Source organism: Pyxidicoccus caerfyrddinensis (assembly GCF_010894405.1).
Classification (GTDB): domain Bacteria; phylum Myxococcota; class Myxococcia; order Myxococcales; family Myxococcaceae; genus Myxococcus; species Myxococcus caerfyrddinensis.
Genome location: NZ_JAAIYA010000021.1, coordinates 1 through 57,671 on the forward strand (window position 1 = coordinate 1; position 57,671 = coordinate 57,671).

The window sequence follows — 57,671 nt, forward strand, 5'->3', positions numbered from 1 at the left end:
AGCCAGGATCAAACTCTCCAATTGTATTTTTTTGAAGAATTGAACCGGCGTCAGTCTCGGCCCGCTAAAGGGCTTTCGACTCGCTGATTCATATCGGTGCTGCCGGCTGCGCTTCTCAGCGCGACCTGGCTGGCACCGTCAAAGAATTGACTGCGGTTTCCGCAATCTGTCTTCTACTTGGGCTTGCTATTTGGTTTTCAAAGACCGAGTCGCTTGTACCATCCGCGACTTTTTGTTACCGTTGCTGCTCTTGCCGCCTGCCGTTTCCAACCGGCGGGGCCGCATTCTTTATTTGAGTCCGCATCCGTTGTCAACTTCGACTTTTGCGTCCTCTTGGCCTCTCGAAGTCTTCAGCGCCGCCCAGTGGCTTCCGCTGTTTTCTTTCGAGGGGGCGCGGCTTCTACCGCTTCGCCGCCGTCCCTGTCAACCGCTGCTTCGTTGACTTCCCCAACCGAACCGCCCGTTCCACTTCTTCCCGGGCTTTTCTTTTTCGTCGGGGAGCGGCTTCTACCACCGCCGCATCTTCTGTCAACTCGCTTCGTCGACCGCCGTATTCAGTCTGTCGGTGCTGCTGTCCCGCCTCCGAAGTGCCTTCCGCGCCAGTGCGCGGGCTTCGGTGCGAGGGGCGCGGCTTCTACCACCACCGCGCTTCGAGTCAACCGCTACTTGCTGACTCTTTCTACCGTCCTGCTCCCGGCGAATCCTTCTGGCTGCTGCTGCCCGCCAGCGAGTTCGTCGAGTGGGGCGCGGCTTCTACCACCGCCGCTCCGTGGATCAACCTATTTGGTCGAACCTTCGAATTTCTTCTGTCCGCCCCGGCGAGCTGCTGAGATCAGCCGTTCGTTCGAGGGGGCGCGGCTTCTACCACCACCGCGTTCAGGGTCAACACGCTTCGTTGACCTTTTTCTTCCCCCATTCGCCACCCGGCAGAGGCACCAGGGCGTCGAGCGGAGGTTCAGTTACTAACGCTTCGTGACGAGGGCGTCAATTCCTCATGATCGAAGCTGCAGGTCACGCCGTCGCAATCGGGGATTTATGCAGCCCCTTCAGGGGTGTGAACCCCCTCCCCCAGAAAGCCCCTTCCTCCAGCAAAATCCCCGGTTTGCCGCTCGGACAGCGACCGGGCGGGCCTTCTCAGGAGTCCAGTCCGGCCCGGGGGCTCGAGGGCTCCGGCTGATCTACCCCGCTGGGAGCTCCCGGCCGCCATGTGGTGCCGAAGAGCCAGTCCGAGAAGGGCACGGTGATGTTGAAGTTGTACCGCTGCATCTTCGAGGGGTCGTGGTGCGCCTGGTGGTGGCGCCGCAGCCGCGCCATCAGCGGCAGCCGCGCCACGGGGTGCTCGGGCGGCAGGTGGTGGCAGAAGTGGAGCCACTCGTAGGTGAGGTAGTAGCCCACGGCCGAGGCCGCGAAGAGCCAGCCCACGTTCGGCGTGACGAGCGCGAAGCACAGCGCCGCCAGCGGCGTGGCGATGGTCCCCAGGAAGAAGAGCAGCAGCACGGGCGGGAAGAGCACCATCTTCACGTCCCGCGCGGACTCGTAGGCGAGCGCCTCGTGGGTGAAGAAGCGGTGGTGCTGCTCGGTGTGTCGCTGGAAGAGCAGCCTCAGCCCCCGGCGGCGATGGTGCATGGGCCCGCGGTGGCCGAGGAACTCCACGACGTTTCCCAGCAGGAAGACCGCGGGCACCGTCAGCCACTCCAGGGGCCGCACCGCATCCAGCCGGGAGAGCGAGAAGCCGATGGCCGCCAGCGCACCGAGGCTGGTGAAGGCGAAGTGCGCCCTCCCCGAGTAGCGCGGGCCCACGTACTTCCGGCGGTACTCCTCGCGGAAGGTCTTCACCCGCTCGGGAATGGTGTGTGTGGCCATGGCTTCCCCCCGGTGTCCCGGTCCTAGTCCTTCTGCTGCCGGGCCTTCGCCTTCTGGAGCTTCTGCATCCGTCCCAGGATGAGCGTGCGCTTGAGGCTGGACAGGTGGTCCACGAAGACGTGCCCGTCCAGATGGTCGATTTCGTGCTGCAGCACGTGGGCGAGCCGACCTTCCGCCTCCACCTCGTGCCACTCGCCCGTCCTGTCCTGGTAGCGCACCTTCACCCGGTGGAAGCGCGGGCACTTCTCCCACTCCCGGGGGACGGAGAGGCAGCCTTCCTCCATCGTCACGGGCTCCTTCTTCTCCAACAGCTGCGGGTTGACGATTTCGAAGGACGTTCCGTCCTCGCGTCCCACCAACGCCACGCGCAGCGGCTCGCCGACCTGGTTGGCGGCGATGCCGATGCCCTCTGCTTCCTTCATCGACTCGGCCATCTCCTCCAGCAGCTTCTGGAGCGGGGGGCCAAAGTCCGTCACGGGCTTCGTGGGCGAGGTGAGTACCTTGTGGGGCCAGATGACGATGTCGCGAGCCATGGGCCCGAATCTGCCATGCACGCTCGCCCGCCGCCGCGCCATTCCGCATCCCAACGGTCCAGCGGCATACACCCCGGGGCCCCGGAATGCCGGGCCCCCAAGCCCTCCCCCGGGGCGCCGGGCCGCCTCCCGCATCCCTGGATGGCTAGCGGGCCTCCGGGAGCAGCGCGCAGTAGAGGGACGAGAAGGGCAGCGAGGCCCGCCGGTACCGCACCGAGTTGCCCGACTCCGCCCACTCCAGCCACACCACATGCGCCTGGGTTCCACACCTCGAGGCGGCGATGGACGCCTCCCCCGAGTCCCCCGCCGCCGTGCGGCTCAGGTTCTCCGCGGCCCCCAGCGCCAGGCCGAAGCCCGCCGTGGCGCGCGTGTACACGTCCCGCTCGCCGAAGTAGCCCTCCGTCCAGACCAGCCTGACGCCCGTGCCCGCGGGAATCAGCCGCGCGTCCCGCGAGTCCGCCGCCGACGCGCTCACGTTCACTGGCATTGCGAAGGTGGCGCCCCCGTCCAGGCTCATGGAGAGGTACACGTCCGACTCGTACCGCTCGGGCGTCTGGCCCACCCAGGACACGAACACCCTCGAATCCCTCACCACGACTCTCGGGTCGAAGGCCGTGGCCGGGGCGTGGCTCACCTTCACCTCCGGGCCGAAGGTGGCGCCCGCGTCCGTGCTCCTGCGCAGCCGCACCTCGCACGTGGGGAAGTCGCACTCGCTCCACACCACGTAGACGCTGTTGCCCAGCACCGCGAGCTCCTGCTGGTCGGACTCGGCGTCGGTGTCGGTGAGGCGGAGGATGGGGCCGAAGGTGACGCCGCCATCCGTGCTGCGCCGGAAGAAGAGGTCCGAGCCGTCGTTGGAGCCACCGTCGTCCCACAGCGCGTAGACGTTGTCCCCGCGCGCCGCCAGTTCGACGCCGCCGTAGCGGCGGTTCTCGCTCAGGACGTCGAGGTCCGCGAAGACGTGCCCCGCCACCGGGCTGCGGATGAAGAGGACGTCGCCCACCTCGTCCTCGGCCGAGCGGTACCAGTGAATGTAGACGTTGTCGCCGCTGGCCGCGAGGCGCAGGCCGCCCTCGGAGTAGCTCGTCAGCTCCAGCACCGGGCCGAAGGTGGCGCCGCCGTCATCGCTCGAGCGGAAGCGCAGGCCGCCCTCCACCCACGTCAGGTAGACGCGGCTGCTCTGCGCGAGCACCCGCACGTCATGTGCCTCTTCCTCAGGGGTGATTCCGTCCTGGCTGAGGTTCCGCACCGTGCCGAAGGTGGCGCCGCCGTCCGCGCTGCGCCGGTAGTACACGTCCCCCGCCCCCGTGGCCGCGTCCACCCAGGCCACGTGCACGTCTGCGCCGAGCGCGGACACCTGGGGCTCCTGGTAGCTCGCCGCCGTCGTCGTCAGGGTGCGCGCCGGCGAGAAGACCTGCGCCCATGCGCTTCCGGGCAGCACCGCCATCACCGTCACCGCCGCAGCCAGCAGCGCCCCCACCGTGCCGCCGCGCTTCGGACTCCCCATGTGCCCCACCCCTCCCGACGCCACGCCATGCGGCGCTGTGTCGGGTGAGGTAAGGACGTGCCAACCTCCTGACAGCGTCCCCCGGAGCAGCCTCCCGCCCGCAGGTGAACGCCGGACAGTTGGCGCACTCATACTGACAGGTCTGCTACACCTGTCTCATGCACCCGCACTCCCAGCTCATCACGGACTTCTACACCGCGTTCCAGAAGCGCGACGCGAAGGCCATGGCTGCCTGCTACCACCCCGACGCCGAGTTCTCCGACGAGGTCTTCGTCGGCCTGCGCCACGGCGGCGTCACCTCCATGTGGACCATGCTCTGCGAGCGCGGCAAGGACCTGGAGCTCACCTTCCGCGACGTCCAGGCCGATGACCGCACCGGCCGCGCCCACTGGGACGCGCACTACACGTTCAGCGGCACGGGCCGGAAGGTCATCAACCGCATCGACGCCGAGTTCGAGTTCCGCGACGGGAAGATTCTCCGCCACCGCGACCGCTTCAACTTCCACGCGTGGTCACGTCAGGCCCTCGGGCCCATGGGCCTGCTGCTCGGGTGGACCCCGCTGCTGAAGAACAAGGTCCGCTCCCAGGCTCGCGCGACGCTGGACAAGTTCATGAAGGAGCGCGGCGTCCAGGGGCCGTGAGTCACCGCAGCGGCGCCACGTCCGGCGGCACCCAGCCGGCCCGCGCCGCCGGTGAGTCCAGCGTCTCCTTGCGGTAGTGCCGGTCCAGGAGGCGCGAGTCCGTCAGCTCCGGCCTCGCCTCCAGGAAGGCGTCGAAGGACGTGAGGCCCGGGGCCGCGTCGAGCCCCGCCTGCACCAGCTCCGCCCAGGCCCGGGTGAGCGTCTCGTGGTACTTGCCCGTCGCTCCGAGCGCCGCCGCGTAGCGCTGGATGAGGCTGCGCACCCGCTCCAGGCCGGACTCGAAGCCGTGCTCGCGCAGGCACAGCCAGGCCAGCCGCACGTGCTCGCGGTGTCGGAAGTCCGCGCCCGGATAGGTGGCCGCATCCACCGCCGCGAGGAAGTCCGCGTCCGTCATCTGCTCCTGCTTCTTCGCCGCCGGTGCGCTCATCCGCCACCTCCCCTGGTGCGTGACTTCCGTTTCGGCGGCTCCGCCTCCCCCGCTTCCGCGAGGGCCGCGAGCCCCTTCTTGAGGGCCTCCACGTCCCTTGCCGACAGCCCCTCCAGCGCTGCTGCCTCCAGTGCTTCCAGGTGCCGGTGCACACGGGTCGCCAGCGTCCGGCCCGCCGCCGTCAGCGATACCTGGAACGAGCGCCGGTCCTCGGGCCGCAGCTCCCTGCGCACCAGCCGCTTCGCCTCCAGCCGGTCCACGTAGCTGGTGAGCGTGGAGCGCTTGTGCGCGAAGGCCGCGTGCAGCTCGCCCAGCGAGGTGTCTCCCACCTCCAGCAAGTACGCCAGCAGGTGTGCCTCGCCCTGGGACACGTCCAGCGGGGGCTCGGCCTCTTCGAGGAACAGGCCGATGCGGTGCGTGGCGCGGTGCACGTCCAGGACGAGGCGGAGCGGCTTCATGCTCCTTTGCATAACACATGCTCCGATTTCGGAAGTTCCGAATTCGTAATAATCCACCTGGCGGACCGGGTTGCTCTATCCTCAGGACCATGACGCCTCCCGAGAACGAAAACGTGGACGTGCTGGACCTCTGGCTCCTGGAGGTCGCCATGGAGCTGCCCACGCCCCTGCACATGCTCGCGGAGCCGAATCCCCACGTCGCGCTGCACATGCCGGATGACCCGCGCTTCTCTCGCGAGGAGCTGTGCGAGCGGCTGTCCTTCCTCTCCGAGCGCGGCTTCATCCGCGTGCACGAGATGCCGGATGGACTGGAGGAGCTGTACTCCCCGGAGCAGATCTCCCGCGCCATCGACGCGCGCCGGAACCGCTCCTATTTCGGCTATTCGCTCACCCCCGAGGGAGGCGCCGCCTGGGAGCGGCAGGCCCGCCCCGACTGGAGCCGCTACGTCAACGCCGGCGAGGAGCCCACTGCCGACGGGGCCGCGGACGCCTGGGTCATCGAGGCCGCGAGCCTCGAAACCGCCGAGGAGGAAGTGCGCTTCCACGAGACGCTCGGCGATGGGAACCAGCCCGTGCACGCTTCGAAGCGCGGCGAGGAGCTGGTTCCGTGGCAGGTCACCTACTGGAAGACGCTGCCTCGCGGCTACCGGCTCCACTACACCACCGTGCCCGTGCCTCGCGACGTGCAGCGGATGATGGCCGTGCCGGCGCGGGCTCCCTGGTACACGCGCGCGCGGGTGTGACTCCGGCTCGCAGCGTGCTCACGCGTCTCCGAGCTCGAGGTGCTGGATGAGCAACGGGCCGTGGCCCTCTTCACGGGCCAGCCTCGCCTTGCAGCGCAGGTTCCCCATCCAGTCGAGGAACCGCAGGTCCACCGCTCCGTCCTCGTGCAGCAGCAGCGAGCCGTAGCCGTTGTTGCCCAGCTCCGGACGGACTCCCGTCCACTCGGGGAAGCGGGGGTTGGACTCCAGGAAGCGCAGGGGCGCGGGGGCGGTGTGTCCCGGCTCAACCCTGGGTATCGGCAGGCCTCCGTGTCCGAGGCTCGCTCCGACGAAGGGCAGCCCCGAGCCCCGGTCGAAGAGGGCTCCGTACGGTGTGCTTCCCCAGCACCACAGGTCCACTCGGGACGAGTCCACCACCAGCGACTTCAGGTCTTCCAGCAGGGGCGACGTCGTCTTCGCTCCGTACCGGTACGGGGCTCCGTGGCTCAGCAGGATGTTCACCGCTCCCCGCTGGCGTCCCTCCGCGAGCACCGTGTCCAGCCAGCCCAGCAGCTCCGCGTCGCGGTGCCGGCCCGGCTCGAAGTACGCCGTGTCCAGGCCGATGAGCTGGAAGCGCTCCGAGGCGACACAGAAGTAGCTGCCCTCCTGCACCTGGCGGGTCCTCGCGGCGCCCCGGCGCTCGTCGAGGTAGCGGAAGTAGGGCGAGCCTCCCGAGCGCATCTCCGCGCTCGCGTTCAGCGTCAGCAGCGTCGTCACCGGCAGGAGCGACTCCAGCGGCTCGGCCACGTGCGCGTCGAACTCTCCCTGCCGGCCCGCGTAGTACACGCCGCCCAGGTGCACCGCGTACTCCAGGCGCTCGCCTCGCATGAGTAGCTGCCGGGTCAGGTAGCGCGCGGGGTATTCGCCCGTGCCGAAGTCGGAGAACAGCGCCAGCTCCACGGGCTTCCCGGGCGCGGGCTCGCGCAGCGGGTAGCGGAAGCGGCTCGGGTGGCGCTCGCTATCGTGCCTGCGGAAAGGGGCCTTCGGTACGGTGGCGCCTCGCAGCCACGCCTTGCCCGTGAAGAGCAGCCAGCCTCGCAGGTCCGCCACCGGCTCGAACTTCGTGCGCGACGGGTCGATGGGGATTTCGTCCGTCATCAGCGGGAAGCGGAAGTCCGGGGGCAGCCGCACCGACGCCTTCGCTTGAAACGGCGGATGCCGCAGCGCCTGGAGCGCCGCCTCCGGGTCGCGGAGTGCCTGCTCCGCTTCCTGGAGTACGCGTGCGAAGTCGAGCTCCGATATCGGCGAGCCCAGGCTCGCTCGCGCCAGGTGCAGCACTTCGTCGGGCTCGCTCAGGAAGCGGGCTCGCAGCGCATCGAGCTCTTCCGGCTCGAGCGGTGACAGTTCCTGCGCTTCCGCCTCGGGCTGCGACACCGTGCTGCGCCCGAGACGTGAGGCCGTTGGCGCCCGATACCCGAGCGCCGTGTAGAGCTCCATCCGCTTGCGGTCCATGGAGCGCATCATCACCCGGTCCACCGACAGGCGGGAATGGTGCGCCCATCACATCCGGCGCCTTCGCGGCGGGCCGGAAGCCTGGGCCTACTGCTCGGCCGCGGCGGTGCGCTCGGCGGCCTCCCGCTCGTCCCACTCCTCACGCTCTTCGCGCGCGTCGCGGCGGCGGTCGTCACGGAAGGCGTACAGCGTGTAGTACGAGCCCGTCGCGTACCCGGGCAGCTGGAACGGGTTGAACACGCTGGTGCTGGACACCGTGCCTCCCACGAAGCCTCGCGGCACGTCCACCAGCTTCAGCGCGCACCCGGCCAGCACCAGCCCCGCCTCCGGCACGTTGTTGCTCACCAGCGTGCACGTGCCCGACGCCGTGAAGCTCCCGTCTGGCAGGTTGAAGCGCGCGTAGAAGGGCACCTGCTGCCCCGGCGGGAAGGTGAAGTCCGTCAGCCTCACGCACGCCGTCGCCGAGCCCACCCGCTTGCGGCCCTCGAACACCACCTGCCCATCCCGGATGCTGTGCAGCGGCACGTAGACACTCCCGCCCAGCCGCACATTCACCGCGAAGGGCGCCGCCGCGCACACCGCCAGGTCCGGAGGCGACGCCGGGTCCTCCTCCGTGCGGAACTGGTACACCACCTCGCCGGCCTGGGCCTCGGAGGCCACCGACACCAGCGCCAGCATTCCCAGCACCACCACTGCACCACCCTGCATACGCGACATGGAGTTCTCCATCCGGACCGCGGGGTTGTTTCAGTCGCCTACCGCGACACCTCCAGCGCACGGACACACCTCTCCCGTGCGCCCGCCCCTCCCTTCATGGGAAGTGGGACGTTGAAGCCTTCAAGCACCAGGGCCGCCCCAACGCTCCGGGCAAACCCCTCCCACCTTCCGCCCCTTTCAGGGCGGGAGCCGCGAGCCCTCGCGGGCCGCTACTGCCAGGACAGCGTGTACTCGGTGTCCAGCGGCCCCGTCTGCCGGCCGTGGACCTCCACCTGCTTGCCACCCACCGCCTCGATGGCCGCCTGCAGCGTGCCCTCGTGGTAGGCCGGCGGCATGAAGTCGCGCTTCATGAAGAAGACGCCCGTCTTGTCTCCCGTCCACGTCACGCCGCGCTCGCCGTAGCTCACCGCCGCGCGGTAGCCCGCGTGCAGGTTGCCCACCAGCCGCTTCGGGCTGTCCGACGCCAGCAGCAGCAGCGTCTTGCCCGCCGCCGACGACAGGAAGTCCTGCGTGGCCACCACGCCCATGCGCCGCAGCGCCCCGTTGAAGCCGCCGTACTTGGGCCCCATCAGCTGCGCCGCCGAGAAGGCCAGCCGCAGGAACGCCGCCACCGGGTAGTTGAAGAAGTCGATGAACTTCTTCTCTCCGCTCGCCGCCAGGCAGCGCTCCACCGCCGCGTCACCGCCCAGCACCTTCACCGCCGCCACCACGCCGTTGAAGAACAGCCCGCGCGCGGTGTCGTCCTTCGTGGCCATCGCCAGCCGCGTCTCCAGGTCCTTGGAGACGCTCACATCGAGCCCTTCGACGGGTCTGCCCTTGTCGGTCATAGCCTCACCAATTGCGCGCCGTAGTGGATGTTCGCTCCCACCGCCGCCACCACCACCAGGTCACCGCCACCCAGCTTCACCCGCCCTGCTTCCAGGTCCTCCGCCATCAGGATGAGCATCCCCGCCGCGGAGGTGTTGCCGTACCGGTCCACGTTGCACGCTACCGCCTCGGGGGGCAGGCCGGCGCGGTCGACGAAGGCGTCCATCACCCGCTTGTTCGGCTGGTGAAAGTAGTAGCGCTTCACCTGCGAACGCATCTCCGGACGCGGGTCCAGAATCGTGTCCAGGCACTTCTGCATGTACTCCGGGTAGCTGCGCGCCACCTTGAAGCCGTCCACCACGAAGGCCATGTCCGCCGGACGCATCCGCCCCGGCTGGTACGGCAGCTTCAGCACGCCGCCACCCTTGCGGATGACCAGGTCCCCATGCGCATTGCCCGAGAAGGAGGCGAGGATGCCCTCGCTCCCCGCCTCGCCCGGCTTCGACTGGAGCACCACCGCGCCCGCTCCGTCGCCGAAGACGTACATGGACAGGTAGCCCTGCAGCGCCCGGCTGCGCCCCGGGCCGGGAGGCAGCTCGTCCGTGTACACCTCCCGGTTCACCAGCGGCGACGTGAAGGCCGAGGCCACCACCGCCACCGTGCGGAAGCGCCCGCCCTCCATCATCTTCTTCACCAGGTCCAGCACGTACGGCGTACCACCGCAGCCGTCGTCCACCAGCAGCGCGAAGGCGTCCTCGCGCAGCTCCAGCCGCCGGTGCAGCTCCATGGCGTCGTGGTTGAAGTGCGGCGCGTCCGGCGTGCAGGTGACGACGAAGAGCGCGTCCAGCTCGCCCGCCGCCACTCCGGACTGCGCCAGCGCCTTCTTCAGCGCCACCTCGCACATGTCCGTGTTGTTCGCCGGGTAGATGTGGCCGTCGTTCTCCGGCGGCGGCACCGCGCGGCCCGTCACCTCGTCGATGTCCCAGAGGAAGCGGCGCTCGCGGACGCCAATCTTCTCTTCGATTCGCTCCGCCGGCCACCCGGGGATGGCCTTCGCGATGCGCGCATTGCTCACAATCCGTGAAGGAACGAAGGCACCGGCTCCAACAACACAGACATTGGATGTCATTTCATGGCCCCGTCATTCCACAGCCAGACTGGATGGAAGGAATTCCCTGCCTTCATGCGGTTGAGCAGGATCCAGGCCACTTTCGAAGTCATTGAAATGACATTGATTCGGCACTGTCGGGCGATTCACTCGTGAAGCATCCTGTGTCCGGATGGTCCGGTAAATGGCCGTACTTCCTGAAATGGACATCGTACTTCAAGATTGAAGTATCAGGGGATGAGAATGAAGCACGGCCTGAGGGGCTTTCCCCTCTCAGTGGGCATCTCATTCACCCCAGGTGTCGGTCCTCACTCGCGAGGCCGCGATACACCGGGGTATTCGGGACGCTGCAGCCGTAGCGACTTCCCACGTGGCGGCCTGTCGGCTTCCACATGGAGTGATTGCGGCGAGGGGCCCCGGGTGGATCTCCCCCGGGCCAGGATGGCTCCCGCCCCTCAGTTCGCTTCCTGACGTGCGGGCCCCGTGCAAGGCTCGGCGGCTCGGCAGTGGCTCCGGGCACGGCCCCCCGGAGCGGGAGTCAGGCGGAATCGCGCGCGTGCTCACGTCCAGGCTCAACTCGCGCAGGTGGTGGCCGCTCGCGCGGCTCGTGCTCCTCGCCGTGGCCTACGGGGTGTCCGCCAGGCTGGGCGGGCTGCTCGTCCTCCCTCCCGAGAATGTGTCCGCGATGTGGCCCCCGAGCGGCGTGGCGCTCGCGGCGCTGCTGCTCACCCGGTACCGCGAGTGGCCCGCCCTGCTGCTGGCGTCCCTGCTCACGGGCACCATCGCCTTCCACGAGGTGTGGGCAAAGTTGCCCGACGTGCTGGGCATCGCCGGGGGGAACCTCATGGAGGCGGCGGTGGGGGCCCTCCTCCTGCGCAGGCTGGTGCGCTTCCGCCCCTCACTGGACCGGGTGCGGGACGTGCTCGGGCTGGTGGGGCTGGCCGCCCTCGGCAGCTGCGCGCTCGGCGCCACCGTGGGCGTGGGCCTGCTGATGACGCGCGTGCAGCTGGCGCCGCAGGGCTTCTGGTCCACGTGGCGCGTGTTCTGGATTGGCGATGCCATGGGCGTCCTGGTGGTGGCGCCGCTGCTGCTCACCTGGCTGACGGGCGGAAAGGCCCGGTGGACGCTCCGGCGCGGCGGGGAGCTGGCGGCGCTGCTGGTGTGCCTGGGCATGGCCACGCACCTGGTGTTCCGCACCGCGCCCCCCACGGCCCCGGACACCGTCGCCTTTCACCCGATGACGTACCTGGCCTTCCCCTTCCTGCTGTGGGCCGCGCTGCGCTTCGAGGTCCGCGGCTCCGCCCTGGCCACCGCCGTGCTGTCCACCGTGGCCCTCTGGCACACCGCCCACGGCTGCGGCCCCTTCGCCCTGGCTGCATGGCACAACCTCAGCCTCGCCTACCTCCAGTCGTTCCTCGCCGCCGCCAGCATGTCCGGACTGCTGCTGGCCAGCGCGCTCGGCGAGCGGCGCCGCGCCCAGGACGAGGTGAGCCACCTGAATCAGGAGCTGCGCGACTCACTGCGCACGCTGGCGGCCACGCAGGCGGAGCTGGTGCGGAGCGAGCGCATGGCAGCGCTCGGAGAGCTGAGCGCCACCGTGGCCCACGAGGTGCGCAACCCGCTGGGCGCCATCTCCAACGCCGTAGCGGCGCTGCGCCGACTGGCCCCCAACCTGGTCGGCCCCGCGGGCACCATGCTGGACGTCATGGACGAGGAGGTGCGGCGGCTGGACCTCATCGTCAACGATTTGCTCGACTTCGCGCGCCCCATGGAGCCCCGGCTGCAGCCCCAGTCGCTGCCTCCCGTGGTGGAAGGCGCGCTGAGCGCGTCCCTGCGCTCCGGCCCCTCGCACATCACCGTCTCGCGCACCCTTGACGAGAGCCTGCCGCCCGTCGCCGTGGACCCGCAGCTGCTCCACGTGGCGCTCACCAACCTCTTCACCAATGCCATGCAGGCCATGCCCGGCGGCGGCACCCTCACCACGAAGCTCGAGCCCGACACGCGCGCGGGCGCGCCGCATGCCCGGCTCACCATCTCCGATACCGGGCACGGCATGGCCCCCGAGGTGAGGGCGCGCATCTTCGAGCCCTTCTACACCACGCGCGCCAGCGGCACCGGGCTGGGGCTCGCCATCGTCCGGCGCATCGTCGACAGCCACCATGGCGAGGTGTCCGTCCACAGCACCGTGGGCCAGGGCACCACCTTCACCGTGTGGCTGCCGTATGCCGGACAGGTGCCCGTGCCGGGGTGAGGGCTGCTGACCTTCGTGGGGGTGCGCGTTGCGCACCGCGGGAGCCTGCCCGGGAGCCTCACTCCCGAGGGAACGGGCTGACACCCGCGCGAGGACCGGTGCTACCCGCGTCCCCCTCCTTCAGCCGGAGAGGGACGCGCCAGTTCCACTCCGTGACTCAGAACGGGATGTTGTCGTCGTCGCCCGGCGGGGGGATGTCGTCGTCCCCGAAGCCTCCGGCACCACCCCGGCCGCCGCCACCACCACCGCCGTAGCTCTCGCCGCCGCCGCCGCCACCGCCGCCCTGCTGGCGCGCCATCTCCGCCTCGATGGCGGCCAGGAGCTGGCGCTCCTTGTCGTGCCAGCGCGACTTGCTCGGGTCGTTCAGCGAGCGCCGCGCGCCGTTGGCGTAGAACTCCAGGTCGCCCATGCTCGCGCCCGAGACCGGGGCGCCCTTGCTGCGGCCGTAGTTGGGGAAGACCATTCCGTCTCCGCCCCCACCACCGCCGCCGCCCGCCGGAGCCGCCGCACGGCGCGGAGCCGCGGCCGCCGCGTCCGGCGCGCTGCCAATCGACATCTCTCCCAGCTTCAGCGTGAAGCCCTCGGCGTTCTTGAACGCCGTGCCCACGCGCACCTGTTCCACACGTCCATCGGGACGCCGCACCGCCACGGTGACCGGATAGCCTTGCTCGCTCATGCGGCCCGAATCCCATTCTGACCGGGCACTGTCAACGACGGCGCGCGCCCCGATGTCCGGCATCTGGCCCGCTCGCCTGGACAGGAACGCGGGTTTCCCCCGGCCGCTTCACGGAAGGTCACTTTCGGCGGCCCGGCAGGACGGGATGACGGCCCTCGGGTGACGGCCTGGACTGGATGCTCCAGGTCCAGCACCACCGCAGGGACGTGGCCGGCGCGACGCGCTGCCTCACCCCCGGTGGGCAGCGCTCACGGCACGGCGGCGCCTCAGTGCAGGGACACCCTGTCGCCCTTGCCCTTCTTGCGCACCCACGCCTTGGGCTTGGGCGGCTCGGCGGCCTTGGGCGGCGTCTTCGGCGTGGCCGCCTGGAGCGCCTTGCTCGCGGCACGCCCGCGCGGCAGCTTCACCTCACGCACGGACTGCGGCTTCGCGTCGTCCACCCACTCGGCCGGCCGGCGGTTGGTGCGCATCAGCAGCCGCAGCTTCTGGTAGTGCGCCGAGCAGTAGCCCTTCGAGCGGCTCGGACGCTTGCAGCCCATGACGGCGCAGGCCCGCGTGCCCTCTTCCACTCGCGCGCGCTTCACCGCCGCCGGCGCCTTCGCCAGGGCGGCCCGGCCCGCGGCTCCGGAGCCCGGCGGCCGGCCGCGCTTCGCCGCGCCCTTCTTCGCCTTCGCCTTCGCCGCGACCCGAATCGCCGCGAGCTCCGGCACCGCCGACGGCGTCCGCACTCCCGCCATCGCGCCAAGGCGACTGGTCAGCGGCGCCAGGCGGAACGTCGCCGAGCGCAGCAGTTCCAGGGCCTCCAGGCCGTCCTCCATGCGCCGCACCGCTGTCTGCAACGGGGCGAGCTTCGCCTGAAGCTCGAGCCGGAAGAGTTCCCCAAGGGCTTTCGCAAGGTCCATTGCCCACAGGATACACGCCGACCCATGTCTCGGGCGTGAAATCCATTGCAGACCTCACGTCAACGGTTGACCAGCGGGCGAAGCCATACACATCCCGCCCGGTCGGGCTGTGACAGGAGCAACGCCCTCAGCCCCGAACGCTGGGGGCCTTCGGAGCCACGGGCCGGGTCTCCGTCATCGAGTCCGCGGGGTGCGCCGCCGGACGCTCGGGCGGCAGGGTCGCGGCCGTCACGCCACAGGCGCGCAGCGCCATGGAGAGTGCCCACACGAGCAACAGTGTCGGAACGAACGGGTGACCCACGACCGCCTCCCAGGAAAGAACCTGCCCGACTCCAGAACGCGCCTGATGGGTTTCCTTGGAAAACGCCATCAGGCCGCTTCCTTCTTACGTACGAGCCTACGGGTTCGGTCTGACGTGCCCGAGAGGGCAGGACGCCCCCTGGCGAGGCTCGGAGAAGGCCCTCGGGAGCCCGGTGCCCGGGCCGGGCGGCAGGCGGCCCCCCGCGGCGGCGGCGTGGATGTTAAAGGAGGCGGGACATGACTCCGGTTCCCAACCCCGTCCGCTTCCGAGGCACCGATTCCTACCTGACCAACGAGGGCCTCCAGGCTGCCGTCAACTGCGCGTTGACGCTCCAGCGACCGCTGCTCGTGAAGGGGGAGCCCGGGACGGGCAAGACGCTGCTGGCCGAGGCCATTGCCCAGTCCCTGGGCCAGCGGCTGCTCACCTGGCACGTGAAGAGCACCACCCGCGCGCAGGACGGCCTCTACGTCTACGACACCGTGCAGCGCCTGTATGACTCGCGCTTCGGCGACGGCGACGTGCGAGACATCCGCCGCTACATCAAGATGGGCCCGCTGGGCGAGGCGTTCTCCGCCCCCGAGCGCGTCGTCCTCCTCATCGACGAGGTCGACAAGGCGGACCTCGAGTTCCCCAACGATTTGCTCCACGAGCTGGACCGGATGCGCTTCCGCGTCACCGAAACGGGCGACGAGGTGGCCGCGAAGCACCGCCCCGTGGTGGTGATTACGTCCAACAACGAGAAGGAGCTGCCGGACGCCTTCCTGCGCCGCTGCGTCTTCCACTTCATCGACTTCCCTGACGCGGAGCTCATGCGCCGCATCGTCGCCGTGCACCACCCCGGGCTGGAGGCCACGCTCACCGAGCAGGCGCTGAAGGTCTTCTACGAGCTGCGCGCCTTCACCCGCCTGCGCAAGCGGCCCTCCACCAGCGAGCTCATCGACTGGATTGCGGTGCTCAAGTCCCAGGGCGTCACCGACCTGAAGCTGGATGAGAACCTGCCCTTCCTGGGCGCCCTGCTGAAGAAGGAGCAGGACCTGGTCTCCGTGGCGGAGGCCTTCGGGCGCGGCCGCCGTCCCCGGGCCTGAGAGAGGGAGGCGCCATGTTCCTGCCATTCTTCTACGAGCTGCGCAGGCGCGGCGTGAAGGTCGGCGCGCAGGAGGCACTCGCGCTCGCGGGGGCGCTCCAGGCGGGCCTGCACGACAGCAGCCTGGACGGCTTCTACCATGTGGCGCGCGCGCTCCTGGTGCACTCGGAGACGCAGCTCGACACGTTCGACCAGGCGTTCCTCGCGCACTTCAAGGGCGTGGAAACGGCGGGCCTGGAGCTGACGCAGGAGCTCTTGTCCTGGCTGGAGGAGGCTCGCGAGCGGCAGGACTTGAGCCCCGAGGAGCTGGCGCTGCTGGAGCAACTGGACCCGGAGGAGATTCGCCGGATGTTCGAGGAGCGCCTGCGCGAGCAGCAGGAGCGCCATGACGGCGGCAACCGGTGGATTGGCACCGGGGGCACGTCTCCCTTCGGCAATGGCGGCTTCGCTCGCGAGGGCATCCGCGTGGGCGGCAAGGGTGGCCGGCAGGGCGCGGCGCTGATGCAGGCGGGCGCGCGGAAGTACGCGGGCTATCGCGATGACCTGGTGCTGGACACGCGGCAGCTCGCGGTGGCGCTGCGCAAGCTGCGGGCCTTTGCTCGCGACGGCGCTCCGGACGAGCTGGACGTGGACGAGTCCATCGCCGCCACCGCGAAGAACGCGGGCGAGCTGGAGGTGGTGGTGCGCCCGCCGCGCCGGCCCAACACGCGCGTGGTGCTGGCCATGGACGTGGGCGGCTCCATGGACCCGTACGCCGCGGTGATGAGCCGGCTGTTCAGCGCGGCGAGCCACGCGACGCACTTCAAGGAACTGCGCATCTATTACTTCCACAACTGCGTCTACGGAAAGCTCTACGCCACGCCCCAGCTCACCGGCGGCATGACGGTGCCGGAGCTGACCGCGCAGGTGGGCCGGCACCACAAGCTGGTCATGGTGGGCGACGCCTCCATGGCCCCGTACGAGCTGTCCATCCGCACCGACGCGGACGGGCATTACAAGGCGGACGGGCTGGAAGGCCTGACGTGGATGATGCAGCTCGCGCAGCACTTCGAGCGCAACGTGTGGCTCAACCCCGAGCCGATGGGCACGTGGCGCTCGGGCACGATTTCCGTCCTGGCCCGCGTCTTCCCCATGTTCCCCCTCACCGTGGAGGGCCTGGGCGAGGCCGTCACGCACCTGACGCGCGGGCGCACCGTGAAGGGCGTGGCGGCACGGAGGTAGAGCGGCGGGGTGCATTCCCCTGCCCCACGGGGCAGGAATTCCCCGTGCCCCGTGGACTGCCGGACGGCCGGGTGGGCGGGCTCGCGTTTCGTGCGGCGTTCTGGCGTCGGTTACGGCATGGTGCGCCGCACGCGAGCGGGAACGCGAGGACACCCATGACGACCGACAAGCAGGACGTGCTGGCCATCAACACCATCCGCACCCTGGCCATGGATGCGGTGCAGCAGGCCCACTCGGGCCACCCGGGGGCTCCCATGTCCCTGGCCCCCGTGGCGTATCAGCTCTGGCAGCAGGAGCTGCGCTATGACCCGTCCCACCCCATCTGGCCGGACCGCGACAGGTTCATCCTCTCCAACGGCCACGCCTCCATGCTGCTGTACGCGCTGCTCCACCTCTCCGGGGTGAAGCGCGTCACCCGGGAATACACCGTCGAGGACGCGCCCACCGTCTCGCTCGACGACATCAAGAAGTTCCGCCAGCTCGACTCCGCCACCCCCGGCCACCCCGAGTACCGGTGGACCAGCGGCGTGGAGACCACCACCGGCCCCCTGGGCCAGGGCGTCTCCAACAGCGTGGGCATGGCCATCGCCAGCCGGTGGCTCTCCGGGCACTTCAACCGCCCCGGCTTCGAGATGTTCAGCTACGACGTCTACGCCATCTGCGGTGACGGAGACTTGATGGAGGGCGTCGCCTCCGAGGCCGCCTCCGTCGCCGGCCACCTCCAGCTGCCCAACCTCTGCTGGATCTACGACTCCAACCACATCTCCATCGACGGCAGCACCGACCTCGCCTTCACCGAGGACGTGGGCCGCCGCTTCGAGGGCTACGGCTGGCGCGTCATCCGCGTGCCCGACGCCAACGACCTCACCGTCATGGGCGAGGCCCTGCGCACCTTCAAGACGCTGCGTGGCAAGCCGACGCTCATCATCGTGACGACGCAGATTGCCTTCGGCGCACCCAAGCTCCAGGGCTCCGCGAAGGCCCACGGCGAGCCGCTGGGCGAGGAGGAAATCAAGGGCGCCAAGCGCAACTACGGCTGGCCCGAAGACGCGAAGTTCCTCGTCCCCGACGGCGTGCGCGAGCGCTTCCAGGAGCGCATGGGCAACCGCGGCAAGCAGCTGCGCACCGAGTGGATGCAGCGCTTCGAGGAGTACCGCAAGCAGTTCCCCGACCTGGCGGACCAGCTGGAGCGCATGCAGCGCCGCGACCCGCCCCAGGGCTGGGACTCGGAGCTGCCGACGTTCCCCGCCGACGCCAAGGGCATGGCCACCCGCGAGTCCAGCGGCAAGGTGCTCAACGCCGTCGCGAAGCACTACCCGTGGATGGTGGGCGGCTCGGCGGACCTGAATCCTTCCACGAAGACGTACATCACCGGCTCCGAGTCGATGAAGCCCGGGGAGTACTCCGGCCGCAACATCCACTTCGGCGTGCGCGAGCACGCGATGGGCTCCATCGTCAACGGCCTGTGCCTGAGCAAGCTGCGCGGCTACGGCGCCACGTTCCTCATCTTCAGTGACTACCAGCGCCCCGCCATCCGCCTGTCCGCGCTGATGGAGCTGCCCGCGCTGCACATCTTCACGCACGACTCCATTGGCCTGGGCGAGGACGGGCCCACGCACCAGCCGGTGGAGCAGCTCGCCAGCTTGCGCGCGATTCCGGGCATCATCGTGATGCGCCCCGGTGACGCGAACGAGGTGGTGGAGGCGTGGCGCGTGATTGGCGAGCAGCGCAAGCACCCGGTGGTGCTCGTGCTCACGCGGCAGCCGGTGCCCACGTTCGACCGCTCGAAGTTCGGCGCGGCGTCCGGCGTGAAGCGCGGCGGCTACGTGCTGGTGGATGCGGAGGGCGGCAAGCCGGAGGTCATCCTCATCGGCACCGGCAGCGAGGTGTCGCTGTGCGTGGACGCCTACGAGAAGCTCAAGGCCCAGGGCATCAAGGCCCGCGTGGTGAGCCTGCCCTCGTGGGAGCTGTTCGAGCAGCAGCCCCAGGAGTACCAGGACAGCGTGCTGCCTCCGAGCGTGAAGGCCCGCGTCGCGGTGGAGAAGGCCGCCGCCTTCGGCTGGGAGCGCTGGGTGGGCCACGCCGGCAACGTCATCGCCATGCGCAGCTTCGGCGCGTCCGCCCCCATCAAGGACCTGCAGCAGAAGTTCGGCTTCACCGTGGACAACGTGGTGCAGGTGTCCAAGGACACCATCGCCAAGGTGAAGGCCCGCTCGTAGGCCCGCGCTCCGCGGACAGGCGCTGATGAAAGAAGGGCCCCGGACCGTCCCCCAACGGTCCGGGGCCCTCGCATTTCATGATGCTGAAGCAACAAGGTGTCCCGCCCCCCGACAGCCCGGGCACCTCTCGAATCCCCCCAATCACAACTCCTGACTCGCTCACGCCGCGGGACTTGCGGCCCCCCGCATCCCGGCCCCCGCCGGGTTCCCGCGACGTGAGTCCGCCAGGAAACTCAGGCCACGATGTGCGTGGGGCGGTGCACCGGCTCACCCACGCGGCTCATCTCGCGCAGCATCCGCTGGAAGTCCGAGTTCGCGATGCCCGTGCTGCCCGAGGCCATCGCCTTCGTGGCGTACTTCTCGTAGATGTCGAGCACCTTGCGCGCGTCCGGCCCGAGCCGGCTGTAGTTGTCGCGCACCCACTTCTGCAGGTCCGCGAACTCCACACCCGCCGCCTGGCCGTCGTGGTCGGCCACGCCCTCCTTGATGGCCGCCGTCAGGTCCTTCCCGGAGATGCGGCCGTTCTTCACGTCCAGCTTCTCCAGGGCGTTGCGCATGGAGTCGTCGCGGAACGTCTTGAACTGGCCCGCGTCCTTCACCATCTTGTCGAACTGGCCCTGCGACAGACCCGCCGCGCCCGCGCTCTTGGCGTACTTCTCGTAGGTGGCGAGCACCTGCTTCGCCTCGGGCGTGAGGCGGTCCTTGTTCTTGCTGGCCCAGTTCTGGAACTCGCGCAGCTCGGACGTGGTGGAGTGGCCATCCGTGTCGGACACGCCCTCCTTGATGGCGTCCAGCATGTCCTCGCCGGAGATGGAGCCGTGCTCCTTGTCCAGCTTCGCCAGGGCCTTGCGCGCGCTGGCGTCACCGCCCACCTCGCGGAACTCCTTCTTCATCTCGGCCCACTCGGCGCGGGAGATGTCCTTGTTGCCGGTCGCCAGCGACTTCGCCGCGTGCTGCCCGAAGACGTTCAGCACGTCCTTCGCCTCGGGAGACAGCTTCGCGCTGTTCTTCTTCGCCCAGTCGCGGAAGGCGTCGAGCTCGGCCTTGGTGTTGCCGTCCTTGTCCTTCGCGCCGCTCTCGATGGCGCGGGCCATGTCGCGGCCGGAGATGGGCGCGGGCAGCTTGTCCAGCTTCGCCAGCGCGCGCTTCGCACCCTGGTCACCGACCTTGGCCATCTCCGCGAGCATCTTCGCGTTGTCCGCCTGGGAGATGCCCGTCTCGCCGCGCGCCTGCGACTGGGCCGCGTACTTGGAGTAGATGTCCATCACCTGCTTCGCCTCGGGCGTGAGGCGGTCGGAGTTCTTCTGCGCCCACTCGGAGAAGGCGCGGTACTCACCCGAGGCCGCCTGGCCGTCCAGGTCCGCCGTGCCGTTCTTGATGGCGTCCGCCATCTCCTCGGCGCTGACGGGGCCCTTCGTCTGGTCCAGCTTGTTCAGCTCCGCCAGCGCGCCCAGGTCCAGCGGCTGCCAGCAGCCGGTCGGCTTCGTCGGCACCGGCGTGCCGCAGTGGCCACCGGGGAACGGCGACGGCGGCGGGAAGGGGAACGGCCCGGGGTGGTGCGGGAACGGCGAGGGCTGCGGGAAGGGGAACGGCGACGGGTGGTGCGGGAGCGGGTGCGGGTGGTGCGGCAGGTGGCCGCCCGGGAAGTGCGGCAGCGGGTGCGGGTGGTGCGGCAGCTGCGGGAAGTGGCCGTGGTCGGGCGGGAAGCAGCCGCCGGCGACGATGCCCTGGCGGGGCTCCGGGAGGGCCGTCTTCACCGGCTCCGTGGTGGGCTTCGTGAGCGCCTGCGTGGTGCTGGTGACAGAGCCGCGGACGGCCGGGACAACGAGGTTCGTGGGGATTCGGGTGGTCATTTGGATCTCCGTGTTGGAGCGTGGTGACCATCCCCATTGCGCGCAGCGTGCCACACACCTGCCCCCGTGGCCTCACCTTTACTTCATCGTCTTTTCAGGGGGTTGGACGCGCGGGGGTGTGTCCCGGAGGCCGCGAGGGGGTGGTGACAACAGTCACCACCGGTGACACCTGTCATCACCCCGGAGTCGGGGGGTGGTGACGGGAGTCACCGGATCCGCGCCAGTGTCCGGGACGTGCTTGAAGCCATGCTCCTGGATGTCGAGGTCCAGGGACATCACAGCCCTCCGCGAAGCTCCATCTCACTCCAGAGCGCGCCGTCTCGCTCGCGGAGGAGGAAGGTGAGCCGGCCTTGATGGAAGCCTCGCACCGGCGCCTCCGGGTCGGGGAAGCCTGGCGGCAGCCTCCAGTCCGGGGGCTGGGTGGCTTCCATGGGGATGCCTCGCTCGCGGCGCAGCTCGCCGACCTCGTGGTCCGTCAGCAGGCGTGCGCGGCTCCAGGGAAGAAGCTCGCGTCCGTGCATGCCGACTCGCTGCCCTGGCGGTGGGTCTTCCCATGGGCCTATCGCGGTGCGCTTCAGGGCCGACAGGTGCGCGCCACAGCCGAGCACCTGGCCCATGTCCCTTGCGAGGGAGCGCACGTAGTAGCCGCCTCGGCAGGTCAGCAGCAGCCGGCTCGAATGCGGCAGTGCGTGGGAGAGCCAGCGCGCCTGGTGCAGGTACACGCGGGACGGTGGCAGCTCCACCACCTCGCCCCGGTGGGCCTTTCGGTAGGCGGGCTCTCCTCCCACCTTCTTCGCGCTCGTCGCCGGTGGCACCTGCTCCTGCCAGCCCACGAAGCGCGCGAGCGTTGCGTCCAGCAGCTCGGGCGTCAGCGTGGACGTGCCACCTTGATGCACCGGCTTTCCGTGCAGGTCTCCGGTGTCCGTCTCCGTGCCCCACACCACGTCGGCCTCGTACGTCTTGGGCACGGCGTGGAGCAGCTCGAACAGCCGCGTGGCCCCGCCCACCAGCACAAGCAACAGCCCTTCCGCGAACGGGTCCAGCGTCCCGCCATGGCACACCGGCACGCGCTTGCCCGGCTTCGCCCGCGTCTCCTCCAGGAACGACTGCACCACCGAGAAGCTCGTGGGGCCCACCGGCTTGTGGACGCGATAGATGCCGGGAGTCATGCGACCACCTCCCTCCGGGCGGAGGGCTCGCGGAATGAACGTTCCTTCCGCTCCTGCCGGCGGCCGGGCGGGGCGGACGCGAGGCGGAATGAACGTTCCTTCCGCGCCTGCTGGCTGCCGGGCGGGGCGGACGCGAGGCGGAGCGCCCCGGCCAACATGCCCTTTGTGAGGACGAAGGGCCCGCCAGTCACGGTAGCGGCACGCAGGCTGCGTTCCACCGCGCCTGCGCTCCTCGCGCGCTCACGCCCAGCCCATGCATGCTCCACCCACTCCCTCACTCAGTCCTCCTCACCCATCGACTGCTCCGCCACCTCCGTGGCGCCTCCGGGCTTCACCAGGTGCACCGGCGCGCAATGTGAGCGCTCCGCTACCACCCTCGCCAGGGGCTCCGCGTGTGTCGTCACCCATATCTGACTGTGCTTCGCCGCGCGCGTGATGAGCCGGCCCAGCGGCTCCAGCAGGTCCGGGTGCAGGCTCGTCTCCGGCTCGTTCAGCGCCAGGAAGGGCGGCGGCCTCGGGCTCAACAGCGCCGCCAAGAGGCACAGGTAGCGCAGCGTCCCGTCCGACAGCTCCGCCGCGCCCATCGGACGCATCAGCCCCGGCATGTGCAGGTACAGGCTGAAGCGCCCCTCCGGTGAGCGCACCTCCAGCCGCGAGCCCGGAAACGCATCCTCCAGTCCCTGCTCCAGCGCGCGGTAGTCCCCAATCTCCAGGATGGTCATCAGCGCCGCGGCGAGGTCCCTGCCGTCATGTGACAGCACCGGCGTGCGCACGCCCACCTGCGGGTGCCGCATGGGCGCGTCCGGGTCCGTGCGGAACTGGTGGTAGAAGCGCCACGCTCGCAGCGTGCGCTGCACCTCCGCGAGGCGTGGGAAGCGGTGCGGCTCGGCGAGCTGGTCCATCACCGACTCCGCGCTCCAGAGCTGCGTGGGGAACGTCACCCGCGTCCCCTCCGCATCCCGCAGGAAGGCCGTGCGGTCCTTGCGCTCCATCAGCACCACCTTGCGCCCTCCCGAGAAGGCCCACAGGTGTTCCTCCTTCACCTCCGGGTCCAGCGCGAAGTGTCCCGCCTCGCCCGGCACCGGCGGGACGATGCCGCAGCTCAACTCGTACGCCACGTCCCCCAGCTCCACGCCCACCGTCATCCGCACGGGCTTCTTCCCCTCGCGAGGACCCGCCCACAGCACGCTCGGCGTGCCGCCCTCCTCCGCCAGCGTGCGCGCCAGCCGTCCCTCCGCCGCCGCCACCAAGAGATACAGCGCTCGGTACAGGTTCGTCTTGCCGCTGCCGTTGGGCCCGACAATCACATTCACCGGACCCAGCTCCAATGACAGCCTTCGCACCGAGCGGTAGCCGGCGATTTCCAACCGCGTGATGGGCATCACCCGTCAACCATCCTTTCCAGGCGCCGCAGTCCACGCCTTACGCTGGTCAGTTCACCCGCTCCCACTGGCAACGGGCGCCTTCCTTCTGGACCCACCTCATGATGCTCCCGACTCGCCTCTCCCGGGCGCTGGCGCTCGTCTGCTCCATCGCACTTTCCGGTTGTGATGACGACCCCCAGCCCGCGCCCGACGCGGGGACCGATGCCGGCGCCGAGCCGTGGGATGGCGGCTACACCGTGCTCGAGGAGCGCGGTGACTACACCGAGGACCCGGGCGTGCTCGCACCGTGCGCCTTCCTGCCCGCCGTCGGCGCCGAGCCCGAGGTCTGCCCCGAGCCCTCCCAGTTCGACCTGTCCACGTGCAACCGCGCTTCGCTCGGCGCCCTGCCGGACGACGCCAGGTACCAGGTCCTGTTGCGCGAGGAGCTTCCCCTCGATGACGGCGGCGTCGAGGGCAGCCCCAACTACACCGCCTTCGCCCTGCGCTCGGACGGTGGACCCGACACCCTCCTCGATACGCCCATCACCTCGAAGGTGAAGGACGCGGAGAACCTCCGCCTCTACTCGGAGGTCCTGCTGGCGGACGGCGGCACCAACCGCCGCCTCCTCGTCGGCTGCCAGGTCACCGCGCCGGACCGCTTCACCGGCTGCTACGCCCGCTGCGTCAACGGCCGCGTCCGCACTCGCGCCACCTTCGAGGCGTACCGCATGACGTTCCCCGACGGTGAGGCCGAGTCTTCTGGAGGCCTCGACCTCGTCTCCGAGTCCCGCGTGGAGCAGGGCCTGCCCGTGGACATCTACGTCGCCAAGGAGCACGCGTATGTCGTCTCCATCAAGTACAGAAGCCGGGGGAGCAGGGACGGAGGCCTCACCGTCTTCGACGTGAAGGACCGGGCGCGTCCCGTCCTCAAGAAGGTGATGAACCTGCCCGCGGACACCTACTGGAACGGCGTCTGGGCCAGGGGAGATGCCCTCTATGTGGCCAGCGAGGCCACCGGGGTCCTCGTCTTCGACATCTCCAACCCCGCCGACCCGGTCTTCCTGCGCAGCCTGCCGGCCGGCGCCGGGCACCTCAACATCCATACCGTGCTGGTGGACGGAGACCGGCTCTATGGCATGGCCCCCTCGCCCGAGAGCGCCACGTTCGTCTTCGACATCTCCAACCCGCTCAACCCCGTCCTGCTCCAGCGCATCCAGCTTCCACTCGTCGCGTCCTATGACGGGCCGCATGACGCCTTCACGTACGGCGGCCGCCTCTACGTCAGCCACTCGAGCGGCGGGTACTACGTCGTCGACGCCAGCAACCTCGACGACGTGAAGCTGCTGGGCATCTACGCCTACACCTACAGCTTCAGCCACCACAGCGCGGTGGGCACCTTCGCCGGGCGCACCATCGCCTTCGAGGGCAGCGAGGGCCCGAGCACCCATCTGCGCATCCTCGACGTCACCGACCCCGCGCACATCGTGAAGATTGGCGAGTACAAGAAGCGCCCCGTCTCCTCCATCCACAACATGCTGCTGGTGGGCTCGCGCCTCTACATCGCCTGGTATCACGAGGGCGTGCGCGTGCTGGACGTGTCCAACCCCACGAAGCCGCGTGAGGTGGCGCACTTCAACACCTTCCGCGAGACGGACCCGGAGCGCAGCGACGACAACTACGAGGGCGCCATGGGCATCCGCGTGCCGGGGGATGGGTACGTGTACGTCGTGGACACGTCGCGTGGGTTGATGATCTTCAACCAGCCGTAGTCACGCCTGCCCCGGGCCGGGGCGCTTTCCACCCCGGCCCGCATGCTTCCGCGGGGCCGGTGCGCCCGTGCAATGACAGGACCATCCCGGGCCGGGAACGCGCTCGGCCGTGCTCACGGTGGAGTTCCTGCTCACGGCGCAAATATTTCCATCGGCGCACCGCTATGCCGAGCTCGCGGAGACGTTTCCGGACAGGCGGCCCGCGACTCGGACGGGACGCCCCATTCGCGAGGCCCACGTCCATGACGTCCCTTCCACGCTCGCCGTGGGCGCTGCTGTGCACCGGCGTCCTCTGCCTGTTCGCGCTCTCAGGCTGCACCGACGACCCGCCCGACCCGGACCCCGTGAAGGACGCGGGGACGTCCGACTCCGGGACTCCAGACGACGCGGGCTCCGACGACGCGGGCTCCGAGGACGCGGGCTCCGACTCCGGCACTCCCGACGACGCGGGCTCCGGCGACGCGGGCCCGGAGGACTCCGGCACTTCCGACGCGGGACCGGAACCCTGGGATGGCGGCTACACCGTGCTCGCGGAGACGGGGAACTGGGTGGACCGCGGCTCGTATGCGCCGTGTGCCTTCAACTCCGTGGGAGCCCCGGACACCGTCGCCTGCGATGACCTGTCCCGCTATGACTTGTCGCAATGCTCGCCGGACGCGCTCGCCGCTGTCGAGCCGCACGGCATCTACATGACCGACCTGCGCACGGAGCGGCGCCTGGCCGACGGCGGCACCCGCATCAGCCCCGCCTCCGCCCGCTTCGTGCTCCGCTCCGATGGCGGCCCGGACATGATGAGCAGCGCGCCCCTCCTCCAGCGGCAGACGGACGGCGGGACGTTCTTCGTCGTCGGAAGGAATCCCTACACCGGCATCGTGACGGCGCTCGCGGGCTGCCAGGTGCCGTTGCCCGGAATCATCACCGGCTGCTTCAGCCGCTGCGTCGACGGACTGTTCGCGGGGACGGGCACCTTCGAGGCCCACAACGTCGCGGTGCATCCGGGCGAGCCGGAGTCTTCCGGCGGACTCGAGCTGCTCTCCGAGTCCTTCGTCGCCCTGGGCCTGCCCGCGGACGTCTACGTCGCGAAGCACCACGCGTATGTCGTCTCGTTCAACGAGGCCGGCGTCGACGGTGGGCTCACCGTCTTCGACGTGAGCGACCCGCGACACCCCATCTTCAAGGCGTCCATCAGCCTGCCCGGCGACAGCTACTGGAACGGCGTCTGGGCCAAGGGGGATGCCCTCTACATCGCGAGCCTGAACTCGGGCGTCCTCGTCTACGACATCACGGACCCCGGAGCGCCGGAGTTCGTGCGCAGCTTCGCCGCGGGCCCCGAGGGCGTGCACACCGTGCTTGTCGACGGCAACCGGCTCTATGCCATGTCGCTGGACAGCTCGACGCTGGTGTTCGACGTCTCCAGCCCGCTCAGCCCCGTGCTGCGCCAGAGCATCTCCTTGCCGGAGGAGTTCTCGTCCGCGGGCCCGCATGATGCCTTCGCGTACGAGGGCCGCCTCTACGTCAGCAACGGGTTTGGCGGCCTGTCCGTCATGGACATCACCGACCTGGAGAACGTGCGGCACCTGGGCCAGTTCGTCCACGGCGACGGCGCCTACGCGCACCACAGCGAGGTGGGCACCTTCGCCGGCCGCACGATTGCCTTTGAAGGCGGAGAGGCGAGCGGCGCACACCTGCGCGTGCTCGACGTCACCGACCCCGCGCACATCGTGAAGATGGGCGAGTTCCGCCTCCGGCCCGTCACCTCCATCCACAACTTCATCCTCCGGGGCACGCGGCTGTACGTCGCCTGGTACCAGGAAGGGCTGCGCGTGCTCGACGTGTCCAACCCCACGCGGCCGCGGCAGGTAGCCCACTACAACACCTTCCGGGAGAGTGACCCCGGACGGACGGACAACCTCACCCAGGGCGCCTTCGGCATCCGCGTGCCTGGTGACGGGGCCGTGTACCTCGTGGACTCCTCGCGCGGCCTGCTCATCTTCAACGAGCCGTAGACGCGCGGCGGCGTCGCTTCCCAACACACGCAGAAGAAAGAGGACCCACCCATGTCTGTCCGTGCCGCGCGCCTGCTGCTCGCGCTCGCCTGTGCCACGTCGCTGTCCGCCTGCTCGACGGAGACGGGGGATGCGCCGCCGCTACAACCCGACCCGGACACCATCCTCTATGACGGCCCCTGGACGCCGCTGCAGGAGAACGGCGAGTGGGTGGACCCCGGCCCCCTGGCCGAGTGCTCCGTGCTCTCCAGCAACACCACCGTGTGCGGCTCCGAGTCCTCCTTCGACCTGTCGCACTGTGACAGCGCCTCGCTCGCGGGGCTGGAGCGCGAGGGCGCCATCTACCGCGCGGAGATTCGCTACCAGGTCTCCAACAGCGCGGACGGCGTGGATGGCACTCCGGACAACGGCGGCTTCCAGTTCGACGCCGACGGGCAGCTCCTGAGCGTCATGGGGTCTCTGCCGACCTCCGCGTCCCGCGAGGACACCGGGACGTTCTTCGTCTCGTCCGGGCTGGTGCGCTCCTCCAAAGGCCTGGGCCGCTTCACCTTCGCCGGCTGCAAGGCGACGGGGCCGCGCACGCTCACCGGCTGCGTGTCCATGTGCAGCAGTGGCCAACTGCGCTACCGCGGCACCTTCCGCGCCGAGCGCATGACGTGGCGCGAGGGCGAGTCCGAGTCCTCCGGCCTCCAGCGCGTCTCCGAGACCTCCGTGGACTTGGGCCTCCCCGTGGACGTGTACGTCACCAGGGGCCATGCCTACGTCGTCTCCCATCCCACCGAGGACTGGAACGGCGGCCTCACCGTCTTCGACGTGAGTGACCCGCGCAAGCCCGTGAAGCGCACGGCGCTGAACCGGCCCAATGACAACTCCTGGAATGGCGTCTGGGCGAAGGACGACGCGCTCTACATCGCCAGCAAGGTCGCGGGGGTGCTCGTCTACGACATCACCAACCCGGCCCGGCCCGCCTTCGTGCGCAGGGCCAACGTGCCCGGCATCAACGGCACGCTCAACGTGCACACCGTGTTCGTGGAGGGGAGCCGGCTGTACGCCATGGCGCCCACGGCTCGCGAGACGCTCGTCTTCGACATCACCCGTCCGCTCGAGCCCCAGCTCCTCATGCGCTACGCCTACCCCGGCGGGACGGGCTACCCGCATGACGCCTTCGCGTACGGTGGCCGGCTCTACATCAACCACACCGAGGACGGCTTCCTCGCCGTGGACGTCACGGGCACGACGCCGACGCTGCTGGGCAAGTACACCTACGGGAATTCGTACAGCCACTCCAACGCGGTGGGGACCTTCAATGGCCGCACCGTCGCGTTCGAGGGCGGCGAGACGCTCGGCGCGCACCTGCGCGTGCTGGACGTCACCAACCCCGCGAGCATCGTCAAGGTGGGCGAGTACAAGCTGCGCGGCCTCACCTCCATCCACAACATGGTGCTCGTGGGCACGCGCCTGTACGTCGCGTACTACCACGAGGGCGTGCGCGTGCTCGACGTAGCGGACCCCGCGCACCCCCGCGAGGTGGCGTACTTCAACACCTTCCGCGAGTCTGACCCGGGCCGCGCGAATGGCATGTACGAAGGGGCCATTGGCATGCGCGTGCCCGGTGATGGACACATCTACGTGGTGGATACGGCACGCGGACTGCTCCTCTTCGACGAGCCGTAGACCGCCGGGCTTCCCGGCGGCGCACCGTCGCCCCTACACTGGCAGCCCTGGTGGCCCGTGGGCCGGCGCGGGCAGAAGAGGACCCCATCCATGTCTGTCCGTGCCGCGCGACTGCTGCTCGTGCTCGCCTGTGCCACGTCGCTGTCCGCCTGCTCGACGTATACGGGGGACACGCCGCTGCCGCCGCTGGGCGAGCCGGTCTCCGTCCCCTACGACGGCCCCTGGACTCCGCTGGAGGAAAAAGGCGAGTGGGTGGACCCCGGCCCCCTGGCCGAGTGCTCCGTGCTCTCCAGCACCACCGCCTCGTGTGGCACCGAGTCCTCCTTCGACCTGTCGCGCTGTGACGGCGCCTCGCTCGCGGGGCTGGAGCGCGAGGGCGCCATCTACCGCGCGGAGATTCGCTACGAGTTCCCCATGAGCACGGGCGGCGTGAATGTCGCCCCGGACAACGGCGGCTTCCAGCTCGACGCAGCCGGGCAGCCCCTGAGCGTCATGGGGCAGCCGGCCTCCTTGTCCCGCGTGGACACCGGGACGTTCATCGTCTCGTCCCAGCGGGCGGTCACCGGCAACACCACGGACCGCATCACCTTCGCCGGCTGCAAGGCGACAGGGCCGCGCACGCTCACCGGCTGCATGGCGACGTGCCGCAATGGCCAACTGCGCTACCGCGCCACCTTCCGCGCCGAGCGCATGACGTGGCGCGAGGGCGAGTCCGAGTCCTCCGGCCTCCAGCGCATCTCCGAGTCCCACGTGGACCGTGGCGTCCCCGTGGACGTGTACGTCACCAAGGGCCATGCCTACGTCGTCTCCGCTCCCAGGCAGGGACGGCCCGGCGGCCTCACCGTCTTCGACGTGCGCGACGCGCGCAACCCCGTGCAGCGCGTGTCGCTCGACCGGCCCAATGACTCGTACTGGAATGGCGTCTGGGCGAAGGACGACGCGCTCTACATCGCCAGCGGCGCCGCGGGCGTGCTCGTCTACGACATCACCGACCCCGCCAACCCCGCCTTCGTGCGCAGGGCCAACGTGCCCGGCATCGCAGGCACCCTCAACGTCCACACCGTGTTCGTGGAGGGGAGCCGGCTGTACGCCATGGCGCCCTCGATTCGCGAGACGCTCATCTTCGACATCACCCGTCCGCTCGAGCCCCAGCTCCTCATGGGCTACGCGTACCCCAACGGGCTGGGCTATCCGCATGACGCCTTCGCGTATGGCGGCCGGCTCTACATCAACCACACCGAGAACGGCTTCCTCGCCGTGGACGTGACGGGCACGACGCCGACGCTGCTGGGCAAGTACACCTACGGGTACTCGTACAGCCACGCCAACGCGGTGGGGACGTTCAATGGCCGCACCGTCGCGTTCGAGGGCGGCGAGACGCTCGGCGCGCACCTGCGCGTGCTGGACGTCACCAACCCCGCGGGCATCGCCAAGGTGGGCGAGTACAAGCTGCGGGGCCTCACCTCCATCCACAACATGGTGCTCGTGGGCACGCGCCTGTACGTCGCGTACTACCACGAGGGCGTGCGCGTGCTCGACGTGGCGGACCCCACGCAGCCCCGCGAGGTGGCGTACTTCAACACCTTCCGCGAGTCTGACGCGGCGCGCGCGGATGGCCTGTACGAAGGGGCCATTGGCATGCGCGTGCCCGGTGATGGACATATCTACGTGGTGGATACGTCGCGCGGACTGCTCCTCTTCGATGAGCCGTAGACAGCCGGCTTCCCGGCGGCGCACCGTCGCCCCTACACTGGGAGTCCTGGTGGCCCGTGGGCCGGCGCGGGCGCCACTCGGAGGATGTGTCGATGCTGCCTGCTCGCGCCGCGTGGACGGTCCTGCTTGCCTGCGCCGCGTCCGTGCTCGGATGCAGCCCCTCCGTGGAGCCGACCTGGGATGGAAACTACGTCCCGATGGAGGAGCGGGGAGACTGGGTGGACTCCGGCGCCCTCTCCACCTGTCGGGTGCTGGAAGACGCCTCCGTGCCCTGTGGCTCGCTGGAGTCCTTCGACCTGTCGGCGTGCAAGCGTCGCTCGCTGGAAGACCTGGAGCGCCGGGGCGTGTTCCGGGCGGAGCTGCGCTACGAGCCGGGGGGCGCCCCCCCGCAGTCCCGCCTTCCGGTCGCGCCCGCCGGCTTCAAGCTGGGAGTGACTGGAGCGCCGGAGCTCGTCATGGGGGCTCCGCCCGTGGCCGGCGTGTGGAACTCGCGGACGCTCTTCTTCTCCAGCCGCGACGGTGACGCGTTCTCCACCTTCGTGGGCTGCAACGCGGTGAACGAGCGCGTGCTCACCGGCTGCTTCTCCGTGTGCAGGAACGGCAAGCTGGAGGCGTCCGCCACCTTCCGCGCGGAGCGCATGAGCCGCTTCCAGGACGAGGACGAGTCCGGAGGTGGACTGAAGCTCCTCGCCGAGTCCTTCGTCGACCTGGGCATGCCCGTGGACGTGCTCGTCACGCAAGAGCATGCCTTCGTCATCTCGGAGAGCCGGCCGGGCCGCCCTGGAGGCCTCACCGTCTTCGACGTGAGCGACCGGCGCGCGCCCGTGGCCGTGGGACGGTTGAGCCCGGAGGGGAACGCGGACTGGAAGAACGCCACGCTCATGGGGGACACGCTCTACGTCGCCACGGACGCCGGCATCGCGGTGGTGGACATCACCGAGCCTTCACGGCCGGCCCTCGTGCGCACCGTGCCGGAGGGGGGCTTCCAGGTGAGCGGCGTGAGCGTGGAGGGTGAACGGCTCTACGCCACGGTGGAGGCGCCCGAGCGCGAGACGCTGGTGTTCGACATCTCCACGCCCCGCGAGCCGAGCCTGGTGGAGAACGTCACGCTGTCGGCCCGGAATGAGGACCGGCCCTCCGCGGGCCGTGGGGCCGTCACCCATCAGGGACGCCTCTATCTGAATCAGCAGCAGGATGGCTTCAAGGTCGCGGACATCAGCAACCCGAACCACCTGGCGCTGCTCGGGAAGTATACGTACCCGTATGGAAGCAGCGCCGCGAGCGCGGTGGGCACCTTCGCCGGCCGCGCCATCGCCTTCGAGCTGGGCCGGGGCCTGGGCGCGCGGCTGCGCGTGCTGGAGGCCAGCGAGCCGTCCGCCATCCAGAAGATTGGCGAGTACGGCCTGCGCCACGTCGTGTCCCCCCGCAACCTGGAGCTGCGGGGCAGCCGGCTGTACGTGACGTATCACCAGGAAGGACTGCGCGTGCTGGACGTGTCCATCCCCACGCGCGTGCGCGAGGTGGCCTGGTTCAACACGTACCGCGAGACGGACGACGGCCGGGGTGATGCGCTGGAGGAAGGCGCCACCGGGCTGCACGTGTCGGAGGACGGATACGTGTACGTGGTGGACACCGCGCGAGGGCTGCTCATCCTCGAGGAGCCGTGAGGCACCGCGGCGCTTTGCGGCGCCCGTGGTGACGCGGGTATACCGGTGGGACTTCGCGCGCCCACGGCCGGGGGGCGCGCTCCGTTGGGGGGATATCGTGTCGCGAACTCTGCGTGGGATGGGTGCGGCTGCCGCGGTCTGGGTGCTGGCGCTGGCCGGCTGTGGCTCTTCGGACGAGGACACGTCGAAGCCGTGGGACGGACGCTACACGGCGATGGAGGAGTGGGGGGATTGGATGGACACCGGCCCCTATGCGAGCTGCTCCGTGGCCAGTGCGGACCCATGCACCTCCTCCGTGGAGTCCTTCGATTTGTCCTCGTGCAAGCGCTCGACGCTCGGCGCGCTGGACCGCGAGGGCATCTACCGCACCAAGCTTCGCTACGAGCTCCCCAGTGAAGATGGGCTCAGCACCCTCGGCGCTGGCGGAGGCGGGAGTCTCCGGTTCGATGCGAACGGCAGGCCTTGGAGCGTCCAGGGATATTCGGCCGTCGACCCGCAGCTGGATGGCCAGACGTTCGTCGTCACGGGGCTCAAGCCTGGGACGTCCGGACTGGACTCCACGCGCTATACGCTCGCGGGCTGCGAGGCGCCCACGCCGTGGGTACTCACGGGGTGCTTCTCCTTCTGCTCCGGCGGCAGGCCCCTCTGGTCCGGCACCTTCCGCTCGGAGCGGATGACGTGGGGCCGCGCGGAGCGTGAGTCCTCGGGCGGGCTCAAGCCCGTCTCCGAGTCGCGGGTGGAGCTGGGCTTCCCCGTGGACCTCTACGTCGCGAAGGACCACGCGTACGTGGTGTCCGTCAACCTGCGCGGTACCGACGGCGGGCTCTCCGTGTTCGACGTGAGCGACCGGGCCCACCCCATCTTCAAGACGTCCATCAGCATGGCGGGGGACAACTACTGGAACGGGGTGTGGGCGAAGGGGAATGCGCTCTATGTCGCCAGCGCGGATACGGGCGTCGTCGTCTTCGACATCTCGAATCCCGGCGCGCCCGTCTTCCTGCGCAACCTTCCGGGCGGCCCGGCCATCAACGTGCACACGGTGCTGGTGGACGGGGACCGGCTCTATGCCATGTCACCGTCGCCCAACGCGGAGACGCTCATCTTCGACGTCTCCTCGCCCCTGGAGCCCCGGCTGCTGGGCAGACATGTGCTCGGGGTTCAGGGCTATCCGCATGACTCCTTCGCGTTTGGAGGACGGCTGTATGTCAGCCATGCGCAGGGCGGGTACCAGGTGGCCGACGTCAGCGACCCGACCCGGATTCAGCGTCTGGGTGGCTACACGTTCGAGAACAACTACGCCCACCACAGCGCGGTGGGCACCATCGCGGGCCAGACGATTGCCTTCGAGGGCGGAGAGCAGATGGGCGCCCACCTGCGCGTGCTGAAGGTGGATGACCCGGCGAACATCGTGAAGATTGGCGAGTTCAAGCTGCGCGACGTCGCGTCCATCCACAACATCCTCCTCAAGGACGAGCGGCTGTACGTCGCCTGGTACCACGAGGGCGTGCGCGTGCTGGACGTGTCCAACCCCACGCAGCCTCGGATGGTGGCCCACTTCAACACCTTCCGCGATACGGACTCGAACAGGTCCTCGGGCCTGTACGAGGGTGTCATCGGCATCCGCGTGCCGGGGGATGGGTACGTTTACGCCGTGGATGATGTGCGCGGGCTGTTCATCTTCAAGGAGCCGTAGCGCGGCGGAGGCGTCACCTCCGGGGGGCGGGGCTGGACTCCCGCGCCTTGAGCCGGGCCACCTCGGCTTTGAGCTGCTTCAGTTGCCGCTCTGCCACTTCGCGGCGCCGTGACTCTTCCTGGCGCTGCCGGGTCTCCTCCGCCAGTCGCTGCTGCGCGTCTTCGCGGAGCCGGGCTTCCTTCTTCAGGCTGCGCACCCGCTTCTTCGCGCGCCGTTGCAGCCCCTCCGTCAGCTTGTGCAGCTGGTCGATGAGCTCCGCCGACTCGGGAATCTGGACGTTGTTCTCGTAGAAACGCAGCCGGTCACCCTCGGCCTGGATCTCCAAGCCAAGCCGCTTCGAGGGCAGCCTCCCGTCCACCGGCTTGATGGGGACGTACTTCCCCGCTTTGGAGCTCGCCAGCCGGTATCCCCACAGCGTCTGCCTGCCACCGTCGTAGATGAAGTACTCGGGGATGCGCAGGCGGGCGTAGCGCGCCACGTTGCTCACCGCGTCCTTCTTGCGGGGACCACCCACGTGGACCTCGAACACGACATCGAGGCCCTTGCCCTCGGCACTCACCATCCACTTGTCGCGCACGTGCGACTCGGCATCCAACACGACCAGGAGGTCCGGTGCGAAGCGGCGCTCGTCGGGGTAGTAGACGGGCAGCTCGCACGCCAGGTAGACGCGGCGGCGCTCGCGGCCGAAGTGGCCTTTGAGCGTGTCTAGCGCGCGCACCTTGGGGAGGAAGTGCCGGTCTCCCTCCGGCGGAGACATCTCCGCGTCCGTCACCACGCCCGGAATAGCGGCGTACACCCGAGCCTGCTCCTCGGGCGACATCGCGTCCCACTCCGCCTGGGAGGGAGCGCGGGGATATTTGTCTCTGCGTTTCCCCGAATTGACCCTCATGGGAGGAGCGTGCGGCATCCTACCCTGGAGGTCAATTCCCCGCCGTGTGACTGTCTCCCTCTCGACCTGCTCGCCCGCGACTTCCTCCGTCCTCGCTTCCGCCATGCGCGCTCCCGCCCTGCTCCCGTCCTTGTGGAGCGACGAGGCAGAGCAAGAGGTGGGCCGAGGTGCGTACCTGCTGGGTCGCGAGCGCGGTGCGGCGGCGATTGGGCGTTCGGGTGTTTCCAGATGGAGACGGCAGTCCACGTCGAGCTGGACGCCGAGTGCGGTCCTGACGTGATTGTCGGGGCTTCATGGAGGTCCGTACACTGCCGGGCATGTCAACGCATGGGGGGCGCTCGCGCCGCGTCGATGTGGTCATCCTGACGGCGATCCCGCTGGAGTACGAGGCGGCGCTTCAGGTGAGCGCGGGTGCAGTCGAGGGGAGCCAGTGGGAGGAGGAGCGACGCCCGAACGGCCTCCGGGTGTCGTTCCGCTCGTTTCACGGCAAGAAGGGGGCTCGCCCGCTGCGTGTCGCGCTGGCGCTGGCAGGCGGCATGGGCGCGGTGGAAGCAACCTCCGCGTTACTGCCGCTGGTCGAGGAGTACCACCCGAGGTGCGTGGCGATGTGCGGCGTCTGCGCGGGACGCCCGGGGAAGACGAACCTGGGCGATGTCATCGCGCCTGACAGGCTGTTCTTCCATGACACGGGCAAGCTGCGCCCCGAGGGCACTCAGCAGGACCTCACGACTTACAACCTGCGCTACGACTGGAAGGAAGACCTCAAGCACTTCGACTTCCTCAAGCAGTTGAAGGGCGAGGCGTGGTGGAACAACCGTCCGGTGCCCTACGAGTGGCAGGAGAACTGGGCGCTGCTGAAGCTCCATGAAGGCGTTTCGAAGCCGTGGACGCTTCCGGAGTGCGAGCAGTACTGCCCTCACTGGGAGAAGATCGTCGACGCGCTCGTGAAGTCCGCCCACGTGTCCGACAGCGGGGAGCTCACCGACGAAGGACGCAAACGGGTCAAGGCGCTCCTGTTCCGGCACAAGGGGCGCCTCCCTGACCTTTCTCCCACGGGAGAGCTGTTCCCCTTCCGCGTCCACCTTGAGCCCATGGGCAGCGGCAGCCAGGTCATCGAGGATGTGGCCTATTGGGGCGAAGTGACTGAGTACATGCGCAAGGCGCTGGGGCTGGAGATGGAGGCCGCCGCAATCGGAGCGATGGCCTATACCCAGCCGCACCGGAAGCTCGATGCGTTGGTGATGAAGAGCGTGATGGACTTCGCCAACTCCGGGCGTGATGACCACTTCAAGAAGTACGCGGCCCGGACGTCGGCCGAGTGCCTGATGGCGTTCCTCCGCGAGCACCTCGACCCGGAGGTGGTCCCCGGAGTTGATGACCTTCTGAGCACGGGAAGCATCGGTGAGCCCCCTGAGAGCGCGCCTCCGTCGGCGCTCCTCAATGCGCACCATGAGGTCGTACCGTTCCATGGGCGAGAGCCCCTCCTCGCGGAACTCGACCAGTGGTGCGACGAGGGTCCCTCTGTCGCTGTTCGACTGCTTCATGCCGAGGGTGGGGCGGGCAAGACACGCGTAGCGATTGAGTGGATACGTCGGCGCAGGGAGCTGGGGTGGGCCGCTGGCTTTCTGCCGGAGAGCGTCTCCAGAAATGCCGCCCAGGACTGGCTCGAACAGCTCTGGTCACTTGGACAACCGTTACTGGTGGTGATCGACTACGCGGAGAGCCACCCGAGGCTGCACGAGATGCTCTCACGGCTGCACCGGTACGCGCAGCAGGGTGCGGAAGGGCTTCGCTCGATTCGTCTACTGCTGCTCGCACGGAACAACGGTGACTGGTGGAAGTCACTGCGCGAGCGGGACTCATCGCTGGCGACTTGGCTCGACTCGATGCCGGTGCGCCAGCTGCCGTCGCTCTCGAATTCCCTGGCCGACCGTGTCCTGGTGTTCCACGAAGCGGCGAAGAGGTTCGCCGAGAAGCTGAGCAAGACCTACGTGCGGCGGCCCGTGGAGACGCTCCTCGGCGACGAGTGCTTCAATCGCTTGCTCTACGTACACATGGCCGCGCTCGCGTCGGTAGAAGGATTGGCGTTCGAGCCGAACACGCTCATGGATGTCATCCTCGACCATGAAGAACACTTCTGGGAGGTGCGTGCTGGACAGGCGCACGTTGGGCACGCGGTGCAGCGATCACTGGCCCGCCAAGTGGTCGCCGCTGCCACGCTCCGAGGGGGGTTCCCGGAGAAGGAGGAGGCGGAGCTCGTGATCGGTAGGCTCCTACGGCGTCCTACGACCGAGAACGACGCGATCTTGTTGCGACTGCTCCACTGGGTCTACCAGCGCAGTGCTGAAAGTCCCGCACTCTTCCTGCCCCCTCTGGAACCAGACCTTCTCGGCGAAGCGATGGTGCTGCGAGTCGCTTCCTTCAGCCCTTCGTCTGACGAGCGCGTGCCTTCTGATTGGATAGACCGGGTCTTTTCGTCGAACGAGCGTGAGCAGGTCGTCGGAACGGGACTGAGGGTGCTGGGGCGTGTATCCGCGGTATCGCCTGCGTTGACGCGGCCGTGGATTGAACGATTCCTCGCGGGCTCACTGCTCGACGCGCGCGCAGTTCTCACACTGGAGGCTGCGCTGGCTGTTGGACAGCGAACCGCCTTCTCCGTGCTGGGTGACGTTCTGGCTGACAGGCTTGAAGTGGCGGGCACCATCGAACAAGCGCGCCGACTTGACGCAGTGGGTATTCCTTTCCCCACGGTCTCGCTTGACCGGGTTGCCGAATGGACGGCCCGTATGCGTCTGCAGGTCCTTCCAACTCCGCCTAGCGACAAGGTAGGCGCTGAGCGAGCAGGGCTTCTTGGCAATTGGGGCACCAGACTGCGCGCGCTCGGCCGGCGGCGGGAGGCGCTGACGGCGACCGAGGAAGCCGTGTCACTCCATCGGGGCCTCGCGGCACGCAACCCGGACGCCTTCCAGCCCGCCCTAGCCATCAGCCTCAACAACCTGGGCTCCATGCTGAGCGCGCTGGGCCGGCGGCAGGAGGCGCTGACGGCGGTCGAGGAAGCCGTGTCTCTCTACCGGGTCCTCGCGGCACGCAACCCAGACGCCTTCCAGCCCGTCCTCGCCACAAGCCTCAACAACCTGGGCACCATGCTGAGTGCGCTGGGCCAGCGGCAAGCGGCGCTGACGGCGACCGAGGAAGCTGTGTCACTCCGCCGGGGCCTCGTGGCACGCAACCCGGACGCCTTCCAGGCCGACCGCGCAATGAGCGTCAACAACCTGGGCACCATGCTGAGTGCGCTGGGCCAGCGGCAAGCGGCGCTGACGGCGACCGAGGAAGCTGTGTCGCTCTACCGGAGCCTCGCGACGCGCAACCCGGACGCCTTCCAGCCCGACCTCGCCATGAGCCTCCACAACCTGGGCACCATGCTGAGTGCGCTGGGCCAGTGGAAGGAGGCGCTGACGGCGACCGAGGAAGCAGTATCACTCCGCCGGGGCCTCGCGGCGCGCAACCCGGACGCCTTCCAGCCCAACCTCGCCACCAGCCTCAACAACCTGGGCTCCATGCTGAGCGCGCTGGGCCAGCGGCAAGCGGCGCTGACGGCGATCGAGGAAGCCGTGTCTCTCTACCGGAGCCTAGTGGCACGCAACCCGGACGCCTTCCAGCCCGACCTCGCCATGAGCCTCCACAACCTGGGCGCCATGCTGAGTGCGCTGGGCCAGCGACAGGAGGCGCTGACAGCGACCGAGGAAGCCGTGTCGCTCTACAGGGTCCTCGCGGCACGCAACGCGGACGCCTTCCGGCCCAACCTCGCCACCAGCCTCAACAACCTGGGCACCATGCTGAGCGCGCTGGGCCAGCGACAAGCGGCGCTGACGGCGACCGAGGAAGCAGTATCACTCCGCCGGGGCCTCGCGGCACGCAACCCGGACGCCTTCCAGCCCGACCTCGCCATGAGCCTCCACAACCTGGGCACCATACAGAGCGCGCTGGGCCGGTGGCAGGAGGCGCTGACGGCGGTCGAGGAAGCCGTGTCGCTCTTCCGGGGCCTCGCGGCACGCAACCCGGACGCCTTCCAGCCCAACCTCGCCACCAGCCTCGACAACCTGGGCACCATGCTGAGCGCGCCGGGCCAGTGGAAGGAGGCGCTGACGGCGACCGAGGAAGCAGTATCACTCCGCCAGGGCCTCGCGGCACGCAACCCGGACGCCTTCCAGCCCGACCTCGCCACCAGCCTCAACAACCTGGGCAACAGGCTGAGCGACCTGGGCCGGCGGGAAGAGGCTGTTCTCGCAGTCATTGGAGCCATCGAGACGCTCTGGCCATTCTTCCTGCGCTTTCCAAAGCCCTTGGAGCACAACACCGGCGTCATGCTGGCTCACGTCAAGCAACTCCATGAGCATCTCCAGCGCCCGATTCCCTCCGAGCTCCAGGAGCGCATCGACACCTTCAAGCGCCTCACAAAATCGTGAGCCCCTGAAGCCCCTCACGTCTCGATACGGTTCCGCCCGTTCGCCTTGGCGCGGTACAGCCGCGCGTCCGCGATCTTCAGCAGTTCCTCCACCGAGGCACCGTCCGTCGATGACACGGAGATGCCCGCGCTGAACGTGATGTGGAAGGACTCGCCCGCGTCTCCTTCGAACGTCATCCCCGCGAGCTCCGCCGCCGTGCGTCCCAGAATCTCCTTCGCGCTCGCCGCCGTCTCTCCCAGCAGCGCCACCACGAACTCCTCGCCGCCCCACCGTCCTCGCACGTCCTCGCGACGGAACCTCGCCCCGAGCAGCCGACCCAGCCGCGTCAGCACCCGGTCTCCCGCCAGGTGCCCGAACTTGTCGTTCACCTGCTTGAAGTGGTCCACGTCCAGGAAGCACAGCGCCAGCGGCTTGCTCTGCCGCTGCGACTCGGCCAACCGCGCCCTCAACCCGTCGATGAACGGCCGCCTCAAGAGCAGCCCCGTCAGCGCATCCCGCTCCGCGCGTTCCTTCGACAGTCGCGCCCGCTCCAGCCTTGCCTGCACGCGCGCTCGCAGCTCCTCGCGCAGCACCGGCTTCGACAGGTAGTCGTCCGCCCCCGCCTGGAACGCCGCCAGCCGGAACTCCAGCCCCACGTGCGCCGTAATCAGCAGCACCGGCAGCTCCTGCCACTCCGGCGTGGAGCGCAGAATCCGGCACAAATCGAACCCGCTCGGCCCCGGCATCTGCACGTCCAGCAACAACAAATCAGGCCGGTGCTCCGCCAGCGCCTCCATCAACCCGTGCGCATCCCCCAGCCCCACCACCTCGATGTGGTCGCTCGCCAGCGCGTGCGTCAGCGCCGTAATCGCCTCCGGGTCGTCGTCCACCACCAACACCCGCGCGCGCTCCGGACGCCGCGCCGCCACCATCCGCTCCGCCGCCGCCGTGAAGTCCTGTGACGTGAAGGGCCTCGGCAGGAACAGCGACGCTCCCGCGTGCGCCGCCGCCACCCGGTCCTCCAGCGCCCCTCCCGCCCCCGTGAAGGCCAGCGGCAACATCCCCAGCCCCTCCTCCGCTCGCAGCGCGTGCGCCACCGTGATTCCGCCCAACGGGCCGTCCAGGTGCATGTGGACCAGCACCCCGTCCACCCACTGCCGACGTGCTACCGCGAGCGCCTCGTCCGCCGTGCGCGCCGTCAGCACCCGCACCACGTGCGCCTTCCCCAGCCGCTCCGCGTCCGCCAGCACCGCCGCGTCCGCGTCCACCACCAGCAGCACACCCTCCGTGGGCAGCAGCGGCCCCGGGGCCTTCACTGCGGGCGCCGGCTTCACCGACACCGCCGCCTTCGCCGCCAGCGCGTGGAAGGCCTCCTCCATCGCCCCCACGTCCAGCGCTCCACCCTCTCGCGCCGGCTTCAGCACCAGCTCCAGCCGGCCCGCCGCGGTGCTCACTTCCGCGTAGCCATAGCTGCCCGCCGTGCCGTGCAACTTGTGGACAACCGTGTACGCCTCATCCATCGCCGCCGTCTCACCCGCGCGCACCCGGCCCAGCAATGCCTCCAGCCCGGACACCTTCTCCCGCAGCTTCGCGCCGTACTCCGCATTCAGCGCGGCGAGGCTCGCGGCCAGGTCGTCCCCTACCGCCTCCACCTCTTCCAGCGCCTCCGGCGGCGGGGGCGGCGGGATGGATGCGAAGAGCTGCGCCACCCAGACGAGCAGCTCCTCCGGCCGGTACGGCTTGTGGATGATGCGCGCCACTCGCAACTGCCGCGTGAGCAGCTCGTGGCTCTTCAGGTCCTTCCAGAAGGCCGACGCGAAGAGGATGGGCAGGTCCGGCTGCGTCTTGCGCAGCTCGCGGATGAAGTCCGCGCCCGTCATCCCCGGCAGCAGGCCATCCACTATCGCCGCGTCCACCGGCACGCGCGCTATCACGGCCATGGCCTCGGCGGCGGTGCGCGCGGGCTCCACGCGGTAGCCCTTCTCCCGCAGGAAGGTGCATACCAGCGACTGCAAATCCTTGTCGTCCTCGAGGAACAGGAGCGTCCGAGTGCTGCTCATATGAAACCCTTCAGACCTTTCTCGCCGCCGCCGTCACGGCATCTCGCCGCGCCAACAGGCCGTTGAGGAGCTCGCGCACGGAGGACACCAGCTCGTCCTCCGAGGAGCGCGCCTTCGTGAGGTGCCGGGTGATTCCCAGCGTCAGTTGCCGCTGGTCCGTACGGGACAGCTCGCGGCCGGTAAACACTATCAACGGCGTGGTGCGCCCCTTGCCCTGGCGCAGGATGTCCACCACCTCGAAGCCGTCCAGCCGGGGCAGGCCCACGTCCAGGACGATGAGGTCCGGCGTCGTCTCGCGCGCCAGCGCCACCGCGCTCTCTCCGTCCGCCGCCTCGAACACCTGGACTCCGCCCAGTCGCTCCAACTGCGCGCACAGCACGCGCCGGGTGGCGGCGTCGTCGTCCACCACCAGCACGCGCGCCTGCCCGGGCTGCCGCATGGCGTAGCGCAGCGTCTTGAGCAGCCGCGTCTCCTCCAGCGGCTTCGCCATCCAGTCCACCCACATCGGCATGCCCACGCCCTCGCCCTCGGACGAGCGCCCGGACAGCACCAGCACCGGCAGCTCCCGCGTGCGCGGCTGCTCGCGCAGGCCCCGCACCCAGTCCAGCGCCTGCCCGTCCGGCATCTGCGTGTCCACCACCAGCGCGTCCGGCAACGACTCGTCCAGCGCCTTCGCCGCCTCCGTGAGGGTGGCGGCGCGCACCACGCGGTAGCCCTCCGCCGCCAGCAGCCCTCGCAGCAGCGTGGACAGCTCCGTGTCCGCCGTCGTCACCAGCACGTTGTGACGGGACTCATCGCGCGGCACCGACGCGGGCGCCGTGTGCACCTCGGGCTTCATCGCGTCCAGCGCGAAGGTGAAGGTGGAACCCTTCCCCTCTTCGCTCTCCACCTCGATGCGGCCGCCGTGCTGGTCGACAATCGCCTGCGAAATCGCCAGCCCCAGCCCCGTGCCTCCCTTGGAGCGCGTGTCCGAGCCATCCAACTGCTGGAAGCGTCCGAAGAGCCGGCTGCGCTGCTCGGGCGGAATCCCCGGCCCCTGGTCCACCACGCTGAAGCGCACCCGGCCGCCCTCCACGTCCAGCGCGCGCACCACCACCGGCGAGCCTCGCGGAGAGAACTTCACCGCGTTGGACACCAGGTTGGTCAGCACCTGGATGAGCCTGTCCCGGTCTCCGCGCACGCGCGGCGCGCCTTCCACCTCCGAGCGCAGCGTCACCCCAGCCGCGTCCGCCATGCCCTGCACTCCGGAGAGCGTGGCCTCCACCAACTCCGTGCACTCCAGCGGCGCCAGCTTCAGCTCCAGCTTGCCGGCCTCCATCTTTTCCAAGTCGAGGATGTCGTTGATGAGGCGGATGAGGCGCTCGGTGTTGGTGCGGGCGATGCGCACCATGTCCAGCGCCTGCGGGGGCAGCTCGCCCATGATGCCGCCCTCCAGCAGACCCAGCGAGCCGCGGATGGACGTGAGCGGCGTGCGCAACTCGTGGCTCACGGTGGAGATGAACTCGTTCTTCATCCGCTCCACCGCCTTGCGCTCGGTGATGTCGCGCACGAAGACGGTGAAGCGCGGCGGCCCGTCCCCGGGCACGCGGGCCAGCGTCAGCTCCGCGGGGAACACGCCCCCGTCCGCGCGCTGGCACTGTGACTCCAGGCGGGTGGAGCGGCCCGCGGGCGCATCCAGCGCGGCGGCCACGCGCTCGCGCTCTCCGGACGGCAGCGACGCGGGCAAGGCCAGCGTCAGGAAGTCGCGGCCCACGCCCTGCCCGGACTCCAGCCGCAGGGTGCGCTCCGCGGACGGGTTCACCTCCAAGAGGCGCCCTTCCCCGTCCAGCAGGAGGATGCCGTCCGCCGAGGCCTCCAGAATCGCCGCCTTGCGCGCCTCGCTCGCGCTCAGCTCGCCGTTGGCCATGGACAGCGCGGCGGTGCGCTCCTCCACCCGGCGCTCCAGCCCCTCGTTGAACGCGGCCAGCTCCGTGGTGGCGCGCGACAGCCGCACCAGCACCACCACCACGTAGGCGCCCAGGGCCAGCGACACCACGAAGAAGGCCACGCGTGAGCGCTCGTTGCGATTCTGCGCCCGCTCGTAGAGCTGGAGGTAGGTGGAGATGAGCCGCTCCGCCTGCACGCTGGCGGTGCGCTCCAGCAGCGCCTGCAGGGCCGCGTTCGCCTCGCGCCGCTCGCCGCGCGTGTCCGCATCCCGGGCGCGGGCCAGCAGCGCCTGCGCATCCCCGAGCGCGCGCTGGTACGCGTCCAGCGACGCGGTGAGCGTCTGGCGGTCCTCGTCCGTCAGGAAGGAGGGAAACTCGCGCAGCGCCTCCGAGCGAGCCCGCAGCGCCGCGAAGTCCGACGCGCCCGAGCCGTGCACCTCCGGCAGCCCCTGGCGCGAGCGCAGCACGTCCAGCTCCAGCTCGGCGCTGGCCACGCGCAGCTGCCGCAGGGCGGTGCGGTAGCGGTCGTTCTGCGACACCTCCCACGGGCGGCCCACGATGAACAGGCCACACAAGAGCACCAGCGCGCCCGCCGCCATCACCACCGACCGCTTGGACAGGCGCGAGCCCCTCCTCATGCCGGCACCAGCTTCCGAATCTCGGCGGGCAACGTCATCGGGTCGAACGGCTTGCCGATGACGCCCAGGGCGCCCAGCTCCAGGTAGCGCGCCACCTCCTGCTTCTGGATTTTCGCCGTCATGAAGATGATGGGCGTGTGCGCGGTGGCCTCCTGGGCGCGCAGCCTGCCGAACGTCGTGGGCCCGTCCATGCCGGGCATCATCACGTCCAACAGGATGAGGTCCGGCTTCTCCGCGGCGCCCTTCTCCAGCGCCTCGGCGCCGGACGCGGCCAGCACCGTCTGCCAGCCGCCCACCCGGCTCAGGCTCAGGTTGCCGATGGTGCGGATGTCATCCTCGTCGTCGACGAGCATCACCTTGCGTAGCGTGGTCATGGATTCGGGCCTCGGTCCGGGGTGCGGGGCGGGGTACGGCTGCCGCGATTTAGCGGATTCATTTCGCCTCCGGCGGGCACTCGGGCAGATCGAACCAGAAGGTGGTGCCGCCGCCCGGGGCGGAGGTGAAGTCCAGCGCACCACCCATCCGCTCCGTCAGCGCGCGGGCGATGCTCAGCCCCAGGCCCGTGCCGCCGCGCCGCCGCGTGTCCGAGCCGTCCGCCTGGGCGAACTTCTGGAAGATGCGGGCGCGGAAGTCCTCGGGCACGCCGGGCCCGCGGTCCTCCACGCTGACGCGCAGCCGGCCCGCGTCGCGGACCAGGCGCAGGGTGACAGCCTGGCCGCGCGGAGAGAACTTGATGGCGTTGGACAGGAGGTTGGCCAGCACCTGCGCCAGCCGGTCCGCGTCCACCCGGGCCCGGGCTCGGGGCGCGTCGTCCAGCACCACCTCCACCCGCACACCGTACTCGCACGCGTAGCCCTGGTGGGCCTCCGCCGCGTGGTGGAGCAGCGGGGCCAGGTCCGCCGCCTCCAGGTAGAGGTCCAGCTTGCCGGCCTCCACCTTGTCCAGGTCGAGGATGTCGTTGATGAGGCGGATGAGCCGCTCACTGTTCTTGTGGGCGATGTCCACCATCTCCGCCACCGGCCCGGGCAGCGGCCCGGCCACGCCGCCCGTCAGCAGGCCCAACGAGCCGCGGATGGACGTGAGCGGCGTGCGCAATTCGTGGCTCACCGTGGAGATGAACTCGTTCTTCAGCCGCTGCTGTTCTTCCAGCGCCTCACGGGCCAGGCGCACGGTGACGGCGTCCAGCTCCAGCTCCACCCACACCGCCAGGTCCGCGAGCGCGGCGCGCTCCGCGTCGGAGAACTCGCGTGGCGTGGAGTCGAGGATGCAGAGGGTGCCCACGCGGCTGCCGTCCGGGGCGCGCACCGGGTGGCCCGCGTAGAAGCGGACGAAGGGCGCTCCCACGACGAACGGGTTGTCGTGGAAGCGCGCGTCGTGCACGGCATCCGGCACCACGAAGGTGCTCGAGCCGAGGATGGCGTGGCCGCAGAAGGAGGTGTCGCGCGCCGTCTCGGAACCGTCCAGGCCGACGCGCGACTTGAACCACTGCCGGCCCTCGTCCACCAACGACACCAGCGCCATGGGCACGCGGAACAGCTTCGCCGCAGTGCGGACGATGCGGTCGAAGCGCTCCTCCGACGGCGTGTCGAGCACGCAGAGACCGCGCAGGGCCTGGAGGCGGTGGGCCTCGTCCGGGGGCATAGAAGGGGGAATCATGGGGAGCGCCCCAGTGCTAGCCCACATACACCCGAAATGGGAGAGGTCGACGGCAGTGGCCTGCCTTCCAGCGGGTCCAGCGAACAGGGAGGCGGCGGCCCCTTGCGTCTTGGGGGGCGGCGGCCGAGCAAGCAGCCGGGACATGCACCGGGTGGGCTCGGGGAGTGCTGCTCCCGGTACAGCCCCTCGCGAAGGCCTTGCCATCAAGTTGCAATTGACACCCTGGACGGGTCGACTTCACCATCCGTCGCATATGAAGACCCAGCCAGCGCGACTCGTGAGCGTCCTGCTCGCCTGCCTCTCCATCTCCCTGACGGCGTGCGGGGACGACGACGACCGCAAGCCCGACGGCGGCTCGAACCCGGACGTGCTGGATGCCTCCACGCGGGATGCCGGCACCGATGCGGGGACGCAGCCTGATACCGATGCCGGTCTGGACGCGGGTGCCGACGCGGGCACCGATGCGGGGACCGACCCTGGCACCGATGCGGGGACGGACGCGGGGACCGACCCTGGCACCGATGCGGGAACGGACGCGGGGACAGAGACGGGCACCGATGCGGGGACGGATGCCGGCACCAGCGTATGTGGCGATGGCGTGAGACAGCCCCCCGAGACGTGCGACGACCGCAACACCACCTCGGGCGACGGCTGCAACGCCGAGTGCACCGAGGAGCCCGGCTGGAACTGCCCGCAGTCCGGTGGCCGCTGCCGCGCGGCGCAGTGCGGTGACGGCATCATCGCGGGCGACGAGGAGTGCGAGGACGGCAACGCCACCGCGGGCGACGGCTGCAGCACGCAGTGCCGCCTGGAGGAGGGCCACAAGTGCCCCGACCTCGGCAAGCCCTGCCAGACCACGGTCTGCGGCGACGGCGTCATCGAGGGCACCGAGCAGTGCGATGACGGCCCGGTCAAGGTGCACGACATGGGCGACGGCTGCTCGCCCCAGTGCAAGAAGGAGCCGGAGTGCACCAACGGCATCTGCACGGCCGTGTGCGGCGACGGGGTGATGCTGCCCAACAGCACGGCCGAGGAGTGCGACGACGGCAACACCCGCGCCAACGACGGCTGCTCGCCGACGTGCCACCTGGAGGCGGGCTTCGCCTGCACCGTCATCACCGAGGCCCCGCCGTCGAAGGTCTCCATCCCCACCGTCTACCGCGACTTCCGCGGCTATGACCTGGAGGCGACGAGCAGCCTGCCGCGCGGCCACATCGACTTCGAGAACGCGAACGGCGCCGAGCTGGGCATCGTCGCCACGACGCTGGGGGCCGACGGCAAGCCCGTGTACGCGAAGGAGGGCGTGAGCTCCACCACCACCCACGGCAAGGTGAGCTTCGACCAGTGGTACCGGGACGTGGAGAACGTCAACAAGCCCCTCGTCGGGACGCTGGAGCTGACGAGCGCGGGCGACGGCTCGTACGTGTACGACAACCCGAACTTCTTCCCGCTCGACGGCAAGGGCTGGGTGGCGTCCGGCGACGAAATCACCCGCACCAACGGCCACAACTTCAGCTTCACCAGCGAGGCCCGCTACTGGTTCGAGTACAAGGGCACCGAGGTGCTCACCTTCCGCGGCGACGACGATGTGTGGGTGTTCATCAACCGGAAACGGGCGCTGGACCTGGGCGGCGTGCACACCGCGCAGGAAGGCACCATCAACGTGTCCCAGAGGGCCTCCGAGCTGGGCCTCCAGGTGGGCGGCATCTACGAAGTCGTGGTGTTCCAGGCCGAGCGACGCACCAGCGGCTCCTCGTACAAGCTCACCCTCAACAACTTCGTCACCCGCCGCACCGAGTGCACCGCCACCTGCGGCGACGGCATCGTCGACACCTCGAAGGGCGAGGAGTGCGACGACGGGGTGAACGACGGCGGCTACGGCCAGTGCGCCCACGGCTGCGTGTGGGGCCCGCGCTGCGGCGACGGCACCACCCAGGCTGAAGCCGGCGAGGAGTGCGACGACGGCAACACCACCAGCAACGACGGCTGCAGCTCGGTCTGCAAGGTCGAGATTGGCTGAGCGCCACGACGCCCGCCGGGCTCCCTCCAGTAGGAGTGGAGCCTGGGGGCTGGAAGGAGCAAGCCTGCCGCCCCGGGCGGCCCCCTACCCGGTCGCCCGGCGCTTGCGGACGGGGCGCGCGGCGACCGCGGCCCCGGGGCGGGGCATCACGGTGACGACGGCGTTCACCACCCGGGACACCGCGCGGAGCTGGGCGGGCTCCAAATCCCGGAGCTTGCGCGTCATGCGGCGCAGCTCCAGCGGGTCCTCCTGGGTGGACTTGCGAGGCGCCAGCGGCACCGGGGCGCCGGAGCGGCCCACGCCCAGCAGCGTGTCCGCGGAGACCTGCAGCACGTCACACAGCCGTCGGAGCGTCTGCGCGCGGGGCAGCATCTTCCCGCGCTCCATGCGGCTGTAGACCTCCATGGCCATGCCCATGCGCTCGGCGACGTCACCCTGGGTGAGGCCCAGGCGCTGGCGGGCCTCGCGAGCGGCCGCTCCCAGGAGGACCGCGAGCTTGTGGTCGACGGGCTCACGCATGGCGGACGAGCGTCGCACGGGCTTCCGGCCACGCAAGTTTCCCGCCCTGCTTCAAGGGAGCGACGACCGGCGCAGCAGACCGAGCGCGCCGTGGACCACCTGGGACACGGCGCGGAGCTGCTCGGCGTCCAGCGCCCGCAGCGCGCGCATCAGCCGGCGCAGGCGCGGCGGGTCCTCTCCGGGGGCGGTGGTGACGGGGGCCTCCTCCACGGGGGCCTCCACCCGCGCTTCAGCCTCCAGACCCAGGAGCGTGTCCGCGCCGATGCGCAGCACCTGGCACAGCCGGCGCAGCGTGGTGACGCTGGGCAGCACCTTGCCGCGCTCCATGCGGCTGTAGACCTCCATGGCGATGCCCACGCGCTCGGCCACGTCCGCCTGGGTCAGCCCGAGCCTCACCCGCGCGGCCCGCGCGGCGGCCCCCACGGTGATGGCCAGTTCCTCGTTCATCGTCCTCGCGCCTCTCCCTGATGGGAACCGTCACGTCCCATGTCCGGAACCCTACCGTCCAAGGCAGGAGACTACCCCAAGAGGTGGCTCGCGTGCTATGGACCCCAGAGGTTGAATCTCCATGCCACGTACGATGCCATCCGCCCCGACCTCCAGACGCATGCAGGACCTCCAACATCCTCCCGCTGCCGCCCCGCGTGCGGGGAGAGGAACGCTTCCGGACCGCCTCGCCCCGGCCGGGCTCCGGAGGTGCGCGGGCCCGCGCGCCGGGCTCTGGAGGTGCGCGCGATGAACCCCGACCAGGACGTGCACCCGCTGATGTTGCGCAGCTCGGAGGAGATCGGCGCCTTCCGCATCATCCGGAGGCTGGCCACCGGCGGCTATGGCGCCATCTTCCTCGCCGAGTCGGAGACGCGCCGGCCCGTGGCGCTCAAGTTCGCGCTGCAGGGGCCCTCGCAGGAAGACGAGGCCCGCGTGGACGCTCGCACGAAGAAGGAAGCCAACGTCCTCATGCGCCTGGAGCATCCCAACGTCGTGGAGCTGCTGGGCTACCGCCGCTGGCCGGACGCGCATGACGGCTACATGGTGCTCATCCTGGACTACGTGGAGGGCCCCACGCTGTCCGAGTGGGCCCTGCGCTCGAGCCCCACGGCCCGGCGCGTGACGGAGGTGTTCTCGCAGGTGGCGCTCACGCTGGACTCCATCCACCGCGAGGGCGTGCTCCACCGCGACATCAAGGGCAGCAACATCATCATCCGCGCCTCGGACGGGCAGCCGGTGCTGGTGGACTTCGGCTCGGGAGACCACGCGTGCTCGGCGGCGATTACCGAGAACAGCCTGCCGCCCGGCACGCCCAGCTACCGCAGCCCGGAGGCGCTGCGCTTCTGGATGGGGCCGCGCGTATCGGGCTCGCGCTACCGCTTCGAGCCCACCGATGACCTCTACTCACTGGGGCTGGTTCTCTATGAGGTGCTCACTGGAGGGTTCCCCTACCCGGCCAGCCTGCCGCCCACCGTGCTGCTGGCCAGCATCGAGTCCTCGGAGCCGGAGGCACCTTCGGTGGTCAACCCGCGCGTCCCCCCGGCGCTGGACCCCATTGCGCTGCGACTGCTGCACAAGCTCGCTGAGGGCCGCTACCTCACGGGCGCGGAGCTGTACGGCGCGCTGAGCGCGGCGCTGGAGACGGCGGATGCGTCGTGGGACGAGCCGCTGTTTCCGCCGCGCCCGCTCCAGGACGCCGTCACCGAGGAGGCCGAGGAGCTCTTCGATGGTGACGAGGATGCACGCGACCTGCGCCGGTGGATGCGCGCTCCGGAGCGGCGCGGTGGGGACTGGGATACGGACACGCTGCCACCGCCCCGGCGACGTACGCCTCGCACGGAGCCTGGGACCGTGAAGCCGTCGCTGTGGCAGGTGTGGCTGCGGAAGCGGCTGAGCACCTTGCGGCGGGGACTGGCCGCGCTGCGCTCGCGGCGCCGAGGCTGAGCGCACCGTGACCCTCGTGGAACTGTAGCGCCGCATCCCTTTCAAACCCTCCAGGTCCACTCTACTCCATCCAACGTAGGAGGTTCCCTGCGGGCCTGCATTCGTGTTACCTCACGAGTCGAGCAGTCCCAACCCGACTTCACAGGTCCAGAGGCAGGAGATGACGACGCCCGACACCACGACGGAGGAGGTTCCTGGAGTTCCTCGCCGGCCACGGGTGCTGTTCACCGTGGGCGGCACGGCATTCGAGTTCGTCCGCAAGCTGGAGGTGCGCTCCACCGGCGAATTGCTGATGCTCGCGAGGCGGCGCTACCGGGGAGGACTCGGAGGCCCGGTGGTGGTGAAGCGGCTGAGCAACCCCGCGAGCTTCGTGGAGCGCCGCCGCCTGGTGGAAGAAGTGGAGCTGACCTTCCGCCTCAACCACCCGGGCATCGCCAAGGTGCACCATCTCAAGCTGTACCGGGGCGCGCCCCATGTGGTCATGGAATACGTCGAGGGCCGCTCGCTCGACACGGTGCTGAACCTGGCCGCCATGCGGCGCAGCCCCATGTCCCCGGCCTTCGCCGCGTACGTCGTCGCCGAGGTGGCCGAGGCCCTGCACCACGCGCACTGCCTCACGGACGACCTGAACCGGCCGCTCCACATCGTCCACCGTGACGTGAGCCCGAGGAACATCCGGGTCGGCATCCACGGCGAGGTGAAGCTGACGAACTTCACCGCGGCGGCGTCCTCCCTGACAGGCCGCGAGGTGACGAGCCGCCCGCTGGTGAAGGGCGACATCACCTATGCCTCGCCGGAGGCCCTGAAGAGGACGGCGGTGGACGCGCGCTCGGACCTGTTCTCGCTGGGGCTGGTGCTGCTGGAGTTGCTCACGAGCCGGCACCCGCTGATGGTGGAGGACACGGTGCCGGTGCCCACGGAGGCGAAGCCCCTGGAGGCACAGGGGCCCACCTGGATGCCGGTGAACGAGGTGGCCGCGCGGATGGTGCGCCTGGGCTCCGAGCAGGTGGCCCTGCTGGCGACGAGCGTCCCGGAGGACCTGCGCGCCCTGGTCATTCGTGCCCTGCGCCAGGAACCCTCGGAGCGCTTCCAGTCGGGCGCGGAGATGGCGGCGGCGCTGCGCACCTGGCTGCGTGCTCACGCACCGAGCTACGGACGACACGAGGCAGCGGAGGAGCTCGCCCGCGCGGCGGTGGAGGCCACCGGCCGGCGCAACCAGGCGGAGCTGCTCGAAGGCGGACTCCATCCGGAGGAGCTCACGGCCGACGAGGCCGCCATCGCGCTGGAGCCCGAGTCCCCATCAGACAGCGCCCCGAAGGAGGCCAGCGACCCGTGCGCGGCACAGCCACCCGCCGTCACTCCCGAGCAGCCCGCGGATGAAGACCCGGGCGCTCAACAGCACCAGGGCACACAGGGTCCCCCGGAGGACCCCGAGGACTCCGAGCCCTGAGCAGCTCACCGTCCGAACACGCCCATCACCAGCAGCACGACCAGCAAGAGGACGAGCACCCCTGCCACCACCGCCGCCACACGCCATCCGGAGATGGGGGTCTCGCCGAGGACGACTCCGGCGTCCTGCCCGTGCACCACCACGCGGTACGCCTTGCCCTTGTACCGGTACGCGAGCACGTACGCGGGCAGCGCGAGCCGCGTGGTGTGCAGGCTGGAGAGGGCCACGGCGACATGCACGTTCCGGAAGCGCCGTCCGGGAATGACGCCCTGCTGGAGCCGCTCACGCGACAGCCGCTCCACCGCCTCCAGCACCGTGCGCCTCGCCCCCGAGCGCGTGGCCTCGAAGCGCTCCACGTGCGCGCCCTCCGGCCCTCTCGGCGCTCCCTCCGCCGAGCCGCGCTGGTAGTGGGGCGCCAGCGCCTCGCACTCCTTCACCTTCAGTCCCTTCGAGGCCGGCACGGGGATGTTCTCGAAGTCGAAGCGCGTGCGCCCCGCATGCGGCGCCCAGCTCGAGCGTCCCGACCCCGCATCCGAGTCCGCCGTCCAGCTCGCATCCACGCCCGCCTGGAAGCTCCACGCCGGCCACCACAGCGGCTGCAGCGACTCCACCGCGGCCTCCTCCGCCAACCCCGACGGACGGAAGAAGCCACCCTTCCCCAGGAAGCCCATCAGCGCGGCGCGCGCCGCCGCCGGGTCCACGGTGAAGGGCAGCCACACCTCCGCCTGCTCCACCGGGTCCGCCGTCGTCTCCACGCGCGTCACCGAGCCGCAGAAGTCGCACCTCGGCGCCTTCGCCTCGGCCGAGTACTCCATGGCCGCGCCGCAGTTCTCACAGCGCACCACCCGCGCCGTCTCGCGCTCCACCGCCCCGTGCACCGGAGGTGGCGTCGTCAGCCCGCAGATGGGGCAGCGCAGGTCCTCCGCCTCCAGCGCGCTCGCACAGCGCTGGCACGGCGCCACCGTGGGCACGGCCGTGCTCACCGTCCACCTCCCTGCGCCAGCAGCCACCCCGCCACCACCAGCACGAGCAGCACGAGGACGGCGGCCACCACCTTCCACACGGAGATGGGCGCCTTGCCGTGCACCTCGCCCGTCTGTCCGTTCACCAGCACCCGCAGCGGCGGCGCTCCTTCCGCGTAGCGCACGGCCAGGACCCAGACGGGCAGCAGGCACACGTCCAGCGCCTCCCACTCCAGGCGCGACTCGTGCTCCAGCTCACGGTGCGAATCCCCCGGCATGAACTGCCCCAGGCGTCCTCCCACCCGTTCCTCCGCCTCCTGGCGCGCCTGCGCGAGGCACTGCTCACGGGTGAGGGAAGGCTCCTCGGCCACCCAGCCGGAGATGAGGGCCGGCGTGTACCGCGCCAGCCCTCGCAGGTCGAAGGGCTCCAGCGCCTCCAGCTCGTCGTTGCGCAGGCCGGTGGACGCGGTGACGAGCACGTCCGCCACGTACCCCTTCAGCTCACCGTTCAGCGAGCGCCACTCGGTGCGCGTCACCGTGCGAGTGCGCGTCACCGTCTTCCCGTTCTCCGTCGTCGTGTACGTCTCCTGCTCCTGGTAGTCCTCGCCGATGGACGCACGGAAGCGCGAGTGCGCCAGCACGCTGTAGAGGTACGCGGGCACGTAGACGCCGCGCACCTCGCCGGGCTCGGCGGAGCGGATGCCGGAGCGCGTGAAGCGGCTGCGCGTCTTCAGCCACCGCGCCACGTGCTCCTTCGCGGCGACGTGGGTGAGCGCGAAGCCCAGCGCGAAGACGGGCTCCGGTACACCCGCGGCGGGCGGCCGCTCCACCACGTTGGGCGCGGCGCAGTACGGGCAGCGCATGGTGCGCAGCGAGGCCTCCACCACCAACTGCGCGCCACACGACGGACAGCCCAGGTGGAGCCGGGGCCCGGATACCGCGACGGTCGTCTCCTCGAACTGCTCGGGCATCAGCGCGCTCCCCGTGAAGGCCCTTTGCATGAGTCTGGCCCGACCAGCCGCACGCTTCCAGGCGCCGGAAGGTAGACATTTCGCGGCAGTCGGTTCGAAGACACCGGGGCCGTTCGGACCGCAGGTCCCCTTTCTTCGCTCGAAGGCAGACAGGAAGCGCCACTGACAATTCCTGTCACCCGCAGGTCAGGAACGACTGACGCACCCCGCACCCGGGCCGGCCCTCCAAATCAGACACGGTCCACTATCAATTACTTGTAAAATATTGATGACAAGGCGCGAGCGTCCCTGGTAACAACCGGCCGTCGAAATGTAGAAGGCAGACAGTCTCCAGCACCGCTGTCACCCCCCATGCTCCTGGGCGGCTAGGGCCTATCGGTCCCCCGGAGGAGCTTCCCCTCGATGGCATCTGAGGCCGGCCCCTCGCACTCCCGCGACACGGGAGTCGTGTGCCCGGGCAGAGCCCCCACTCCCCCTCCCCGGACCGCGCTCGCGGTAACGGGAGACGTGTACCCCGGATGGCCTTCGAAGGCCGTCTGTCCAATCGTGCCACAACGCAATGCAACACAAGGAGAGCGAATGAAGAAGCCATCACGCCGTCCGGTGCTGTCTCGTGGAGTCCTCGGGGCGCTGCTCGCCCTGCTGGCCACCCCCTGGTTGGGCACGGGCTGTAGCGAGTCCTCTACCCCCCAGCCGCCGCCCGTGAGTCAGGACGCGCAGACGTCCGAGGCCCGCTTCGCCATCAACATCGACGAGGACTCCGGCGCCCCGAAGCCGGGCTTCGTCTCCGCCCAGGCCTTCCGCGCGCAGGACGTCACCCGCATCACCATCGACGTCTGGGAGCAGGGCCAGCAGGAGACTCCCCTCTTCCTCGCCTTCGACCTCACCCGGACTCCGAACACCACGCAGTGGTCCGGCACCCTCCCCTTCCTGCCTCGCGGAAAGACGCTCACCTTCTTCGCCAGGGCCTACGGCACCGCCAGCGCCACGCTTCCGCTCTTCAGCGGCAGCACGGACCAGCAGCTCACCACCGACTTCTCCGACGTCACCATCCGCCTGGTTCCGTCCAATGACGGCGCGGAAATCACGCTGCCGCGCATCAGGCGCATCAGCATCCCCAGCGCCTTCACCTCCGGTCAGGCCGGCAACATCAGCTTCCTCGTCGAGGCCAACACCGGCGAGCACCTCACCTACTCCATCACCGGCTCCTCGGCGTCCGGCGGCGGCTCCTTCTTCCCGGTCAGCGGCGCCATCACCCTGCTGGCCACCAGTGGCACCTTCGTCAGCCAGTACGTGCCGGGCGCCGTCACCACCGAGTCCGAGTTCGTCCACACCGTCAAGGTGACCAACGAGGGCGGCCACTCCGTCACCACCACCTTCAAGACGCGAGTGAAGCCGGCCGGCTCCACCCCCAACGTCGGCGACACCGACATCCTCGTCCTCTTCAACCCCGTCATCAACGGCCTGGATGCCAGCCGGCTGGTGGGCACCGGCAACGTCACCTTCACCGCCACCGTGGACGATGACGGCCCCGCCGAGGCGCTCACCTACGCCTGGGGCTTCGCGCCCGGCGAGACCTATAACCCGGTGCCCGCCTTCACCACCCAGACCAACCCCACCACCCTCCAGAACTACACGACGAGCGTGCGCGGCCTGCTGACGCTGGCGGTGACGGACGGCAACAGCGGCACCACCACGCTGGAGTACGCGCTGACGCCGGACCAGTTCCCGGACAACCCGGCCGTGGACGGGCCGCTCACCGGCATCAACAGCATCCGCGCGGGGGAGAACCACACCTGCGCCCTCTTCAACAACGGCCTGCTGCGCTGCTGGGGCCGCAACCACCTGGGCCAGCTCGGCTACGGCAACACGCTCCCCATCGGCACCACCTCGTCCAACCTGCCCTATACCGCGGGGGACGTGCCCCTGCTGAGCGCGGCGACGAGGGTCGCCACGGGCGGCAATCACACCTGCGCCCTGCTCGACTCCGGCCTGGTGCGCTGCTGGGGCAACAACCAGTTCGGCCAGCTCGGCTTCAACAGCACCGAGCACGTGGGCGACGGTGAGGCCATCGCCAGCTTCGGCTACGTCAACCTGGGTGGCAACGCGGTGAAGCTCGCCGCTGGCTTCGAGCACACCTGTGCCTTGATGGACACGCAGAAGGTGCGCTGCTGGGGCCGGAGCCAGTACGGCCAGCTCGGCTACGGCAACACCAACAGCATTGGCGACAACGAGCAGCCCTGGCGCGCGGGCGACGTGGACGTGGGCGCTCCCGTCCAGGACCTGGTCGCGGGCGGGTACCACACGTGCGCGCTCCTGACAGACGGCAACGTGCGCTGCTGGGGCCTGGGCACCAGCGGCCAGCTCGGCTACGGCACCACCGCCAACGTCGGCGACAGCCAGAACCCCTCCAGCCGGGGGAACGTGCCGGTGGGCGGCCCCGTGCGGCAGCTTTCCGCGGGAGGAACCCACACGTGCGCCCTGCTCAACACGGGCCGGGTCCGCTGCTGGGGCCTGGGCACCAGCGGCCAGCTCGGTTACGGCAACGGCACCAGCGTCCTCCAGCCCACCGTCGCGGGTGACGTGAACCTGGGCACGCCCACCACCCGGGCGCTTCAGGTGGCCGCGGGCGGCGCCCACACCTGTGCCCTGCTGGATGACGGCGCCCTCAAGTGCTGGGGCGCCGGCGCGGACGGACGGCTGGGCTACGGCAGCTCCGCCACCCAGCTGGCGCCTCCCGCCGCCACGGTGAACCTGGACGGCGCCACCGCGTACCAGATTTCCGCGGGCGGAGCCCACACCTGCGCCCTGCTGAGCACCGGCAAGGCTCGCTGCTGGGGCAACGGCCTCTACGGCCAGCTCGGCATCGGCAGCATCCTGGACATCGGCGACACCGAGCTCCCCACCCAGGACGTGCAGCTCCTGCCAGCCACGCCGTAGCCCACGGCTCTCGAGCGGGGGCCCGCGTCATCGGGGCCCTCGCTCTCTGTCGTTTCGAGCCCGGTCCTCGGACCTTCGCGGCGAGGTGTCACCGCGCCACCGTCCGGCACCGTGACACCCGGCCGCGAAGGCCGCCGAGCACCGGGCTCGCTCCACGTCTCAACCGAAGGAGTTGCCCCGTGATGAATCCCGCCGTCTCCCGCCCTCGCGCCCGAAGTCCGCTCGTCGCGCTGACCGTCCTGCTCGCCGCCACCTGGGCCGCCACCGGCTGCAGCACGCCAGCAGAGCCCGAGCCGTCATCGACCTCCTCCGTCACGGTCCTCATCGCCGTGGACGAGACCTCCTCGGAGGCGCTGCCCTCGGGCCCGTCCGCCATGTCCCTGCGGTTGGGGGCCGGAACGGTGTCCGCGCTGGGCTTCTCCTTCGCGGACGTCACCAGCATCCAGGTCGACGTGAAGGACGCGTCGACGGGCAATCCCCTCTTCGTCAACGTCGACCTGGCGCCCACCGCCGCCGGGTGGGCGGGCGTGCTGCCCACGCTGCCCCAGAACAAGCTGCTGACCTTCATCGCGCGCGCTCGCGGGGTGAATGCGGACGCGGATGCCGGCGCGGGTGACTCGGTGCTCTTCAATGGCAGCACGACGGTGGCGCTCACCTCCGCCGCGGAGACGGTGGGCATCACCCTGGTGCCCATCAACGATGGGGCCACCATCGAGCTGCCGCGCATCAAGAAGATCAGCATCCCCGGCGAGTTCGCCCTCGGGCAGAGCGGCAACATCACCTTCTTCGTGGAGGCGACCGCCAACAGGGCGCTGAGCTACAGCCTCACCGCCGCCGCCTCTGGCGGCAGCTTCCAGCCCGCCTCGGGCAGCTTCACCATGCCGGGCGCCAGCGGTGCCTTCGTCGTCCGCTACGCCCCGCCCCTCACGCTGGCGACCACCACCGAGTTCACCCACGAGCTCAAGGTCACCAACCAGGAAGGCCACTCGGTGAGCACCACCTTCAAGACGCGGGTGGTGCCACCGGACGGCACCGGCGGCTCGCCGTCGAACACGCCCACCGTGCGCGTGGTCTTCAACCCCGTCATCAACGGGCTCGCCGCCAGCCGGACGCTCGGCACGAACAAGGTCACCTGGACGGCCAACGTCGCGGACGACAAGCCCCTCGATGCGCTCGCCTATGCGTGGAGCTTCACGCCCACCGGCACCGTCACCCCGGCTCCGTCCTTCACCGCGCAGACCAACCCCACCGTGCTGCAAGGGTACGCGCCCACGCTGGAGGGCACGCTGACGCTGGAGGTGACGGACGGCGACGCGGGCAAGACGACGGTGAAGTACCTGCTGGCGGCGAACCAGTTCCCGGACCAGCCGGGGCAGACTGGCGGCGGCACCGACATCGCGCAGCTTCGCGCGGGTGACACGCACACCT

At 69.7% G+C, this 57,671-nt stretch carries 42 protein-coding genes (1 of these 42 running past the window's edge); 18 read left to right on the plus strand and 24 right to left on the minus strand.

Annotated elements, in window-relative coordinates; translation table 11 throughout:
* Positions 1-1,134: 1,134 nt before the first annotated feature.
* The 3 genes from G4D86_RS37340 to G4D86_RS37350 all read right to left on the minus strand — a co-directional run bounded on the left by G4D86_RS37340 (position 1,135) and on the right by G4D86_RS37350 (position 3,903).
* Positions 1,135-1,863 carry a sterol desaturase family protein gene (locus tag G4D86_RS37340; RefSeq protein ID WP_163999048.1) on the minus strand — a complete coding sequence of 243 codons (729 nt, stop codon included), beginning with the start codon at positions 1,861-1,863 and terminating at the stop codon, positions 1,135-1,137.
* A gap of 23 nt (positions 1,864-1,886) precedes the next feature.
* On the minus strand, positions 1,887-2,396 hold the full coding sequence (gene def, locus G4D86_RS37345) for a peptide deformylase (RefSeq protein WP_163999050.1): 510 nt from the start codon (positions 2,394-2,396) through the stop codon (positions 1,887-1,889).
* A 145-nt stretch (positions 2,397-2,541) separates the two neighbouring features.
* A complete protein-coding gene (locus tag G4D86_RS37350) occupies positions 2,542-3,903 on the minus strand; it encodes a hypothetical protein (protein ID WP_163999052.1) in 1,362 nt (453 codons plus the stop codon).
* 158 nt (positions 3,904-4,061) lie between these two features.
* Here G4D86_RS37350 and G4D86_RS37355 point away from each other — a divergent pair, with 158 nt between their 5' ends.
* Complete coding sequence (locus G4D86_RS37355; RefSeq protein ID WP_163999054.1) at positions 4,062-4,544, plus strand: nuclear transport factor 2 family protein; 483 nt, start codon at positions 4,062-4,064, stop codon at positions 4,542-4,544.
* A 1-nt stretch (position 4,545) separates the two neighbouring features.
* On the opposite strand, the gene G4D86_RS37360 is transcribed toward G4D86_RS37355, so the two are convergent.
* Together G4D86_RS37360 and G4D86_RS37365 are read right to left on the minus strand one after the other, a co-directional pair.
* Positions 4,546-4,971 carry a hypothetical protein gene (locus G4D86_RS37360; RefSeq protein ID WP_163999056.1) on the minus strand — a complete coding sequence of 142 codons (426 nt, stop codon included), beginning with the start codon at positions 4,969-4,971 and terminating at the stop codon, positions 4,546-4,548.
* Positions 4,968-5,429, minus strand: a complete 462-nt coding sequence (locus tag G4D86_RS37365) for a MarR family winged helix-turn-helix transcriptional regulator (protein ID WP_163999058.1) — start codon at positions 5,427-5,429, stop codon at positions 4,968-4,970. Before G4D86_RS37365 ends, G4D86_RS37360 begins: the two co-directional genes overlap by 4 nt.
* A gap of 89 nt (positions 5,430-5,518) precedes the next feature.
* On the opposite strand from G4D86_RS37365, the gene G4D86_RS37370 reads away from it, so the two are divergent.
* Entirely contained in the window at positions 5,519-6,172 is a 654-nt protein-coding gene (locus G4D86_RS37370; protein ID WP_240360679.1) for a hypothetical protein, read from the plus strand.
* Between the two features lie 18 nt (positions 6,173-6,190).
* Here G4D86_RS37370 and G4D86_RS37375 read toward each other — a convergent pair whose 3' ends face one another.
* The 4 genes from G4D86_RS37375 to G4D86_RS37390 all read right to left on the minus strand — a co-directional run bounded on the left by G4D86_RS37375 (position 6,191) and on the right by G4D86_RS37390 (position 10,295).
* Positions 6,191-7,654, minus strand: a complete 1,464-nt coding sequence (locus G4D86_RS37375) for a hypothetical protein (protein ID WP_240360680.1) — start codon at positions 7,652-7,654, stop codon at positions 6,191-6,193.
* 75 nt (positions 7,655-7,729) lie between these two features.
* On the minus strand, positions 7,730-8,359 hold the full coding sequence (locus G4D86_RS37380; RefSeq protein WP_163999060.1) for a hypothetical protein: 630 nt from the start codon (positions 8,357-8,359) through the stop codon (positions 7,730-7,732).
* Positions 8,360-8,568: 209 nt separating this feature from the next.
* The gene (locus G4D86_RS37385; RefSeq protein WP_163999061.1) at positions 8,569-9,186 is read right to left on the minus strand and encodes a DUF2378 family protein; all 618 of its coding nucleotides are present in this window, start codon (positions 9,184-9,186) and stop codon (positions 8,569-8,571) included.
* Positions 9,183-10,295 carry a 3-oxoacyl-ACP synthase III family protein gene (locus tag G4D86_RS37390; protein ID WP_163999063.1) on the minus strand — a complete coding sequence of 371 codons (1,113 nt, stop codon included), beginning with the start codon at positions 10,293-10,295 and terminating at the stop codon, positions 9,183-9,185. Before G4D86_RS37390 ends, G4D86_RS37385 begins: the two co-directional genes overlap by 4 nt.
* 535 nt (positions 10,296-10,830) lie before the next feature.
* Here G4D86_RS37390 and G4D86_RS37395 point away from each other — a divergent pair.
* The gene (locus tag G4D86_RS37395) at positions 10,831-12,525 is read left to right on the plus strand and encodes an MASE1 domain-containing protein (protein WP_163999065.1); all 1,695 of its coding nucleotides are present in this window, start codon (positions 10,831-10,833) and stop codon (positions 12,523-12,525) included.
* 157 nt (positions 12,526-12,682) lie between these two features.
* Here the strand turns inward: G4D86_RS37395 and G4D86_RS37400 are convergent, their stop codons facing one another.
* The 3 genes from G4D86_RS37400 to G4D86_RS37410 form a co-directional block, all read right to left on the minus strand.
* Positions 12,683-13,201 (minus strand): hypothetical protein, encoded by a 519-nt coding sequence (locus G4D86_RS37400; protein ID WP_163999067.1) that lies wholly within the window; start codon positions 13,199-13,201, stop codon positions 12,683-12,685.
* Between the two features lie 266 nt (positions 13,202-13,467).
* Positions 13,468-14,103 carry a vegetative protein gene (locus tag G4D86_RS37405; protein ID WP_163999069.1) on the minus strand — a complete coding sequence of 212 codons (636 nt, stop codon included), beginning with the start codon at positions 14,101-14,103 and terminating at the stop codon, positions 13,468-13,470.
* Positions 14,104-14,230: 127 nt separating this feature from the next.
* Positions 14,231-14,404 carry a hypothetical protein gene (locus tag G4D86_RS37410; protein ID WP_163999072.1) on the minus strand — a complete coding sequence of 58 codons (174 nt, stop codon included), beginning with the start codon at positions 14,402-14,404 and terminating at the stop codon, positions 14,231-14,233.
* Positions 14,405-14,640: 236 nt separating this feature from the next.
* Here G4D86_RS37410 and G4D86_RS37415 point away from each other — a divergent pair, with 236 nt between their 5' ends.
* From G4D86_RS37415 to tkt, 3 genes are all read left to right on the plus strand, one after another.
* The gene (locus G4D86_RS37415; RefSeq protein ID WP_163999074.1) at positions 14,641-15,489 is read left to right on the plus strand and encodes an AAA family ATPase; all 849 of its coding nucleotides are present in this window, start codon (positions 14,641-14,643) and stop codon (positions 15,487-15,489) included.
* A gap of 14 nt (positions 15,490-15,503) precedes the next feature.
* Positions 15,504-16,709 (plus strand): vWA domain-containing protein, encoded by a 1,206-nt coding sequence (locus G4D86_RS37420; protein ID WP_163999076.1) that lies wholly within the window; start codon positions 15,504-15,506, stop codon positions 16,707-16,709.
* A 155-nt stretch (positions 16,710-16,864) separates the two neighbouring features.
* Positions 16,865-18,928, plus strand: coding sequence for a transketolase (tkt, locus tag G4D86_RS37425; protein ID WP_163999078.1), 2,064 nt, complete (start codon positions 16,865-16,867; stop codon positions 18,926-18,928).
* A gap of 233 nt (positions 18,929-19,161) precedes the next feature.
* On the opposite strand, the gene G4D86_RS37430 is transcribed toward tkt, so the two are convergent.
* The 3 genes from G4D86_RS37430 to G4D86_RS37440 form a co-directional block, all read right to left on the minus strand.
* Positions 19,162-20,781, minus strand: a complete 1,620-nt coding sequence (locus G4D86_RS37430; protein ID WP_163999080.1) for a hypothetical protein — start codon at positions 20,779-20,781, stop codon at positions 19,162-19,164.
* Positions 20,782-21,056: 275 nt separating this feature from the next.
* Complete coding sequence (gene truB, locus G4D86_RS37435) at positions 21,057-21,950, minus strand: tRNA pseudouridine(55) synthase TruB (protein ID WP_163999082.1); 894 nt, start codon at positions 21,948-21,950, stop codon at positions 21,057-21,059.
* Between the two features lie 278 nt (positions 21,951-22,228).
* Positions 22,229-23,332 carry an AAA family ATPase gene (locus tag G4D86_RS37440; protein ID WP_163999221.1) on the minus strand — a complete coding sequence of 368 codons (1,104 nt, stop codon included), beginning with the start codon at positions 23,330-23,332 and terminating at the stop codon, positions 22,229-22,231.
* A gap of 101 nt (positions 23,333-23,433) precedes the next feature.
* Between G4D86_RS37440 and G4D86_RS37445 the strand changes: the two genes are divergently transcribed.
* The 6 genes from G4D86_RS37445 (at position 23,434) to G4D86_RS37470 (ending at position 33,836) form a co-directional block, all read left to right on the plus strand.
* The gene (locus G4D86_RS37445) at positions 23,434-25,083 is read left to right on the plus strand and encodes an LVIVD repeat-containing protein (protein WP_163999084.1); all 1,650 of its coding nucleotides are present in this window, start codon (positions 23,434-23,436) and stop codon (positions 25,081-25,083) included.
* A gap of 242 nt (positions 25,084-25,325) precedes the next feature.
* Positions 25,326-27,089: an LVIVD repeat-containing protein gene (locus tag G4D86_RS37450; protein WP_163999085.1), complete on the plus strand. Its 1,764-nt coding sequence runs from the start codon at positions 25,326-25,328 to the stop codon at positions 27,087-27,089.
* Positions 27,090-27,140: 51 nt separating this feature from the next.
* Positions 27,141-28,763, plus strand: a complete 1,623-nt coding sequence (locus tag G4D86_RS37455) for an LVIVD repeat-containing protein (RefSeq protein WP_163999086.1) — start codon at positions 27,141-27,143, stop codon at positions 28,761-28,763.
* A 90-nt stretch (positions 28,764-28,853) separates the two neighbouring features.
* A complete protein-coding gene (locus G4D86_RS37460; RefSeq protein WP_163999087.1) occupies positions 28,854-30,476 on the plus strand; it encodes an LVIVD repeat-containing protein in 1,623 nt (540 codons plus the stop codon).
* A 92-nt stretch (positions 30,477-30,568) separates the two neighbouring features.
* The gene (locus G4D86_RS37465; protein WP_163999088.1) at positions 30,569-32,143 is read left to right on the plus strand and encodes an LVIVD repeat-containing protein; all 1,575 of its coding nucleotides are present in this window, start codon (positions 30,569-30,571) and stop codon (positions 32,141-32,143) included.
* A 97-nt stretch (positions 32,144-32,240) separates the two neighbouring features.
* Positions 32,241-33,836 (plus strand): LVIVD repeat-containing protein, encoded by a 1,596-nt coding sequence (locus G4D86_RS37470; protein ID WP_240360681.1) that lies wholly within the window; start codon positions 32,241-32,243, stop codon positions 33,834-33,836.
* A 13-nt stretch (positions 33,837-33,849) separates the two neighbouring features.
* Here the strand turns inward: G4D86_RS37470 and G4D86_RS37475 are convergent, their stop codons facing one another.
* A complete protein-coding gene (locus tag G4D86_RS37475) occupies positions 33,850-34,656 on the minus strand; it encodes a Uma2 family endonuclease (protein WP_338050634.1) in 807 nt (268 codons plus the stop codon).
* Positions 34,657-35,018: 362 nt separating this feature from the next.
* Between G4D86_RS37475 and G4D86_RS37480 the strand changes: the two genes are divergently transcribed.
* Entirely contained in the window at positions 35,019-39,191 is a 4,173-nt protein-coding gene (locus G4D86_RS37480) for a tetratricopeptide repeat protein (RefSeq protein ID WP_205520075.1), read from the plus strand.
* 14 nt (positions 39,192-39,205) lie between these two features.
* Here the strand turns inward: G4D86_RS37480 and G4D86_RS37485 are convergent, their stop codons facing one another.
* Genes G4D86_RS37485 through G4D86_RS37500 form a run of 4 tightly spaced genes read right to left on the minus strand, consistent with a single transcriptional unit; the run spans position 39,206 to position 45,449 of the window.
* On the minus strand, positions 39,206-41,230 hold the full coding sequence (locus G4D86_RS37485; protein ID WP_163999091.1) for a response regulator: 2,025 nt from the start codon (positions 41,228-41,230) through the stop codon (positions 39,206-39,208).
* 10 nt (positions 41,231-41,240) lie between these two features.
* On the minus strand, positions 41,241-43,793 hold the full coding sequence (locus G4D86_RS37490; RefSeq protein WP_163999092.1) for an ATP-binding protein: 2,553 nt from the start codon (positions 43,791-43,793) through the stop codon (positions 41,241-41,243).
* The gene (locus tag G4D86_RS37495; RefSeq protein ID WP_163999093.1) at positions 43,790-44,167 is read right to left on the minus strand and encodes a response regulator; all 378 of its coding nucleotides are present in this window, start codon (positions 44,165-44,167) and stop codon (positions 43,790-43,792) included. The genes G4D86_RS37490 and G4D86_RS37495 overlap by 4 nt, the downstream gene beginning before the upstream one ends.
* A gap of 58 nt (positions 44,168-44,225) precedes the next feature.
* Positions 44,226-45,449: a GAF domain-containing sensor histidine kinase gene (locus G4D86_RS37500; RefSeq protein WP_163999094.1), complete on the minus strand. Its 1,224-nt coding sequence runs from the start codon at positions 45,447-45,449 to the stop codon at positions 44,226-44,228.
* Between the two features lie 253 nt (positions 45,450-45,702).
* Here G4D86_RS37500 and G4D86_RS37505 point away from each other — a divergent pair, with 253 nt between their 5' ends.
* Positions 45,703-47,469 carry a DUF4215 domain-containing protein gene (locus G4D86_RS37505; RefSeq protein ID WP_163999095.1) on the plus strand — a complete coding sequence of 589 codons (1,767 nt, stop codon included), beginning with the start codon at positions 45,703-45,705 and terminating at the stop codon, positions 47,467-47,469.
* Between the two features lie 84 nt (positions 47,470-47,553).
* On the opposite strand, the gene G4D86_RS37510 is transcribed toward G4D86_RS37505, so the two are convergent.
* Together G4D86_RS37510 and G4D86_RS37515 are read right to left on the minus strand one after the other, a co-directional pair.
* On the minus strand, positions 47,554-47,988 hold the full coding sequence (locus tag G4D86_RS37510; RefSeq protein WP_163999223.1) for a helix-turn-helix domain-containing protein: 435 nt from the start codon (positions 47,986-47,988) through the stop codon (positions 47,554-47,556).
* Positions 47,989-48,039: 51 nt separating this feature from the next.
* Positions 48,040-48,435, minus strand: a complete 396-nt coding sequence (locus G4D86_RS37515; RefSeq protein WP_163999096.1) for a helix-turn-helix domain-containing protein — start codon at positions 48,433-48,435, stop codon at positions 48,040-48,042.
* A gap of 288 nt (positions 48,436-48,723) precedes the next feature.
* On the opposite strand from G4D86_RS37515, the gene G4D86_RS37520 reads away from it, so the two are divergent.
* Both G4D86_RS37520 and G4D86_RS37525 read left to right on the plus strand, forming a co-directional pair.
* On the plus strand, positions 48,724-49,920 hold the full coding sequence (locus tag G4D86_RS37520) for a serine/threonine-protein kinase (RefSeq protein ID WP_163999097.1): 1,197 nt from the start codon (positions 48,724-48,726) through the stop codon (positions 49,918-49,920).
* Positions 49,921-50,080: 160 nt separating this feature from the next.
* Positions 50,081-51,370: a serine/threonine protein kinase gene (locus G4D86_RS37525; protein ID WP_205520079.1), complete on the plus strand. Its 1,290-nt coding sequence runs from the start codon at positions 50,081-50,083 to the stop codon at positions 51,368-51,370.
* A 5-nt stretch (positions 51,371-51,375) separates the two neighbouring features.
* Here G4D86_RS37525 and G4D86_RS37530 read toward each other — a convergent pair whose 3' ends face one another.
* The gene (locus G4D86_RS37530; protein WP_240360683.1) at positions 51,376-52,353 is read right to left on the minus strand and encodes a TFIIB-type zinc ribbon-containing protein; all 978 of its coding nucleotides are present in this window, start codon (positions 52,351-52,353) and stop codon (positions 51,376-51,378) included.
* Positions 52,350-53,333, minus strand: coding sequence for a TFIIB-type zinc ribbon-containing protein (locus G4D86_RS37535; RefSeq protein ID WP_240360684.1), 984 nt, complete (start codon positions 53,331-53,333; stop codon positions 52,350-52,352). Before G4D86_RS37535 ends, G4D86_RS37530 begins: the two co-directional genes overlap by 4 nt.
* 549 nt (positions 53,334-53,882) lie before the next feature.
* Here G4D86_RS37535 and G4D86_RS37540 point away from each other — a divergent pair.
* Positions 53,883-56,243: an RCC1 domain-containing protein gene (locus G4D86_RS37540; RefSeq protein ID WP_163999098.1), complete on the plus strand. Its 2,361-nt coding sequence runs from the start codon at positions 53,883-53,885 to the stop codon at positions 56,241-56,243.
* A 182-nt stretch (positions 56,244-56,425) separates the two neighbouring features.
* A protein-coding gene (locus G4D86_RS37545; protein ID WP_163999227.1) for an RCC1 domain-containing protein crosses the window boundary here: on the plus strand, positions 56,426-57,671 show its 5' portion. It continues 1,130 nt past the right edge of the window; 1,246 of the gene's 2,376 nt are visible here — the first part of the coding sequence; its start codon is at positions 56,426-56,428; its stop codon lies off the right edge, out of view.

What these genes read in the sequence shown, in the direction of transcription:
- G4D86_RS37360 (WP_163999056.1), bottom strand. Translation starts at nt 4,971, where the DNA reads ATGAGCGCACCGGCGGCGAAGAAGCAGGAGCAGATGACGGACGCGGAC.
- G4D86_RS37520 (WP_163999097.1), top strand. Translation starts at nt 48,724, where the DNA reads ATGAACCCCGACCAGGACGTGCACCCGCTGATGTTGCGCAGCTCGGAG.
- G4D86_RS37515 (WP_163999096.1), bottom strand. Translation starts at nt 48,435, where the DNA reads ATGAACGAGGAACTGGCCATCACCGTGGGGGCCGCCGCGCGGGCCGCG.
- G4D86_RS37350 (WP_163999052.1), bottom strand. Translation starts at nt 3,903, where the DNA reads ATGGGGAGTCCGAAGCGCGGCGGCACGGTGGGGGCGCTGCTGGCTGCG.
- G4D86_RS37370 (WP_240360679.1), top strand. Translation starts at nt 5,519, where the DNA reads ATGACGCCTCCCGAGAACGAAAACGTGGACGTGCTGGACCTCTGGCTC.
- G4D86_RS37405 (WP_163999069.1), bottom strand. Translation starts at nt 14,103, where the DNA reads ATGGACCTTGCGAAAGCCCTTGGGGAACTCTTCCGGCTCGAGCTTCAG.
- G4D86_RS37525 (WP_205520079.1), top strand. Translation starts at nt 50,081, where the DNA reads ATGACGACGCCCGACACCACGACGGAGGAGGTTCCTGGAGTTCCTCGC.
- truB (WP_163999082.1), bottom strand. Translation starts at nt 21,950, where the DNA reads ATGACTCCCGGCATCTATCGCGTCCACAAGCCGGTGGGCCCCACGAGC.
- G4D86_RS37375 (WP_240360680.1), bottom strand. Translation starts at nt 7,654, where the DNA reads ATGATGCGCTCCATGGACCGCAAGCGGATGGAGCTCTACACGGCGCTC.
- G4D86_RS37495 (WP_163999093.1), bottom strand. Translation starts at nt 44,167, where the DNA reads ATGACCACGCTACGCAAGGTGATGCTCGTCGACGACGAGGATGACATC.
- G4D86_RS37450 (WP_163999085.1), top strand. Translation starts at nt 25,326, where the DNA reads ATGACGTCCCTTCCACGCTCGCCGTGGGCGCTGCTGTGCACCGGCGTC.
- G4D86_RS37430 (WP_163999080.1), bottom strand. Translation starts at nt 20,781, where the DNA reads ATGACCACCCGAATCCCCACGAACCTCGTTGTCCCGGCCGTCCGCGGC.
- G4D86_RS37445 (WP_163999084.1), top strand. Translation starts at nt 23,434, where the DNA reads ATGATGCTCCCGACTCGCCTCTCCCGGGCGCTGGCGCTCGTCTGCTCC.
- G4D86_RS37505 (WP_163999095.1), top strand. Translation starts at nt 45,703, where the DNA reads ATGAAGACCCAGCCAGCGCGACTCGTGAGCGTCCTGCTCGCCTGCCTC.
- G4D86_RS37390 (WP_163999063.1), bottom strand. Translation starts at nt 10,295, where the DNA reads ATGACATCCAATGTCTGTGTTGTTGGAGCCGGTGCCTTCGTTCCTTCA.
- G4D86_RS37400 (WP_163999067.1), bottom strand. Translation starts at nt 13,201, where the DNA reads ATGAGCGAGCAAGGCTATCCGGTCACCGTGGCGGTGCGGCGTCCCGAT.
- G4D86_RS37465 (WP_163999088.1), top strand. Translation starts at nt 30,569, where the DNA reads ATGCTGCCTGCTCGCGCCGCGTGGACGGTCCTGCTTGCCTGCGCCGCG.
- G4D86_RS37385 (WP_163999061.1), bottom strand. Translation starts at nt 9,186, where the DNA reads ATGACCGACAAGGGCAGACCCGTCGAAGGGCTCGATGTGAGCGTCTCC.
- G4D86_RS37420 (WP_163999076.1), top strand. Translation starts at nt 15,504, where the DNA reads ATGTTCCTGCCATTCTTCTACGAGCTGCGCAGGCGCGGCGTGAAGGTC.
- G4D86_RS37380 (WP_163999060.1), bottom strand. Translation starts at nt 8,359, where the DNA reads ATGTCGCGTATGCAGGGTGGTGCAGTGGTGGTGCTGGGAATGCTGGCG.
- G4D86_RS37535 (WP_240360684.1), bottom strand. Translation starts at nt 53,333, where the DNA reads ATGCAAAGGGCCTTCACGGGGAGCGCGCTGATGCCCGAGCAGTTCGAG.
- G4D86_RS37455 (WP_163999086.1), top strand. Translation starts at nt 27,141, where the DNA reads ATGTCTGTCCGTGCCGCGCGCCTGCTGCTCGCGCTCGCCTGTGCCACG.
- G4D86_RS37475 (WP_338050634.1), bottom strand. Translation starts at nt 34,656, where the DNA reads ATGTCGCCCGAGGAGCAGGCTCGGGTGTACGCCGCTATTCCGGGCGTG.
- G4D86_RS37365 (WP_163999058.1), bottom strand. Translation starts at nt 5,429, where the DNA reads ATGAAGCCGCTCCGCCTCGTCCTGGACGTGCACCGCGCCACGCACCGC.
- G4D86_RS37485 (WP_163999091.1), bottom strand. Translation starts at nt 41,230, where the DNA reads ATGAGCAGCACTCGGACGCTCCTGTTCCTCGAGGACGACAAGGATTTG.
- G4D86_RS37355 (WP_163999054.1), top strand. Translation starts at nt 4,062, where the DNA reads ATGCACCCGCACTCCCAGCTCATCACGGACTTCTACACCGCGTTCCAG.
- G4D86_RS37440 (WP_163999221.1), bottom strand. Translation starts at nt 23,332, where the DNA reads ATGCCCATCACGCGGTTGGAAATCGCCGGCTACCGCTCGGTGCGAAGG.
- G4D86_RS37500 (WP_163999094.1), bottom strand. Translation starts at nt 45,449, where the DNA reads ATGATTCCCCCTTCTATGCCCCCGGACGAGGCCCACCGCCTCCAGGCC.
- tkt (WP_163999078.1), top strand. Translation starts at nt 16,865, where the DNA reads ATGACGACCGACAAGCAGGACGTGCTGGCCATCAACACCATCCGCACC.
- def (WP_163999050.1), bottom strand. Translation starts at nt 2,396, where the DNA reads ATGGCTCGCGACATCGTCATCTGGCCCCACAAGGTACTCACCTCGCCC.
- G4D86_RS37340 (WP_163999048.1), bottom strand. Translation starts at nt 1,863, where the DNA reads ATGGCCACACACACCATTCCCGAGCGGGTGAAGACCTTCCGCGAGGAG.
- G4D86_RS37540 (WP_163999098.1), top strand. Translation starts at nt 53,883, where the DNA reads ATGAAGAAGCCATCACGCCGTCCGGTGCTGTCTCGTGGAGTCCTCGGG.
- G4D86_RS37510 (WP_163999223.1), bottom strand. Translation starts at nt 47,988, where the DNA reads ATGCGTGAGCCCGTCGACCACAAGCTCGCGGTCCTCCTGGGAGCGGCC.
- G4D86_RS37480 (WP_205520075.1), top strand. Translation starts at nt 35,019, where the DNA reads ATGGAGGTCCGTACACTGCCGGGCATGTCAACGCATGGGGGGCGCTCG.
- G4D86_RS37415 (WP_163999074.1), top strand. Translation starts at nt 14,641, where the DNA reads ATGACTCCGGTTCCCAACCCCGTCCGCTTCCGAGGCACCGATTCCTAC.
- G4D86_RS37460 (WP_163999087.1), top strand. Translation starts at nt 28,854, where the DNA reads ATGTCTGTCCGTGCCGCGCGACTGCTGCTCGTGCTCGCCTGTGCCACG.
- G4D86_RS37490 (WP_163999092.1), bottom strand. Translation starts at nt 43,793, where the DNA reads ATGAGGAGGGGCTCGCGCCTGTCCAAGCGGTCGGTGGTGATGGCGGCG.